At 37.0% G+C, this 57671-nt stretch carries 49 protein-coding genes and 2 other annotated features; of the genes, 4 read left to right on the top strand and 45 right to left on the bottom strand.

The window, feature by feature from the left end:
- Position 1: 1 nt before the first annotated feature.
- The 16 genes from V7112_RS04680 to V7112_RS04605 form a co-directional block, all read right to left on the bottom strand.
- Entirely contained in the window at positions 2-1081 is a 1080-nt protein-coding gene (locus tag V7112_RS04680; protein WP_335416149.1) for a hypothetical protein, read from the bottom strand.
- A gap of 182 nt (positions 1082-1263) precedes the next feature.
- Positions 1264-2076, bottom strand: coding sequence for a PRC-barrel domain-containing protein (locus tag V7112_RS04675; RefSeq protein WP_335416146.1), 813 nt, complete (start codon positions 2074-2076; stop codon positions 1264-1266).
- 1420 nt (positions 2077-3496) lie between these two features.
- A complete protein-coding gene (locus V7112_RS04670) occupies positions 3497-4282 on the bottom strand; it encodes a hypothetical protein (protein ID WP_335416143.1) in 786 nt (261 codons plus the stop codon).
- A 2-nt stretch (positions 4283-4284) separates the two neighbouring features.
- Positions 4285-4950, bottom strand: coding sequence for a PilN domain-containing protein (locus tag V7112_RS04665; protein ID WP_335416141.1), 666 nt, complete (start codon positions 4948-4950; stop codon positions 4285-4287).
- 2 nt (positions 4951-4952) lie between these two features.
- Positions 4953-5924, bottom strand: a complete 972-nt coding sequence (pilM, locus tag V7112_RS04660) for a type IV pilus biogenesis protein PilM (protein ID WP_335416136.1) — start codon at positions 5922-5924, stop codon at positions 4953-4955.
- A gap of 14 nt (positions 5925-5938) precedes the next feature.
- On the bottom strand, positions 5939-6703 hold the full coding sequence (locus V7112_RS04655) for a prepilin peptidase (RefSeq protein ID WP_335416133.1): 765 nt from the start codon (positions 6701-6703) through the stop codon (positions 5939-5941).
- A gap of 71 nt (positions 6704-6774) precedes the next feature.
- On the bottom strand, positions 6775-7176 hold the full coding sequence (locus V7112_RS04650; RefSeq protein ID WP_335416130.1) for a type IV pilin protein: 402 nt from the start codon (positions 7174-7176) through the stop codon (positions 6775-6777).
- 136 nt (positions 7177-7312) lie between these two features.
- Positions 7313-8518: a type II secretion system F family protein gene (locus V7112_RS04645; RefSeq protein ID WP_335416127.1), complete on the bottom strand. Its 1206-nt coding sequence runs from the start codon at positions 8516-8518 to the stop codon at positions 7313-7315.
- Positions 8511-9557 (bottom strand): type IV pilus twitching motility protein PilT, encoded by a 1047-nt coding sequence (locus V7112_RS04640; protein WP_335416124.1) that lies wholly within the window; start codon positions 9555-9557, stop codon positions 8511-8513. Before V7112_RS04640 ends, V7112_RS04645 begins: the two co-directional genes overlap by 8 nt.
- Positions 9558-9568: 11 nt before the next feature.
- The gene (locus tag V7112_RS04635) at positions 9569-11224 is read right to left on the bottom strand and encodes a GspE/PulE family protein (protein ID WP_335416121.1); all 1656 of its coding nucleotides are present in this window, start codon (positions 11222-11224) and stop codon (positions 9569-9571) included.
- A gap of 14 nt (positions 11225-11238) precedes the next feature.
- Entirely contained in the window at positions 11239-12252 is a 1014-nt protein-coding gene (locus V7112_RS04630) for a G5 domain-containing protein (protein ID WP_335416119.1), read from the bottom strand.
- 300 nt (positions 12253-12552) lie between these two features.
- Entirely contained in the window at positions 12553-14004 is a 1452-nt protein-coding gene (locus V7112_RS04625; protein ID WP_335416117.1) for a pilus assembly PilX N-terminal domain-containing protein, read from the bottom strand.
- Positions 14005-14014: 10 nt separating this feature from the next.
- Complete coding sequence (locus V7112_RS04620) at positions 14015-14407, bottom strand: prepilin-type N-terminal cleavage/methylation domain-containing protein (protein WP_335416114.1); 393 nt, start codon at positions 14405-14407, stop codon at positions 14015-14017.
- 12 nt (positions 14408-14419) lie between these two features.
- Positions 14420-14845: a type IV pilus modification PilV family protein gene (locus V7112_RS04615; protein ID WP_335416111.1), complete on the bottom strand. Its 426-nt coding sequence runs from the start codon at positions 14843-14845 to the stop codon at positions 14420-14422.
- Between the two features lie 163 nt (positions 14846-15008).
- Positions 15009-16313 (bottom strand): bifunctional folylpolyglutamate synthase/dihydrofolate synthase, encoded by a 1305-nt coding sequence (locus V7112_RS04610; protein WP_335416108.1) that lies wholly within the window; start codon positions 16311-16313, stop codon positions 15009-15011.
- 67 nt (positions 16314-16380) lie between these two features.
- Positions 16381-19023, bottom strand: coding sequence for a valine--tRNA ligase (locus tag V7112_RS04605; protein WP_335416105.1), 2643 nt, complete (start codon positions 19021-19023; stop codon positions 16381-16383).
- A gap of 160 nt (positions 19024-19183) precedes the next feature.
- Positions 19184-19411: a binding site (T-box leader), on the bottom strand.
- A gap of 218 nt (positions 19412-19629) precedes the next feature.
- On the opposite strand from V7112_RS04605, the gene V7112_RS04600 reads away from it, so the two are divergent.
- Positions 19630-19824, top strand: coding sequence for a hypothetical protein (locus V7112_RS04600; RefSeq protein WP_335416103.1), 195 nt, complete (start codon positions 19630-19632; stop codon positions 19822-19824).
- A gap of 12 nt (positions 19825-19836) precedes the next feature.
- Here V7112_RS04600 and ysxE read toward each other — a convergent pair whose 3' ends face one another.
- The 8 genes from ysxE to hemA form a co-directional block, all read right to left on the bottom strand.
- Positions 19837-20877 (bottom strand): spore coat protein YsxE, encoded by a 1041-nt coding sequence (ysxE, locus tag V7112_RS04595; RefSeq protein WP_335416100.1) that lies wholly within the window; start codon positions 20875-20877, stop codon positions 19837-19839.
- 230 nt (positions 20878-21107) lie between these two features.
- Entirely contained in the window at positions 21108-22313 is a 1206-nt protein-coding gene (gene spoVID / locus V7112_RS04590; RefSeq protein ID WP_335416096.1) for a stage VI sporulation protein D, read from the bottom strand.
- Positions 22314-22565: 252 nt separating this feature from the next.
- Positions 22566-23855, bottom strand: a complete 1290-nt coding sequence (hemL, locus tag V7112_RS04585; protein WP_335416093.1) for a glutamate-1-semialdehyde 2,1-aminomutase — start codon at positions 23853-23855, stop codon at positions 22566-22568.
- Positions 23856-23927: 72 nt separating this feature from the next.
- Entirely contained in the window at positions 23928-24908 is a 981-nt protein-coding gene (hemB, locus tag V7112_RS04580) for a porphobilinogen synthase (protein WP_335416091.1), read from the bottom strand.
- Between the two features lie 3 nt (positions 24909-24911).
- Positions 24912-25712, bottom strand: a complete 801-nt coding sequence (locus V7112_RS04575) for a uroporphyrinogen-III synthase (protein ID WP_335416089.1) — start codon at positions 25710-25712, stop codon at positions 24912-24914.
- Positions 25712-26644, bottom strand: coding sequence for a hydroxymethylbilane synthase (gene hemC, locus V7112_RS04570; RefSeq protein WP_335416086.1), 933 nt, complete (start codon positions 26642-26644; stop codon positions 25712-25714). The genes V7112_RS04575 and hemC overlap by 1 nt, the downstream gene beginning before the upstream one ends.
- A 15-nt stretch (positions 26645-26659) precedes the next feature.
- A complete protein-coding gene (locus V7112_RS04565) occupies positions 26660-27493 on the bottom strand; it encodes a cytochrome C assembly family protein (RefSeq protein WP_335416081.1) in 834 nt (277 codons plus the stop codon).
- A gap of 16 nt (positions 27494-27509) precedes the next feature.
- Positions 27510-28862: a glutamyl-tRNA reductase gene (gene hemA / locus V7112_RS04560; RefSeq protein WP_335416078.1), complete on the bottom strand. Its 1353-nt coding sequence runs from the start codon at positions 28860-28862 to the stop codon at positions 27510-27512.
- A gap of 269 nt (positions 28863-29131) precedes the next feature.
- Between hemA and V7112_RS04555 the strand changes: the two genes are divergently transcribed.
- Entirely contained in the window at positions 29132-29617 is a 486-nt protein-coding gene (locus V7112_RS04555; RefSeq protein WP_335416075.1) for a LiaF transmembrane domain-containing protein, read from the top strand.
- A gap of 100 nt (positions 29618-29717) precedes the next feature.
- Here the strand turns inward: V7112_RS04555 and V7112_RS04550 are convergent, their stop codons facing one another.
- From V7112_RS04550 to lonB, 6 genes are all read right to left on the bottom strand, one after another.
- On the bottom strand, positions 29718-30455 hold the full coding sequence (locus V7112_RS04550) for an amino acid ABC transporter ATP-binding protein (protein WP_335416072.1): 738 nt from the start codon (positions 30453-30455) through the stop codon (positions 29718-29720).
- A gap of 15 nt (positions 30456-30470) precedes the next feature.
- Positions 30471-31133 carry an amino acid ABC transporter permease gene (locus V7112_RS04545; RefSeq protein ID WP_335416068.1) on the bottom strand — a complete coding sequence of 221 codons (663 nt, stop codon included), beginning with the start codon at positions 31131-31133 and terminating at the stop codon, positions 30471-30473.
- Between the two features lie 68 nt (positions 31134-31201).
- The gene (locus tag V7112_RS04540; protein ID WP_335416065.1) at positions 31202-31987 is read right to left on the bottom strand and encodes a transporter substrate-binding domain-containing protein; all 786 of its coding nucleotides are present in this window, start codon (positions 31985-31987) and stop codon (positions 31202-31204) included.
- Between the two features lie 184 nt (positions 31988-32171).
- On the bottom strand, positions 32172-32768 hold the full coding sequence (yihA, locus tag V7112_RS04535) for a ribosome biogenesis GTP-binding protein YihA/YsxC (protein ID WP_335416062.1): 597 nt from the start codon (positions 32766-32768) through the stop codon (positions 32172-32174).
- On the bottom strand, positions 32765-35089 hold the full coding sequence (gene lon / locus V7112_RS04530; protein ID WP_335416059.1) for an endopeptidase La: 2325 nt from the start codon (positions 35087-35089) through the stop codon (positions 32765-32767). Before lon ends, yihA begins: the two co-directional genes overlap by 4 nt.
- A gap of 164 nt (positions 35090-35253) precedes the next feature.
- Complete coding sequence (gene lonB, locus V7112_RS04525) at positions 35254-36933, bottom strand: ATP-dependent protease LonB (protein WP_335416056.1); 1680 nt, start codon at positions 36931-36933, stop codon at positions 35254-35256.
- A gap of 245 nt (positions 36934-37178) precedes the next feature.
- Between lonB and V7112_RS04520 the strand changes: the two genes are divergently transcribed.
- Positions 37179-38651, top strand: a complete 1473-nt coding sequence (locus V7112_RS04520) for a VWA domain-containing protein (RefSeq protein WP_335416052.1) — start codon at positions 37179-37181, stop codon at positions 38649-38651.
- Between the two features lie 39 nt (positions 38652-38690).
- On the opposite strand, the gene clpX is transcribed toward V7112_RS04520, so the two are convergent.
- The 15 genes from clpX to V7112_RS04445 all read right to left on the bottom strand — a co-directional run bounded on the left by clpX (position 38691) and on the right by V7112_RS04445 (position 56404).
- The gene (gene clpX / locus V7112_RS04515; RefSeq protein ID WP_335416049.1) at positions 38691-39953 is read right to left on the bottom strand and encodes an ATP-dependent protease ATP-binding subunit ClpX; all 1263 of its coding nucleotides are present in this window, start codon (positions 39951-39953) and stop codon (positions 38691-38693) included.
- 342 nt (positions 39954-40295) lie between these two features.
- Complete coding sequence (gene tig, locus V7112_RS04510; protein ID WP_335416042.1) at positions 40296-41582, bottom strand: trigger factor; 1287 nt, start codon at positions 41580-41582, stop codon at positions 40296-40298.
- A 204-nt stretch (positions 41583-41786) separates the two neighbouring features.
- Positions 41787-42815, bottom strand: a complete 1029-nt coding sequence (locus V7112_RS04505; RefSeq protein WP_335416039.1) for a tetratricopeptide repeat protein — start codon at positions 42813-42815, stop codon at positions 41787-41789.
- 133 nt (positions 42816-42948) lie between these two features.
- The gene (gene leuD / locus V7112_RS04500) at positions 42949-43536 is read right to left on the bottom strand and encodes a 3-isopropylmalate dehydratase small subunit (RefSeq protein ID WP_335416037.1); all 588 of its coding nucleotides are present in this window, start codon (positions 43534-43536) and stop codon (positions 42949-42951) included.
- 2 nt (positions 43537-43538) lie between these two features.
- On the bottom strand, positions 43539-44966 hold the full coding sequence (gene leuC / locus V7112_RS04495) for a 3-isopropylmalate dehydratase large subunit (protein WP_335416034.1): 1428 nt from the start codon (positions 44964-44966) through the stop codon (positions 43539-43541).
- Positions 44967-45065: 99 nt separating this feature from the next.
- Complete coding sequence (leuB, locus tag V7112_RS04490; protein WP_335416029.1) at positions 45066-46178, bottom strand: 3-isopropylmalate dehydrogenase; 1113 nt, start codon at positions 46176-46178, stop codon at positions 45066-45068.
- A gap of 50 nt (positions 46179-46228) precedes the next feature.
- Complete coding sequence (locus V7112_RS04485; protein WP_335416027.1) at positions 46229-47773, bottom strand: 2-isopropylmalate synthase; 1545 nt, start codon at positions 47771-47773, stop codon at positions 46229-46231.
- A complete protein-coding gene (gene ilvC / locus V7112_RS04480; protein WP_335416023.1) occupies positions 47760-48788 on the bottom strand; it encodes a ketol-acid reductoisomerase in 1029 nt (342 codons plus the stop codon). The genes V7112_RS04485 and ilvC overlap by 14 nt, the downstream gene beginning before the upstream one ends.
- Before the next feature lie 215 nt (positions 48789-49003).
- Positions 49004-49522: an acetolactate synthase small subunit gene (ilvN, locus tag V7112_RS04475; protein ID WP_335416020.1), complete on the bottom strand. Its 519-nt coding sequence runs from the start codon at positions 49520-49522 to the stop codon at positions 49004-49006.
- Positions 49519-51237 (bottom strand): acetolactate synthase large subunit, encoded by a 1719-nt coding sequence (ilvB, locus tag V7112_RS04470; RefSeq protein WP_335416017.1) that lies wholly within the window; start codon positions 51235-51237, stop codon positions 49519-49521. Before ilvB ends, ilvN begins: the two co-directional genes overlap by 4 nt.
- Before the next feature lie 73 nt (positions 51238-51310).
- Positions 51311-51569 (bottom strand) — a binding site (T-box leader).
- 531 nt (positions 51570-52100) lie between these two features.
- Positions 52101-52514 (bottom strand): group I intron-associated PD-(D/E)XK endonuclease, encoded by a 414-nt coding sequence (locus tag V7112_RS04465; RefSeq protein WP_335416013.1) that lies wholly within the window; start codon positions 52512-52514, stop codon positions 52101-52103.
- 833 nt (positions 52515-53347) lie between these two features.
- Positions 53348-53857 carry a metallophosphoesterase family protein gene (locus V7112_RS04460; RefSeq protein ID WP_335416011.1) on the bottom strand — a complete coding sequence of 170 codons (510 nt, stop codon included), beginning with the start codon at positions 53855-53857 and terminating at the stop codon, positions 53348-53350.
- Positions 53854-54459: an XTP/dITP diphosphatase gene (locus tag V7112_RS04455; RefSeq protein WP_335416009.1), complete on the bottom strand. Its 606-nt coding sequence runs from the start codon at positions 54457-54459 to the stop codon at positions 53854-53856. The genes V7112_RS04460 and V7112_RS04455 overlap by 4 nt, the downstream gene beginning before the upstream one ends.
- On the bottom strand, positions 54460-55209 hold the full coding sequence (rph, locus tag V7112_RS04450) for a ribonuclease PH (protein WP_335416006.1): 750 nt from the start codon (positions 55207-55209) through the stop codon (positions 54460-54462).
- 133 nt (positions 55210-55342) lie between these two features.
- Positions 55343-56404, bottom strand: a complete 1062-nt coding sequence (locus V7112_RS04445) for a GerMN domain-containing protein (RefSeq protein ID WP_335416003.1) — start codon at positions 56402-56404, stop codon at positions 55343-55345.
- 165 nt (positions 56405-56569) lie between these two features.
- On the opposite strand from V7112_RS04445, the gene V7112_RS04440 reads away from it, so the two are divergent.
- Complete coding sequence (locus V7112_RS04440; RefSeq protein ID WP_438823858.1) at positions 56570-57502, top strand: nuclease-related domain-containing protein; 933 nt, start codon at positions 56570-56572, stop codon at positions 57500-57502.
- Positions 57503-57671 lie beyond the last annotated feature (169 nt).

The raw sequence follows: 57671 nt of genomic DNA, 5'->3' as shown, positions 1-57671 counted from the left end.
TCTAGTTTAATTCAGAAATAAAAACGGTATAAGCTTGGAATGCATTTAATAATGATTGCTGTGATTGCCATAATGATTTTTGGTCGTTGCCATTTTTATATTCTTGTAGCTGTGTAAAAGCTGACTGTATGTTTGTATGGAATTCTTTAAGTTGTGCATGAAGGTTTTCTGTCTTGATATCTTTAACTGTTGCAATTTGTTTCGACAGATTTTCCCATTGTCCATTATCGATTGCTCCACTTCCAAAAGCTTGGGAAGAAAGTGCTAATAATTCTTTAAATGCTGGTAGAACTACTTTGATTGCTTCCGCATCTTCTTTACTGGCATTTGTATTGGAGCCACCAGGTACTTCAAATGTTTTTGTGAAAAATTCAGGGAAGGCTTCTTCGTATTTCGTCTTAATCCCACTTACTGAGCCTTGTTCAGCTGCAATGCCGGCAATTACGAAAAATGCTCCATCCATTTCAACAGAGGTCGCCGCAAAACCCTTTCCTTTTATTTCACTGACAGTTGTATTTGCAGATTCAGCAGATGAAAATTTTCCTCCCTGAACTACACCTGTTGATAGAGTTTCTAAATCGACTGCTACCTGGCCACTCACAGGCGTATCCTCCTCTTTCCCAGTAGGAGGTGGCTTATTATCCGTAACCTGAGCTGGCGCTTCGTTATCTGCAGGTCCAGCATTTACATCTTCCACTATTTTTAAAATCATGATGCCAAACCCAATTCCAAGGACAATTGCTAAAACGATAGAAGCGGCGAATTGCTTAACAGAAAATAACGGAAACCCTTTTTTCTTTTTCGGAATATATTCCAATTTACTAGGACCTCTTGTATGTCGTAAATCTTCAATTGGGATCACCGGAATTTCTTTTTCTTTTGACGAAGAATTTTTCAAGCTTTCATCTGGTAGGACCCAACTAAAATCATCTTCTTCCTCCTGCGCCGCGGCAACCTCTTCATTCTCTACAATAATAAGAGGTTTTTCCGTTTCGACAAAATCATTTGTTTCTTGCCCTTCTTTTTTAACCTTTGACTCCTTACCATTAATTTTAATAGAAATCCGATTGTGCTTGTCCATTATTTCACCACCTAATTAAGGAAACGCTCTATTTTTTGTCAATCCTATCATACCTAGAAAAAAAAAGAACAAGACATTTGTCGTCTTGTTACTAGAGGTTTTCGTCAATTTCTTACAAGTATAAACATTTGGTGTTTTTTGGGACATCTAAATAAAGTAAAAAACCCACTAATTTGTGGGTCTTACTCTTCTATATTCATTGATAATTCAACAAACACACTTGGACCTTGGTCTTGAGCTTTAATAATATCATCAACAGATAAATGAGTTCCTGCTGGAATTAATATATTTCCTTCATTGTCCAGAATGTCTTTTTTGACAATTTTACCATAAAGAAGATCAACTTGTTTTAAGCGCAATGCCTTTGACTCAGATTCTTCGTGTTTATCAATTGATTCATTAATTTCATCAAATGGACTTTGTGATTCTGTTGATGCAGGTAGTAATTCTTCAATATCTACATTATATTGATTTTCAGTAGATTCCATTTGTGGATTTTCTAATAGCTCTACCGTATCAAGGAATTTAGAAGAAGCATCTTCTTCAACAATGATAATGTCTCTTCCATATGTAAGAACAGATTTTGAAGCTAAAACAACTTCATTGCCCTGAACATTTAATAATGTTCCTAATAGGTTTCCGGTTTCATCATCAACAAAATATTCAAGGATTTCTCCTAATAGCTGACCTTTTCGAGTCATTACTTTTGTATTTGTAATTTTAATTTTTTTATTTACTAGTGAATTCGCAATTGGAATTTCATTCAGATCAATAACAGAGCTTTCACTTTCAATGGTAACAGCGTACTCACCGATTCCTACCACTCTTTTGAAGGGAATTGCTTTTACACTTACTTGCCAGTCTTCATGTTCAATTGTAAGGAAATCGACTGAGCCTTTTTCAGGGTTAATAACTAAAGATTTTACTTTACCTACTTCTATTCCATCTATAATACTTATGATTGGTAACCCAACTATTTCAACACTTTTTTTCATAAATCATTCACCACACCTATTTATTTTTAAACAACGGCTTTTTCCATTCATTTTAGCATGCTTTTCGCTATTTTTCGTCATATTTTGCAATATTCTTCTAATAAAAAGTTAATTTCCTGTAAAATAACAGGATATTTCTCAAATCTATTCTTATTTTCAGAAATTAATGTGGACAGATCATCGTATTGTTTCGTTTCTATATAATGNNAAACTGACAAACGTATAATAATCATGATCGTTTAATTCTGGATGAAGGTGATTCACAATCAATTTTTCGTATTGAGTATTTGATAATTTACTTCGAGAAAGTTGTATTTGAGAAATCATTGTTGAAAAAAGCTGCTGGCTTAGTTCGTTATGATTGTCCTGTTGTTGATGTAAATCATCCTCATTGACATCTTCCACTTCAGAACTTGAATAATCGTTTTCTGTTTCATTGGTTTGTTCAGAATCTGATGCTTCTAGTTCAATATCCTCTATCTCTTCTAACTCTTCTAATTCATTGATTTCTTCAATAGGATGTTCATTTTCAATAGAAATTGATATATTGACATCATCGTTAGATGAATCAACAACAATCTCTTCTTGTTCTTGATCAATTGTTTCAATTATTGGAATTTCTTCTACTTCAAATTCATCATTTGGTTGTTCGTCACTGTTCACTTGTAAACTATCAAATTGAATTTCTTCAAGTGTTGAAGGTGCAGTATTTAAATCCTCTTCTTCATTTTCAGTTAATTCAATTGGTTGTATTTCTGTTGGTTCCTCGGATGCTTCAACAATTTCATCAGTACCATGGACTTCTTCACTGTTTTCATCGTTTAATTCCATTTCGATTTCTTTAAGCAAGTCATCAAAAACAGTGTCGGGATTCTCTTCATTTGGATGAATCTCATTTGTATTTTTAAATTCTTCATTTGCTACATACACATTTTCCAATACAAAATTGTCTTCGTTTTGATTATCCAAAGCTTCAATTTCCTCAACTAACTCCTCTTCAACCTCTTGTGTTGGTGGAGAGTCTATTTCTTGCTCAGGAACTATATTCTTGTCTTGTTCAGGCTTTATTTGATTATGGATTTCTTCTTCAACCTCATCTTCAATTTCAAACTTTATCACTTTATCTTCTACACCTGCACTATTTTCGGTATAAAGAAATAGTTGTGTGCCAAATCTTTTACTTATTAAATATGAAAACCCTGTAGCTAGCAGTATTAACACTAACCCCATTTGCCATACGCTCATCACCGTTCTCGCAGCGATTCCAATGATAAAAACAATAAATGCACAAAAAAGGATAAGTAATTTTCCCTTCCTAGTAAAACCGAGTGGTAAAAAATAAATAATAGGTAAAACAAGTAAAAGAGATATAAATGCAATTACAAGAGATTCCAAGCTGTTCTCACCTCTTTCTATTGAATTACTGATTGTTCTCTTCTTTTTTTTCCAAGCCTGGAGCTAGTGGATTCTTCTTATTGCTAGGAGGTGGAACGGTTAGTTTTGGTACCTCATCAGCAAGTTCCGCATACTTAGGCATATAAAATGTTGAAATGGTTACATCATAAACGAGATGTTCAGCTATTTGGTCTACTGACACAAGCTCAGGAGTACCTGTAAAACTCAATGAATTAACCCTCGTTATTCTTGTTTGATGTTCGAGAGCTGATAAGAACTTTTCCAATTCTTCATAATTGGGTGATTGAACATGTAAGGAAACGGTTATTTGGTTGAGGCCATCTATTAATTCTGGATCCACAATTTCCTCTGCCACAGTCTGTTCATCGATTCCAGTTTCGTTCGGTTCTGGATTATTTTCCTGCGCATTATCTGGATTCGTTGCCTCTTGTTTTTCAGGTTGAATTTCATTAATTAACGTAAATTCATTCTCACTATAAGACATGTCGATAACTCGACTTTCTGATAGGGTTTCTGCACGTTCCACATCCAATACAATTTGCTCCACTAAAGGAATTACCGGTATTCGCTTTTGAATTTCTGTAGAGCTAATAACAGGTGCTTCGCTCGGACGTTTATCAGAAATGAGTTCTAAAAGTTTTTGTTCTGTTTGGACACTATTTTCCAATTGAGATATTTTCAGTTTTACTGGTTTTACAAGAAGTAAATATGTCAAATAAAAAACACCGAATAAAAAGACCATCGCTAGTATTAAATAAATGATTTGTTTACGTGAAAAATGGAGAGTCATACCTATTTCCCCTCCTGTAATGACTTGATGGCACTCTTATCAAAAATTATTTCATATTGAGCAAAATACCTCGGTAAAATGTTATTGTTTTGGTCTGATTCTATTTTATTATCGGTTGTATCCTCAGTTTCTTTAGTGTTATTGTTTGTCTCGCTAGTAGTAACCGCACCTTCAACTGTACCCTCGGCAATTGGAGTAGTCGAAACGGTTAACAATCGGGCTGATTCGATAATTGGTGAATCCGTAAGTAACGCTAAATAATGTGCATTCTCAGTGTTCGTGTCAAACTGTACTTCTAATGAAACGATTCCATCCTCTGTATAAGAAAAACTTTGAACAAAGCCCCGTTCGGGTAGTAATGCTGTTAAATGATTTAGTATCGGTACAGTTTCTACAAAATAAGCGTCCGCCCATTCAACTGTTCTTTCTAACTTAACCACATTATTTGAATGATTTGCTGAGGTCGATTTTTGTTCTTCTGCCTCTCGAGTTTCTTGTAGTGTGGCAATTTGATGTGTTAGCTGTTCTTCTAGTATGGTTGCTTTTTTATACTGAATAAAAATTAGTAAGAAGCCAATTAAAGCAACACTGATCATAATAATGAGGAGTAATAATTTAGCTCGATTTTTAAATTCTTTTCTTGGCAGTAAATTAATATCTACAAGCATATTTACACCTCTTTAAGAGCTAATCCTAATGGCAGATAATAATGACTAGGCAGTTTATCGAAATTATCAATTTTATGTACCGGAATTTCATATCTTTCAATTAATATTGAACTGATATCCGGAAGATTTGGATGATCCCCACTAACAAGAATCTTTGAAATTCGCTCTTTTCCCTGTGTCATATTAAAGCTATAAAAATTCATCACATGCTCAATTTCTTTAATCATTTCATCCATCAGAACCTCTAATTTACTCTGATGGCTATTCCATTTTATAACGGCTAGAGTATTAGAAGAATTTGGTTGTATAGCCCAATCATCCAACGATGTTTCCAATGTAAGATGTCTCATAAACAAAGGAATATCCTGATGAAAAATGCTCAAGTTGGCGGATTGCAAGTCAAATTGAAGCAATAAGGAATGCTCTTCTCCATTTGTTTTTTGACAAAAATGAAAGAGTCGATACATACAAAGTGGTGAGATATCGGCTGCAATTGGTTTTAATGAGACATCTTCCAATAAAGAGGAGTATTCAAATGCAATATCCTCAGGAGCTGCAAATATAAGAACCTCTTTTTTCTTTTCATCTTCTGATAGTACTTTGAAATCAAGAACAGGCTCACTAAAAGGGAGATGTATGGTTGCGCCGAGCTCTAAATAAATATATCCTATAATCTCATCATCCTTAACATCATTTGGAATTGAAATCTTTCGAATCACAACAAATGGATCGGGTATGATGAACTGAACTTGCGCATTTTTTATGCCCCAATCTGTTACACATTCTTCTAAAATTAAGTGTAGTGTGTCTCTTTCAATGATTTTGCCGTCTTGAATAATACCAGGGGGCAAGTATTTTTCACGAAACTTTTGAACGGTAATCGGGTTGGAGCGTTTCACACCCACATATCGTATCGCATGATCTTTTATAACAATGTTTGCAATTTTATTTGATGGAAATAGTGTAAAAGCCATTATGTATCCCCTTATTATGAAAATCCAATTAATTTAATATACAAAGTGATAAGGTCTTGGCCCCAAAAATAAGCGATGAGAGTGCCCATGACGATGGAAGGACCAAAGGGCACTGGTTTTCCTTTTCTTACTTTGCCAATTGCAATCCCGATTAATCCAAGAATTGTTCCAATAAGGGTGGCTAGGAAAAACGAAAGAAGAACTAGCTTCCAGCCCAATGCAATTCCTAAAACAGCGTATAGCTTGATATCTCCTCCACCCATACCACCTTTGCTAACGATTGCAATCAGATAAAGAAGAAGAAACCCAACGATACTCCCAGTTAGCATGTCCCACCATGGATCGAGTGGAATGAAAATACGTTCAATGAGAAGTAGTGGGGCAAAGAATAATAAAACCTTATCTGGGATAATCATGTATCTAATATCTGAAACGAAAATAATAACTAATAAAGATATCAAAGTCCAAGCGATGATCAATTCTTTTGACCATCCCACCAGCATTGGTGAAATCGTGAAAAGAATTGCAGTAACAAGTTCGATTGAAGCATAAATAGGTGATATGCGTGTTTTACAATTTCTGCACTTTCCACCTTGAAATATGTATGAAAAAACAGGGATTAATTCAATTGCGGTAAGCTGATGCTTACAAGTCGGACATGATGAACGTGGCCGAACGATTGAATCGCCCGCTGGGATACGTAGGCCGGCTACGTTGAAGAAGGAGCCAAGTACAGATCCTAAAATAAATAAGTATAGATAAATTAGAAAAAACACCATTTCTTTAACCTCGATTTTTAAAAGAGATAACCAAACCGGTTATCTCTTATTTAAAGTTTTTTATTTAAAAACTATTTTAAATAATTCTCAAGTGCGGTTTCTGAAACAGGGTCTGTTCCACTTATGACAGCTGTAGCTTCATGACCAGTTATGGTATATGTTTTACCATCATAGTTCACCGTGAAAGACGTATCATTAACACTATCCAAGTAATCCTTTAAGTAAATTGTCCCATCTACTATTGGGTCTGCATCATAAGTCCAAGTTGTTTGACTATTTTTTGTAGCATGAGCTAATTTTGCAGCATCAATAATTTGAACCGCTTCTGCAACCTTTGCCTTTTCTTTAGTATTATTAATTAAGTTACCAATACTAGGAACCGCTATCGCTGCAATAATCCCTAAAATAACAATTACCGCTAATAACTCAATTAGGGTTAATCCCTTTTGATTCTTTATATATTTTTTCAGCATAATTTCCTCTCCTTTAGGAACTAGTCCATTTATACTACTTATTATAATAGCAAATGCTGTTGAAAACACTAGGATTTTGTTTAAAACGACAAAGTTTTAAACTTTTCTTTACAAAAATGTGGTTTTTTTTTACTTTTTATTGAATTTGGTTAAAAATATCGAACATTGGCACTAGAATTGCTGTGACTATAGTCCCAACTATGCTGCTCAAGAAAACAATCATTAGTGGTTCAATCAAAGATTTTAACTGATCTGTAGCATTATCTACTTCGTCTTCATAAAAATGAGCAACCTTACCCAGCATTTCATCTAATGAACCAGTGCTTTCTCCAATGGCAATCATATGGGTTATCAGTGGAGGGAACGCCCAATGCTTTTTCATCGGCTCAGTCATTGACTTCCCTTGTTCAAGAGCTTGTCTTGATTGTTTAACCACCTTCGCAATTACTTCATTTTCAACAATCGTTTCGACTACTGTTAAGGCCTGTAGGATAGGTACTGAACTATTCAACATAGAGCTTAATGTTCTAGTCATTCGAGCTAGAACTGCCTTCTGTATTAAGCTTCCAAAAATCGGCATTTTTAATGTGGCATAATCTAGATAATATCTTGTTTCTTGTTTTTGCCTAAGAAACAAGAAAAACAAATTAAGAAAAAGGCCGATAAGGATGATAAGCCACCAAAATCTTTGCATAAACACACTTGCATTTAAAACAAATTTTGTAATACCGGGTAGCTCCGCCCCAAAATCTGCAAACATGTCCACAAAGGTCGGTACAACCGATACTAATAAAAAGATAACAACAGCTAACGCAACAATTCCAACAACTGCTGGATACGTCATCGCTGACTTTACTTTCTGTCTTGTTTTATTGTGTTTTTCATAATAAACTGCAAGATTTTCTAATGTTTCGTCAAGATTACCGCCAACTTCTCCTACGCGAACCATATTCGTAAATAGGGTAGAAAAAATTCGTTTATGCTTGGCTGTTGCAGCGGATAAGGGAATCCCCTCCCTTAAGTCCAGTTCAACTTCTTGTAGAGCTTTCTGAAGAGGTTTACTACTTGTTTGGTTTGCCAAAATATTCATCGAATCAACAATTGTTACGCCTGCTTTAATAAGCGTTGAAAACTGTCTTAAAAAAATGACAAAATCTCTTAGTTTAACTGGATTACCAATCGCTATATCTTTCGTCAAAAAGTTTTCAGGTACTTCGTTTATCGTAATAACTCGAATTCCTTTATCACGGAGAGATACAACAGCATCCTTCTTAGAGGTTCCTGTAATTGTACCGGATTTCTTACCAACTTTATCTCTACCTTCATATTTAAATCTAGGCATTTGTCGTTAACTCCTGTAAAAATGGTTGAGCAATATCCTTTGAAATCACTCCGGCACGAACGAAATCTAAAAGATTAGATTCCAATGTATGCATTCCTTCCGCACGACTCGTTTGCATTACATTTTTTATCTGATGCGTTTTTTCATTTCGAATTAAGTTTGCGACAGCTGAATTATTGAGTAAAATCTCGGTGGCAGCCTTTCGACCTTTTTTATCAATCGTTGGAAATAATCTCTGTGAAATCACACTTACTAATACACTAGCTAGCTGAATCCTGATTTGTGGCTGCTGTGAAAATGGGAACATATCAATAATCCGGTCAATAGTAGAAGGAGCATTTACTGTATGTAAGGTTCCTAGTACAAGATGACCAGTTTCTGCTGCTGTTATTGCTGTTTGCGTCGTTTCTAAATCCCGCATCTCGCCGACAAGGATGACATCGGGATCTTGACGCAACGCCGCTCTTAAGCCATTTGCAAAATTATGAGTATCACTCCCAACCTCTCGCTGCTCAATTATACTCATCCCATGCTTATGGAGGTATTCTATCGGATCCTCTAATGTTACAACATGTTTGCTCATTGTTTGATTAATGTATTGAATCATGGCTGCAAGGGTTGTCGATTTCCCGCTACCGGTTGGTCCTGTAACAAGTACCAAACCCTGTGGCTTTTTACTAATTCGTTTCAGCACCTCTGGGAGTTCAAGGTCTTCGATTGTCGGGATTGAAGTAGGTATCACACGAAATGCGATTGCCGGACATCCCCGCTGCATATAGATATTGACACGAAACCGTGACACACCTGATATACCATAGGAAAAGTCGAGTTCTCCTTTTTCTTTAAAACGGTCCCACATTTCCCCAGGTATAATTCCTTTAGCCATTTCCTCAATTACAGGTTGTTTTAATATTTCTTTTCCGTATCTTCTTAAATCTCCATTAATCCGAAAAATCGGAGGAACACCAGCAGTAATATGAATATCAGAGGCTTTATGTTCATGCGCTGAATGTAATATTTGATTCATTTTATCCTTCATTTACTCCCCACCTATTCAGCAGTTGTCACTCTTAATATTTCCTCAGTTGTTGTTAATCCTTGTTTCACTTTTAATAGTCCATCATCAATTAAAAAGATGGTTCCATTTTTGATAGCTAGTTCACGAAGAGTTGTGTAAGACTCTCGATTCATAATCGCCCTTCTCATGTCATCGTTAATCACCAACAACTCATGGATGGCAACCCTACCTTTATATCCCGTCATATTACAAGTTCCACAACCTTTTCCACGGTTCACCTTATCAAGTGTAATTCCACGTTTGCCGAAGATTTCTAGCTCACGTACGGTCGGTTCCTGTGGTTGCCCACAATCGCGACATACACGACGAACCAATCGCTGAGCGACTACACCTGAAAGTGAAGAAGCTACAAGGAATGGTTCAACTCCCATATCAATTAGGCGTGTAATCGTTCCAAGTGAATCGTTTGTATGAAGAGTACTTAATACTAGATGGCCTGTTAATGATGCTCTAACAGCTACATCCGCTGTTTCCTGATCACGAATTTCTCCAACCATGATGATATTAGGATCCTGTCGCAATATAGCGCGAAGGCCTTTAGCAAATGTCATGCCAACATTAGTATTTACTTGAATTTGGTTGATTCCTTCTAACTGATATTCGACGGGGTCTTCAATCGTAATGATATTTACATCTTCAGAATTAAGCTGATTTAAAGCAGCATAAAGAGTTGAAGATTTCCCAGATCCGGTTGGTCCTGTTATTAATACAATGCCAGTCGGGCTTTGAATCAGTTTTTTAAATCGTTTAAGGTTCACATTATTAAAACCTAATTGTGAAAGATTATTTAGTGAGCTACCTAAATCTAGGACCCTCATTACAATTTTTTCTCCAAATACGGTTGGCAAGGTGGAAACACGTAAGTCAATATGATGTGCTTCAAGATTTATTTTTATTCGCCCGTCCTGTGGGATACGGCTTTCTGTAATATCGAGGTTAGCCATAATCTTAATGCGGGCTGTTAGTACACCTTGCATACTCTTTGGCAGTGACCGTTCAGTACGGAGCACCCCATCCACACGATAACGCAGCAAAACATTTGTTTCATGGGGGTCCACGTGAATATCACTTGCTCGCTGTTGAACAGCATTTTGCAAGATTTGGTTTACTAATTTAACAACAGGTGAATCCTCATTTGTGATTTTCTCCTCTTCAATTTCCGCTGTTGCTTCAGCAAAAAGCTCCTTTACCCCTTCGTCTAAATCATAAAACTTATTAATGGCACGTAATATCTCGTCCTTAGAAGCTATTACGGGTTCTATATAAAATCCTGTCGTTAGACGTAAATCCTCAATTGCATAATAATCCATGGGGTCTGCCATAGCGACAAAAAGCTTGTCCCCTTCTTTCCGAAGGGCAATTAAATAATGTCTTCTTGCCATTTCTTTAGGTATCAATGTCGTCAATGATGTGTCTATTGGATATCGGAATAGACTAACATGGGGTATTCCTAATTGAAACTCAAGCACTTCAATTAATTGTTGCTCTGTAATAAACCCTTTTTGAAGAAGAATATCCCCTAGCTTTTGTGATTCCGATTGCTCTTCAAGAGCCTGTTTTAATTGTTGCTCTGTAAGAAGACCAGCGTCGACAAGCAAGTCTCCTAATCGTTTACGAGCTCTTCGCATGGAACCTCCCCCTCCTAAGATTTTTGTAAATGCAATGGATCAGGATCTTCCCATAAATCAATATTTTCCTCTCCGTTTTCTTCGTCAGTTTCATTTCCAGATTCCTGATTCTTTTCTTCATATGATCCTTTATTCGTTCCCGAAGCACCATCTGGATTCTCTATATTTCCTTCTGCTTCTAAATCGTTCGGGTTTTGAGGGACCTCAGGAACTATACTATGGGCTTCGATTGTGTGGATAGGTGGATAATAATCTTCCGCTACCTTTACTTTCGCATCTACCACACCAACCTCTTTAATGATGCGATAGATTTTACCTACTTGACCCGATATTCCTTCCTGTTTGACAACCATTTCGCCCCTAGATAAAGTACTATCAAACTGCCTGATAATTTTAGGGTCAAAAGACTTTTCATCTTCAATAGCCACAACAATCGATTGTTTCATCTCAGGTCCCATTAGCTGTACATTAAACTCATGATTCTTGAATGAAAACATTAGTTTATATTCGTGAGGATTTACATTATAAATCATTAAATCCTTATTTTTGTTTTCAACTCTAGCTTCATAACCGAAAGCTGCATATGAAGGCAACTCATCACTCGTATGTCTTTCGATAATTTCAAAATTGGTAGATAAAACAGTTGAATAAATACCAGTAGCAATTACACTTAATGCTTCATTAGAATATTTAGTGGATGTACCGCTTTCTGTTAAAAATGAGAGCAAAGAAAATGGCTTGTTTGCAGGTAAATTTACACTACCAAACTCCTTTGTCCATCTTATTATTTCACTTTCATCATTGAGATTACGAATTGTTGATTGAGATACGATATTGCTAAAGTCTACCTTTACATCCTCTACATCAGGGTCTGACACATCGACAGGTCCAATTATATTTCCATCTTTGGAGGAATTATCAGTAACGAATGCATGGTACATTTTTGTTCCAACAGTCGAAAAAAGTGATAGGAGTAAAACACAAAGTAAGAGCAAGTTGAAAATTTTAATTGAATGTAACCTTTGCATGGTTATCCCCCTTTCAACCCTTTATGTGACTTTTTTAATTAGAAAGTTATTAGTTTGTAGTGTCCCCAGATTAAAACACATGATTTGATAAAACACTTTATAAACACTCAAAATCAAATAGTAAAATATACCTATTCTTTCCTTATCATTTTATATGAAAATAGGAAAATACTAAAGAGAGTTTACGCGCTATTTGTAATAAAAACAATTATTTCGTTACAGTTTGTCACTTTTTTTTACTTATATTAGTTTGGGGACAAAAAAATAGGAGCGATTCGCCCCTTTAATATCCATATAAAATTATTTTTCACGAGTGGGTTCCGCAGATAGAATATCTTTTGGTGAAATTGTTTCTACCCCACCTATTATAAGAGGTAGCTCATCAACATTATAATTGGACAATGTTAGATCTCCTCCGTTTGAGGAAAAAGACTTTGATATAATGGTACCTTCGATTTTTATGTTACCTATATCTACATGAGCATTAGGTGCATAAATGAATTGTTGCAATTCATTTTTATTATCACCATTTATAGTGATCCTGTCACCGGCGGAAATAATAAATCCTTCGAAGCCAGATTGACCAAGCATTTCTATTTCAATGTCCTGTACAATTAGTGAACCATAAATTCTTTGACCATTCGTAAATCTTAGATCTTTTTGACCCTTATAAAAAATATCTAGCTTTTTAACTTTTTCCTTTATTGCTTGTTTATTTGTTATTACGTTGCCGTCTTTATCTGTTGAATTGATCCTATCATTTGCGCCCAAGTTAATGTCATTTTTTACGTATACAGTTAACTTACCTGTTCCAATAATATTTAGTTTACCACCATTGACATTTAAGTCGTCAACAACAATATTTCGATTACTGTTACCAACATCGATATTTAACGTATTATCCTTACCAATATTAATCACTTTAAATTGCAAATCCTGCTGTAAGTTCAAAGTATAATCTTTTGTTAAATATAGTGAACCATCATTAAATATATCCGAATTAGTAGGAAATGGATAGTCTGGGAACATTGGAAATTGGGGGATGTCGAATCTATATTTTCTCGTTAATTTCTCTACTGGTATATTATTTACAAAATGAAAACTAGATTCTGGCCCCACATATACTTTTCCAGAAACCATTTCAGGCTTATTGATATCGATTAATTTTGGGTCTGTGGAATTCGTTCCAATATCACCAACAATTGTGGCGTTTCCACCTATTTCAATTTTTTCTTTCACAAACACTGCTGTATGAGGAATTTCAATATTCGTTTTGTTTATCCAAGAGATGCGAATTTGTTTCTCCACTGTCCGCGAACGATTATCGATTGTTCCAATCGAAGTGATTTGATAATCTCGATAACTAGCATTCGAATCGTTATTACCAATCTTTGTTATTGAAATTTTTGCCTCTGGTGTATGTCCGAAAGCTTCTTCAAAATTACGATAGGCTGGTTCATTATTGATGAGCGTAACCATCTCATCAATTTTCGAAAAAAAAGTTCCTTTGTCGGTAGAATCGTTATAGAGATTCACAATGTTTTTATTCACCCTATCCATCGTATATGTTACGCCAGATTCAGCAATATAATAGGTAGACTGGTAGCTTCTTTCGCCCGAACTCATTTTCATATTGTTAAGTGTGAGTCCTATTAGGGCTAGGCCTAAGATTGTCATGACCGTAAGAATTAATAAAACCATGACTAAAGCAATACCTTTTTCATTTTGGATAAATGAAGTTTGTTTTTTCACAATATCACGCCTATTCTCGGATATAAATAGTGGTTTCAGGCAGTTCTCCGATTTTTAAAATCACTTGATTTCCATTCTTTGAAACATTAAACGCATCTATATTAGTAATAAGCTCTTTATTATTTTTTTCGATTATTGTTCCATCAAGTTTGTATACATCAGTTCCATTTATGGTTAACTCATTGGGATTATTGACCTCTACCGTCTTTGCTTTTCTTATTTCTTTTGTAATTAGATTTGCAGCGAGTCTTTCTTGGGATTGGGTTTGCACTTCAATCGTTTGAGAATTCATCTGTTTTTGTCCAAATAGGTGAACAGAACTCGCAAGCAGCAAAATAATTGAAAGTAGTGAAATGGCAGCTAGAAGCTCTATTAATGTTACACCCTTCTCACATTTTTTCATGCTGATCACCCGCTATTTTTTCCAAGATACAATCATCTCCATTTGAGATTCGAGTAGTTCTTTGCTTGTATCTTTATATATTTTTAAAACAACTTTTCCGAGATCAGTTGAAATATCTTTAACTTGTACAAGGATATAATGGCCATCCTTCGTCTTTCCATAACAGTTTGTACATGAAGAATCACTGATGTAGCCTTTATTGCGAATTTCATTAGATAGTTCAATTAAAGACGGAGAAGAGGAATTCGAATTTAAATAAATAATTTCTTCCATCTCGGTCTCAGCAAGATAAGTGGATTCCGTCATATTTTTAGAAATATTGTTGGCTTTAGACGATTGGATGAACATTGGGACGATTGAAACAATGATAAGAGACAGAATGACAATGGAGGCAAGAACTTCAATTAAGCTGTTACCGCTTTGATTCCTTATCTTCATCTCCATTCTCCCTTCTCGATTAGTTCTTTAGCACCATTATATGGTGAATGAATAATAATTAAAAGAAAAAAACATAAATCCACGTCATATTATGTCGTTTCACGAAAAAATAGATAAGAAAGTCTTTTCTTATCTATTTCACAATGACCTTGGCACTATTCAGTTATTTAGATAGTAGAAAACCCCTAACCTCTGAGATAAAATATAGTGACCCCGTTATAACTAAAGCTGCATTTTCTTCTGATGATACATTTTCAAAACCATCTTTCACTGCTTTCTGCCAATTATTCACAGTGTTTATAAATTCACCAGCAGATGAATTTTCATAAAGTTCCTCTGTACTTGCAGCTCTTGGGTAATCAAAGCTTGTAAATGTTAATGTTTTGGCAACCTTTTCAAGTTTGCCTATCATCGTGTCTAATTTTTTGTCGCTTAATGCACTAAAAATAATATGGATATCTTTCCCCTTCAAGTGAACCTCTAACGTCTTGATAAGGCTGTTAATTCCTTCTGGATTATGGGCACCGTCTAGAATGACAAGTGGCTCCTTTGAAATCTCTTCAAACCTGGCAATCCATTTTGTTTTCTTCAAACCTGTCGCAAGCTCATTATCTTTTAGTTGTATAGCACCATTGTTTTGTAATATGTGAACCGCCATTATAGCTAAGCTTGCGTTTCTCACCTGATGAGCACCTTTCATTGAGATCTGTAGATTTTGAAAGGCTTTATTTTGAGCTTTTATAGTAAAAACTTCTCCATCTTTTGATTGATGATCAAGGATAAAGAAATCTTGACCCAATTGATAAAATGGACTATTTTGTTCTTTCGCCTTGTTGCTTATCACTTCTATTGCTTCCTGCTGCTCAACCGCTGTAATAATAGGTACTTTGTGTTTGATAATTCCAGCCTTTTCTCCCGCAATTTCACCAATGGTGTCTCCAAGAATATTCATGTGATCAAAACCAATACTCGTGATGATAGACACAAGTGGATTTATGACATTGGTCGAATCAAGTCTTCCTCCTAATCCAACCTCCATAATCACAAAGTCAATATCGGACATTTCCCCGAAATAATAAAGGGCCATTGCAGTGATTACTTCAAATTCGGTAGGACCACCAAGCTCTGTTTCTTCCAGCTCTTCTGCTAATGGTTTTATTACCTGTAAAAGGTGGACAATTTCATCATTTGAAATTGGTTTTCCGTTCACACTGATTCGTTCATTAAAGGTCTCAATATAAGGAGAAGTGAAGGTTCCAATTTTATAACCTGCTTCTTGTAAAATGTTTCGTATGTAGCTAACAGTGGATCCTTTCCCGTTTGTTCCTGCTACGTGAATTGCCCTCATTTTTTCTTCAGGATGATTTAGTCTTTCCATCATCCATTCCATTCTTGCAAGCCCTGGTTTCATTCCAAGTCTTAATCTCCCGTGAATCCATGACAATGCATCTTCGTATGTATGTATCATATTGGTTCCTCCACAGATTTTATAATGAAGGAAAGACGAATCTATAATAGATTCGCCTTTTATTCATTTAGCCTCTTAATTCTGCGATTCGTTCACGAACGGTTTCGCGTTTTTCAAGGTAATCATTTTCTTTTGCTCGTTCTTCATCGATTACTTTTTGAGGTGCTTTCTTTACGAAACCTTCATTACCAAGTTTCTTTTGAACGCGTTCAACCTCTTTATCAAGCTTATCTAGTTCTTTTTCTAGTCGCTTAATTTCTTCATCAATGTTGATGAGTCCCTCAAGTGGTAGGAATAATTCTGCACCAGTTACAACAGAAGTCATTGCCTTATCAGGTGAAGTAATTTCTGTTGCAATCACAAGCTCGCTTGGATTACAGAATCTCTCTAAGTAAGAACGATTCTTTTCTAATTGGGATAATACTGTTTCATCTTTAGCCTTAATGTGAAGTTTGATTTGCTTGCTCATTGGTGTATTCACTTCTGCACGGATATTACGAACAGAGCGAATAATATCAACTAATAATCGCATTTCCCCGGCTGCTTGGGCATCTGAAATTTCCGGATTTACCTCTGGCCATTTTGCAACAGTAATGGATTCGCCATTATGTGGCAAGTTCTGCCATATTTCCTCGGTAATAAACGGCATGAATGGATGAAGCAGTCTCATTGTGTTGTCTAGTACATAAGCAAGAATTGATCTTGTTGTATTCTTTGCTTGCTCATCTTCACCGTATAGAGGAAGCTTCGCCATTTCAATATACCAATCACAGAAGTCGTCCCAAATGAAGTTATATAATACTCTGCCTACTTCACCGAATTCATATTTATCAGCAAGCTTTGTTACAGACTCGATCGTTTCGTTTAGGCGAGTTAAAATCCACTTATCTGCAACAGATTTTTCACCGTTAAATTCAATGTTTTCAAACTTTAGGTCACCCATATTCATTAATGCAAAACGTGATGCATTCCAGATCTTATTCGCAAAGTTCCAGGTTGCTTCGACCTTTTCCATACTAAAACGTAAGTCTTGACCAGGCGAACTACCAGTTGATAAGAAGTATCGTAATGAATCGGCACCATATTTAGCGATGACATCCATTGGGTCAACACCATTTCCAAGTGACTTACTCATTTTACGGCCTTCTGCATCACGAACTAGACCGTGGATAAGAACATCTTTAAATGGACGTTTTCCTGTAAATTCTAGCCCTTGGAAAATCATTCTGGAAACCCAGAAGAAAATGATATCGTAGCCTGTTACAAGAGCATCTGTTGGATAGTAGCGTTTAAAATCTGCTGCTTCCTTATCTGGCCAGCCCATTGTTGAAAATGGCCATAATGCCGAACTAAACCATGTATCTAATACATCTTTGTCTTGCTCCCAGTTTTCGATATCCGCTGGTGGTTCATGATCAACATAAACCTCACCTGTTTCTTTATGGTACCAAGCTGGGATTCTGTGGCCCCACCATAATTGACGAGAAATACACCAGTCACGAATGTTTTCCATCCAATGAAGATATGTTTTTTCAAATCGTTCTGGAACGAAATGTACTTTTTCTTCCTGAGTTTGAAGCTTAATCGCTTCATCGGCTAATGGCTGCATTTTTACAAACCATTGTGTGGATAGGTATGGTTCAACAACTGCTCCACTTCGTTCACTATGACCTACTGAATGAAGGTGGTCTTCAATTTTGAAAAGTACACCTTCTTCTTGAAGATCCTTTACAATTTGCTTTCTGCATTCAAAGCGGTCCATCCCTTGATATTTACCAGCATTCGCATTCATCGTTCCATCTTCATTCATAACTAGTACGCGTTGAAGATTGTGGCGATTTCCTACCTCAAAGTCATTAGGGTCATGTGCTGGTGTGATTTTAACAGCACCTGATCCAAATTCCATATCCACATAATCATCACCAACAATCGGAATTTCTCTTCCTACTATTGGGAGAACGACTGTTTTACCGATTAGGTGTTTGAAGCGCTCATCCTCTGGGTGAACGGCAATAGCAGTATCCCCAAGCATTGTTTCTGGTCGAGTTGTTGCAATCTCAATATGTCCTGAACCGTCCGCTAATGGATAACGCATATGGTAAAATGCACCTTGAACATCTTTATAGATTACTTCGATGTCAGAAAGGGCCGTTTTTGTTGCTGGGTCCCAGTTAATAATGTATTCACCACGATAAATAAGATCTTTTTTATATAGGGTAACGAACACTTCACGAACCGCTTTTGAAAGTCCTTCATCAAGTGTGAATCTTTCTCTTGAGTAATCTAAGCCAAGTCCTAGCTTAGACCATTGTTCACGAATGTGGCTAGCATACTCTTCCTTCCACTTCCATGTTTCCTCTACGAATTTTTCACGCCCTAAGTCATAGCGAGATTTCCCTTCCTCGCGGAGCTTCGCCTCAACTTTAGCTTGGGTCGCGATACCGGCATGGTCCATTCCTGGTAGCCATAGAACATCATAGCCTTGCATTCTTTTTATGCGAGTAAGAATATCCTGTAAGGTTGTATCCCACGCATGCCCTAAGTGGAGCTTTCCTGTTACGTTCGGCGGTGGAATGACAATTGTATATGGTTTTTTCTCTGCATCGTCTTTTGCTTCAAAAAATTTACCATCTAACCAATATTGATAGCGGCCCGCTTCAATGGATTGCGGGTCATACTTTGTTGATAACGTCTTTTCATTTCCTTCCATGAGTTTACCTCCTTAAATTCAATCAAATGCGCCTCGGCGTATTTGCCACCCAGATTTTTTCGAGCCCGCTCGAAAACTTTCCTTTGAAAATCTGAGGCATCCGCCGGAGGCTTATTTATTCAGCTTCAGCTGAATAAACAAAAAACTCCACTCGTCCTAATAAAAGGACGAATGGAGTGTATTCGCGGTACCACCTTTTTTCATAGATAAAAAAGATATCTATGCTCTCAAGAAAAGATAACGGCTTTTCACCGGCTTTTACTACTCAATTTTCATAAAAGCTACTTAAGGGCGACCTTCCATCGTAACATTCCTAAGAAATCTCACAGCAATTGATTTCTCTCTCTGAAGGTGTATCCGATGTACTCTTCCCTCTCATCGTATGTATCAATTATAGATGTTTAAAACTTTTTTAAAGTTCTTTAAAGAATTTTACTACTATTGTTCAGGAAATTCAATAGGTATGTCAATAAGGGTAGCCAAGTTTTTTATACTTTATTCTCTTTCATGTATTTTGTTACAAATTTTTTATATAGATTTGAAAGGAACTATTCTGCTTTTCCAAGCATATTTTAGTTATAGGATTCCATGAAGGGAGAGATCAGCATGAGAAGAAGAAGTTTTCGAAAATACTCCTATCCCCGCTGGCTGCGACAATGTCGTGATGTTTGTCACCAATTTATAATCCCCATTACCATTGTTCAAGCTGTTCGAACCATTTTTTTGCCAACAACATTTGATGTGCTTTTTTTAGCCATTTTAATTTTACTTGCCGTTGCATTTCATTTAGAGATGATATAAAAGATCCCATACTCACTCCGTATGGGATTCTTCCTCTTCTTGCTCTTTTCTTTTTTGTTCTGCCTCTAAAAGTTTTACGGAAACAAATTCAATATTTTTCGTTAGCCAATAAGCCCTTTGTAAAACTTGGACATGCTCCCGTTCAGATTTCTTTTCTTTATGATTGGTATAATTTCGCACACACCGATAAATCGGTTCTGGAAATGTCAAATAACTTAAAAAGAGATAAAATTCCTCTTCTCGTAATGGAAAACGGCTTCGATAGGATTCAAACCACTCTAGACAATCCGTACAGAGGGTCGGATAGGTTTTTAATAGTCGATAATAGAGACTCACTAAATCATTTGTTGGATTTGCATAGCCTGCCTTCTCAAAATTCGAAAGATATCCTTTTCCACTTTCATCATACAAAAAATGTGTTTCTGATAAATTATTAAGTGTTAATGCGGTACGAAAAGACTTACTCTCTACCAATAATTCATGCCATTTATCGAGCTGTGTTCTTGCAAATGATGAGGCTAGGCTAATTTCATAAAAATACGTACAGAACTGGAGTTCAAATGGGGACATATACCATTTTGACTCTGCTTCTTCAACAAATCTTTCAAAAAACTGGTTTCGTTCCTCCCAATTTTTAATGATTGTTTCATAGTGTCCTGTGACCTCACTGTCATCGTTAATTTGTTGTTTTCTTGCCGTTGTTAGATGAATCCTAGCGACTTCTTTAAAAAAGGCATGGTAATGATCTCCACGATGCTCAGGGTCGCTGCTGTTCAACCACGGCATCAGGTAATAAAACCTTTGATTATGATAAACAAGGTATTTCCCTTCGACTGTTGGGTAAATAGGTACTGCTCTTGTGTAACCCTGTTGAAATAATTGTTGAAGGAAGGTGGGGAAGGACGGATTGATTTTTTGTGAAATGGATTTTAGAGCATAGATACCTTTATTTGTAACGATTTTTGTAACTTTACCGAGCTGTTCAAATGATGAGGGCTGTAGATTATACTTCTTTAAGATGGGCCCGATACTACTAACATCGTTTTTGTTCATTGGGCCAATCACTCACTTTCCTGACAATTTTTATAAAGTGAAACTTCATTCAGTGAGGGTTCTTTATCCCTCACTGAATGTTAGTTGAACCAATCGGGCTTTTACTGGCAGTTGATCCCCCACTTATACATCTTCGGCTTGCCCAAGAAATTGGAGTGGGGGTCTTACTGCTAGTTAATGCGGGATAAAGAAAACAGGGCGAGGTTTTCCTCCCCACCCTATCGATTTCTTTACGTATTCGCTTGGACAGGAATATATAATAGCTGTCCTTCAGAGACGGAATCGGTATTTAGTGAATTAACACGTACTAATTGTTGCACGCTTATCTCATAACGCTGTGAAATCTTTTCTAATGAATCTCCATGTTGAACGATACAGATTTTCATCGTCGAATGGTCATCAACTTCATCTCTGCCAAATATTTTGGTTAATAATAAATCATTCTCATTTCGTATTTCTGACTTCTCTGTTTCTTCTCTTTGCTCTTGAACCACTTCTTTTTCACGTACTGCAGTAGAACTTTTTTTATTTTCTTTATCAGATCCAAAGGTTAATTGATTATCATGCCTTGCTTTTACTTCAATTGAAGGTGTGATAACAGCATGAACCTCTTCCTCCTCAATCGCTTCGGCAACCTCTATTTCCTCTTGTTCCTGGTAGACCTCTTTCCGTGCTTCCACTTCAAAAGGAACAAAAAGTTCTGCATCAGCTTCTTCATCATCCTGCTGCCCGCTAACCGCTATAACTTCCTGTTCCTCAACCTCATTATGTAGCACTACTTCCTCTGTATTTTGCAGCACTACCTCTTCTTGTACTTCACTTTTTTCTTCCGCAGCTACTTGAAGCGCTTCTTGGCCATCGCGTTTTTCTTCAGCAATTGCTTGAACTTCTTCCTCTTCGAATGAACTACTTCTGACAAGCTCCAGCTCTTCTTCTGGCTGTTGTTCATCAATAAATGTGGTTTGTTCTTCTTGTTTGCTCACCTCAGGGGTAGCTTCCTCCTTTGATGATTGGGTAACGCCTTTAATACCACTGATTGCTAAATCAGCAACGATTTGTAAACAGCCACGTTTTGGAATTTCATAGTCAAATGTTTCAATCAAAACATACACATCGTCTAAGCTTTGAACGCGATCTTGTGGAATGGTAATATCGACGGGGAAACGATGATTTAATTCACTAACTCCATCTTCACGTGTGATAACCTCATTCACAAGTCGAACCGAGGCAAAGTCACGTTCTCCCTCTTCTTCATCGTTATCATCTATTCGATATTCACCTGTTAGCTGTAATGCACCGCGAATGGATACATATTGATCATGCTCTTGAATCACAATATCCGGGTCAAGTGATATTGAGATGAGCTCTCGGACTTCCTGTCCCTTTTGAAACCAGACTGATTCCTCTACTGAAAATCGTAAGTTTTCAGATGACACAGCTATTCCTCCTTTCAGTCCCCTTCTACACAGATTTACTATGACATTACAATTTTTATGATAAATCCTAGGCATTTATGATAATTTCTTAAAATAAAAAGGCAGACCCAGTGGATTACCTGAGTCTGCCAAAGAATCGTTACCCTTTTGGGAGTTTTCTTCGAGGAACGGGCACGATTCTACCGCTTGCGTTACTCATTTGTTCGTTTCCGTCAAAAAAAGGCTACAATTAGTAGCCTTTTACCTGTTTTTCTAACCTTTTAGTTTTGAAAATGCTTTTTCAGCAGCTTGAATGGTTTTTTCGATATCTTCATCAGAATGGGATGTTGATAAGAAAAGTCCTTCAAATTGAGACGGCGGAAGGAAAACTCCTTCATTTGCCATTTCCCGATAGTACGTTGCAAAACACTCTAAATTTGATGTTTTTGCAACATCATAGTTAATTACTTTTTCATTTGTAAAGAAGAAGCCAATCATTGATCCAGCACGATTAATGCAATGTGGGATTTCATATTTTTCAGCTGCCTTTGTAAATCCTTCTTCTAGACGATCAGCTTTCTTTTGAAATTCTGTGTAATCTTCTGGTTTTAGCTGTGATAATGTCTCATAGCCTGCAGTCATCGCTAATGGGTTACCTGATAGTGTTCCTGCTTGATAGATTGGTCCAGCTGGTGCAATTTGTTCCATGATGTCTGCACGTCCACCATATGCACCTACAGGTAGACCACCACCGATTACTTTACCAAGACAAGTGATGTCAGGTGTGACACCAAAATAGCCTTGTGCACAATTATAATCAACACGGAACCCTGTCATAACCTCATCAAAAATTAACAATGTTCCATATTGAGTAGTAACTTCACGAAGCCCCTCAAGGAATCCTGGTTGTGGAGGAACAACACCCATATTGCCTGCAACTGGTTCTACAATCACACCAGCAATATCCTCACCGAACTGTTCAAAGGCATATTTTACTGCCTCTAAATCATTATAAGGTACCGTAATTGTGTTTTTAGCAATGCCTTCAGGTACTCCTGGGCTATCAGGTAAGCCAAGTGTAGCCACACCTGAACCCGCTTTTATCAATAATGAATCCCCATGTCCATGATAACATCCTTCAAATTTCAAGATTTTATTACGGCCAGTATAACCTCTAGCTAAACGTAACGCACTCATTGTTGCTTCTGTTCCAGAGTTCACCATACGAACGATTTCAATTGAAGGAACTCTTTCAATTACCAGTTGAGCAAGCTTATTTTCAGATAATGTCGGAGCCCCAAAGCTCGTTCCTAATTCTGATGCTTTTTTTAAGGCTTCAACCACTTGATCATCTGCATGCCCGTGAATAAGTGGGCCCCAAGAAAGTACGTAATCTATGTATTCATTTCCATCGATATCATATATTTTAGACCCTTTTCCACGCTCCATGAAGATTGGATCCATATTTACGGATTTAAAAGCACGAACTGGGCTATTTACTCCACCGGGCATTAGGTGTAAGCTTTTCGCAAATGCCGCTTTTGATTTTTCATAACTTCTCATCTTCGTAACCCCTTTCTTATAATGGAGCCTGTCCTCCAACACGATAATGCATTGTGAAGGGCAGGCACTAAATTAATTTTCCTTTAACCAACGTGCAACATCTTTTGAATGATACGTAATGATTAGATCCGCTCCTGCACGTTTCATTCCTGTTATCATTTCCATCACGATTTCTTTTTCATTGATCCAACCGTTTTGGGCAGCGGCTTTAACCATGGAATACTCGCCACTAACATTATAAGCAACTACTGGCGCATTAAAATTATTTTTCACATCACGAATGATATCTAGGTAGGACAATGCCGGTTTTACGATTATGAAATCTGCACCTTCTTCAATATCAGATTCAGCTTCTCGTAATGCTTCTAAGCGATTTGCATAATCCATTTGATAAGTTTTGCGGTCACCGAAGGAAGGAGCACTTTGGGCTGCATCGCGGAATGGTCCGTAAAATGCAGATGAATATTTAACCGCATAAGACATTATTGGCACATGCTCAAAGCCCGCTTCATCTAGGCCGTGACGAATTGCTGTCACAAATCCATCCATCATATTAGATGGAGCAATAATATCAGCACCTGCTTCTGCCTGACTAATAGCTGTTTTCGCTAATAATTCAAGAGACGGGTCATTAAGGACTTGTCCATTCTCAATTACTCCACAATGACCGTGAGATGTGTATTCACAAAGACAAGTATCAGCAATGACAACTAATTCTGGATGCTTTTCCTTTGTTAATCGAGTCGCTTCTTGAACAATCCCGTGATTATGATAAGCCCCCGTACCGAGCTCGTCCTTCTCAGCGGGTACACCAAATAGAAGAACTGATTTAATTCCTAACGCTACAATCTCATCCAACTCTTGTTCAAGTAGATCTAATGAAATATTATAAACACCTGGCATCGAGGAAACTTCTATTTTTTTGTTTTGGCCTTCCACAATGAATAATGGGTAAATTAAATCATCAATATGTAGATGTGTTTCACGTACTAAGGCTCTCATATTTGCAGATTGGCGTAATCTTCGATGTCTAGCAAATTGTAATTTCTCCATCTCTTATTCTCCTCCTTGTGCTTGTAAAAAATCGATAATTTCAGTGAGTAGATGGTCTGTTGTGTAATTTTTTGGACATATATGAATTGGAATATGTAATTGTTCTGCCGCTTTCTTAGTTTCTGGTCCAATACAAGCGAAAATTACTTGTTTTGTCCAGTCTTCCCACTCAGTTTGTTCCACCATTTTATAAAATTGCTTCACAGTAGACGGACTTGTGAAAGTAATAATATCAATTTGTTTTTCTTTTAAAAGCTTGATTAAACGTGCTTTTTCACGAGTATCTCCAACAGTTTCATAAACAATTAAATCAGTAGCCACAGCGCCGCTCTTTGTTAGTTCATCGACTAAATAAGAACGCGATAAATTCCCTCGAGCTAGTAAAAAACGTACACCTTGCTGCACATATGGTCTTAAACTTTCAAACAACCCTTCCGCGATAAATTCATCCGGAACCAACTCAGGTTTATACCCCTTCGACAACAGGGCCTTCTCTGTTTTTGTACCAACAACAGCTATTTTAGGCATTTGAATTTTCTTACCTACTTTATTAACTACTTGACCATAAAAATCGAAAAAAGAATCAACGCCATTTTTACTCGTAAAAATCAGCCACTCATATGTGGATAAATTCTTTATTGTTTCTTCAATAATTGTTGAATCTTCGGTTTTTTGGAACGTAAGCAATGGAATTTCAATCGGTGTTCCACCGGCCGCCAAGATTTTCTTAGAAAATTCAGCGGCCTGCTGTTTACCTCTTGTATTTAAGATTGTTCTCCCGTAAAGAGGTTGTTCGCCTTCCATTACTGGTTAAGCTCCTCTTTTACTTGGTCAATTAATTCCTTTGCACCAAGGTCTGTTAATTTTCTCGCAGCTTGATGTCCCACTTCAATCGGATTTTTTCCAAAAGCTTGTTCTTTGTATATGGTTTTACCATCAGGGGATCCAACCAATGCAGTTAACGCAATTTCCTTCTCATTTGACATTGTTGCATAAGCTGCAATTGGAATTTGGCAGCCACCCTCCATTTTATGAAGAAAAGCACGCTCTGCAGCAACCGTATTCTGAGTATATTCATCATTTAATTTTGATAATGCAAGCAATATTTCTGCATCGTCTTCACGGCATTCAATGGCAAGAGCACCTTGACCAACTGCAGGTAAACACACCTCTGGATCAACAAATTCCGATACAACATCGTCTGACCATCCTAATCGCTTTAAGCCCGCTGCAGCCAATACGATTGCATCATAGTCTTCATTTTCAAGCTTTGCGAGTCTTGTATCGATATTTCCACGAATCCATTTAATTTCGATATCATCTCTTTTTGCAAGGAGCTGTGCACTTCTACGTAAGCTGCTTGTTCCGACAATAGCCCCACTTGGAAGCTTTTCAAAGGATACCTCTCCTTTTGAGATGATTACATCACGGTGGTCCTCACGCTTCGGAACACACCCAATGACAAGTCCTTCTGGTAACACAGCTGGCATATCCTTCATACTGTGGACCGCCATATCAATTTCCTTATCAAATAAGGCTTGTTCGATTTCCTTTACGAAAAGACCTTTTCCACCAACCTTAGATAAAGTAACGTCAAGGATTTTATCACCTTTTGTAACGATTTCCTTTACCTCAAACTCATAGGGAACACCTAGATTTTTTAGCTGCTGGATGACCCAGTTTGTTTGTGTAATTGCCAATTTACTTCTTCGAGAACCAACAATAATTTTTCTCATATTTGTTCCTCCTGTCTATGTATGCCAAAAATGAAAATTCGATAAGCTACCGAATAAAAAGAAATTAACAAGTAAAAGCAAAAATGCGCCTATATTCCAATAGGCAATTGTTTTCCCCTGGAGCTTTTGGACAACCCTTTTATAAAGGTACCAAGCATAGATGACTAAAACAAAAAAGGATCCTAGCACCTTTGCGTCGTAGAAATAAAAATTCTCGACCTTTATATAGGCCCATAGTACTCCTAAAATGAGTGCTAATAAAAGCATGGGCACCCCAATAAGATTCAATACATATGACATATGATCAAGCTTCGATAAATCATCAAGACGAAGCAGTCGTTTTCCCCATTTTTTCTGTTTTAACAAATTGTATTGAATCAAATACAGGATCGAAAAAACGAATGAAATTGTAAATGCCCCATAAGAAAGAATCGCCATCGAGATATGAATCATGAGTAACTCTGAAATAAGCTGACTTTCCACCGCACTTGAACCATGCTGACCTGGAGCAAATGTATGTAAAGACATAATGAAAAAACCTAATAAATTCGTAAAAAAAACAATGAAATCCACTCTCAAAAACTTGTTTAGAGTTAAAGAGAGCGTAATCAAAACCCATGCATAAAAATAAAGACCTTCAACCATGGATAAAACCGGCAATCTACCTGTATCAAGCAGTCGTGTGAGTAGAAAAATCGATTGAATTACCCATACAAATGCAAGTAACCAGAAGGCAAACTTATTTACCTTCCGGTTATTATGAAGAAAGTCTATAAAATAAAGTAGAACACTTAAGGCATAGAGAATTACAGTAAACTCATGTAATCTCGTTACATTCATCTCTACCATATCGATTTTCCTCTCATTATGACTGTAGAGAAGGCTGCTGACTATTTGCTGCTACCCTGTTCAAGTTACTCTTTTCCTTTTGCATCCCATACTCAGAAACAACGGCTTCCTCAATATCAAAAATCTTCATAAATAATCCTAAAGAATCAGATGCATTTGGCTGTGCGGCAAGTTCCTTTGCTTGTAAAATAGGGTCTCGCAATAGCTGATTAATAATACTTTTCGTATGTTTGTTCAATACTTTTCGCTCACGCTCGGATAGATTAGGCATTTTGCGCTCAATACTCTCCATTGTTTCAGCCTGAATGGCTAATGCTTTATTGCGAAGCGCTGAAATAACTGGAACCACGCCTAGAGTGTTCAACCAATTCTTGAATTCAACGATTTCATTTTCAATCATGAGTTTAATTTCTTCGGCTGCCACTTTACGTTCCTGTAGATTAGCTTCAACGATTCCTTCTAAATCATCGATATCATATAAAAAGACGCTTTCTAAATCGGCGAGTTCTGGATCTAGGTCCCTTGGTACAGCAATATCAACCATAAATAAAGGACGACCCTTTCTCATCCGTTCAACATCCTGCATCATTTCTTTCGTGACGACATAGCCTTTCGCACCAGTAGAACTAATCATGATGTCTGCATCAACTAAGGCACATTGAAGCTCCTCAATCGCTTTTGCTTCTCCTTGGAACTTGTCGGCAAGGATTTGTGCTTTTTCATAGGTACGATTCATTACTGTTACTTTTCCCACACCTGAACCGTGTAAGTTTTGTGCAGCTAATTCGCCCATTTTTCCAGCACCTAAAATAAGGACCTTTTTATTCGAAAGATCACCGAAAATCTTCTTCGCAAGTTCAACGGCTGCATAGCTAACTGAAACAGCATTTGAACCAATTTCTGTTTCAGAATGCGCACGTTTTGCTAATGTAATGGATTGTTTAAATAGTTGATTAAAAACTGTACCTGATGTACCTTCTTCTTGTGCAGATAAAAAACTTGAACGTACTTGTCCAAGGATTTGTGTTTCACCGACAACCATCGAATTCAAGCCACATGTAACTTGAAATAAATGATCTACGGCTCCTTCATCTTCAAAGATATTCAAGTACGAAGAGAATTCATCTTTTTCAATTCCAAACCACTTTGAAAGGAAATCTTTAATATAGTAGCGTCCTGTATGCAGTTGGTCGACAACAGCATATATTTCTGTCCTGTTACATGTTGAAACAATAATATTTTCTAGAATACTTTTTTTCCCTTTTAATTCCTTCATTGCTTGTACAATGCTATCCGAATCAAAGGTTAATTTTTCACGTATTTCAACAGGGGCTGTTTTATAATTAAGTCCGACCATAATTGTATGCATAATTTTCACCCCAACCTTTTTATAATGAAATGGATAATTTCGCCCACAAAACTATTACTATTATACCATGTATGATGTGAACGATTGTCGAAAAATGTGTGAACAGTTTTTGACAACCTATGCTAAGATAAAAATAGAATTTATAATAAAAATAAAGCTATATTTGCTCCTAATTTTTTCTTTTTCTATTAGGAATTAGTTGTCTAGACTTCAATCGTTACATTAACAAAAAAACATTGTCAAATCAAGTAAATAGCACGGGGGACTATATGAAAAAGAACAATCTCTTTTCTGGTATTATCCTTGTTGGGATGGGTATCTATCTTTTGCTTCAACAATTGGGTATTCCAGTATTTGCTAACTTCTATTCGTGGCAAACACTCGTCATCATTGTCGGGATTGCTTTTCTTGTGCAAGCCTATGCCCAGAACAATCCAGGTAGTATCTTACCAGGTATCATTCTAGTTGGCTTTGGGTTCCATTTTCATGGAATCAACAAATTAGGATTTTGGCCTAAACAGCCAGGAACTTTATTGTTCATTGTTGGCTTAGGAATGCTAATAACATATTTTAAGACGAAAAATGGACTAGTCCATAGTGTCGTTCTGTTAATTGCTTCGCTTTTATTTCTAAATTATGGTCTATTTATGAGCTGGTTAGGCTTTTTAGAAGGCGGTTTTTCATTCATTTTGGACTATTGGCCACTTCTGCTTGTTGGAATCGGCTTTTATTTATTATTCATTAAGAAAAAGTAAATTATACCAAAACCGCAAATACCCACGAAAAGCAAATTTTGTGGGTATTTATTTACAAAAAATTATCCCAAAGTCAGTTACTTTGGGATACCTGCTTTCCTTAAAGTATTGAGTTTAAAAAATCCTTCGTTCGTTGTTCTTTTGGATTTTCAAAAATGTCCTTTGGATGTCCTTCCTCTACTATTTTTCCATCATGCATGTATATGACTCGGTCTGCAACCTCTCTTGCAAACCCCATTTCATGGGTAACAACAACCATTGTCATTCCTTCTTTTGCTAATTGCTTCATTGTATTAAGCACCTCTCCAACTAATTCTGGATCAAGGGCTGATGTTGGTTCATCAAATAACATGATTTCCGGTTTCATTGCCAATGCTCTAGCAATGGCAACACGTTGTTTTTGTCCACCTGATAATTTAGACGGATACACGTTTATTTTATCAGCTAATCCAACTTTACCAAGAAGCTCCTTTGCCTGTTGGGCAGCTTCTTGTTTTTGGATCTTTTTTACATGTGTAGGGGCTTCAATGACATTATCAAGAACTGTCATATGTGGAAAGAGATTAAAATGCTGAAATACCATCCCAACTCTTTGCCGAATTTCATTTAAATTATGGCTATGAGGCTCTATTTTTTCATCTTTAATGATGATTTCTCCGCGCTCTTTCATTTCTAAAAAGTTTAAACAGCGTAATAATGTACTTTTACCAGAACCACTTGCTCCTATCAAACAAACTACTTCACTTTCTTTTACAATCATGTTTATATCTTTTAACACATGTAAGTCACCGAACGATTTATTTAAATTTACAACCCTTATTACATCTTTCTTCTCCATTCCATTTCACCTTCCCTATTTGTCACTAGCAGCCAATTTTTTCTCAAGCATTCCAACGAGTATAGTAAATAGAAGCACAAGAATTAAATAATAGATTGCTACTATTAGCAAATATGTCATATAGTCAAAGTTATTAGAGCCTAATGTTGTAGAAACATTGAAGAGCTCGTTTAACCCGATAAATGCGGCTAATGAGGAATCTTTTAATGCGATAATAAATTGATTTCCAAGCGGTGGTAATGCTCTTCGAAATGCTTGGGGAAGGATGATTCTTCGCATTGTTAAAATCTTACTCATTCCCAAAGACTGTCCGGCCTCCATTTGACCGCTATCAATAGACTGAATAGCTCCCCGAAAAATTTCCGCGATATAGGCCCCATTATGGAAGGCCAGCCCTAACGTTACGGACCAAAACATCGATATGTCTAAGGCTGATAAACCAAAATAAAAGACAAAAATTTGAACAACTAATGGGGTCCCTCTGACTAAATATATATATAAATCTGCTATTTTAATTAAGATGCGTTTCCCTGAAATTTTAAAGAATGAAAAAAGCAATCCGATAAAAACCGCGATTATAACAGCAACAATCGTTACTTGTAATGTTATAAGCATCCCTTTTAGAAACACAGGATAGGATTCAATCAACTGCTTGATAATATGACTAAGCTCAGGCAATTTCACTCAACTCCTTTAGAAAAAGAAACGAATGCGTAGGAAAAACACATTCGTTTCGATGTTGTTATTTACTCTTCTGGATTTGTCGTTATATCTTCTTTGAAGTATTTTTCGCTTATTTTCTTCAGTGTTCCATCTTCTCTAAGCTTTTCTAGAGCTTCATTGATTTTTTTCAATAATTCATCATTATCCTTCGCAACTGCAATTGCTTGCTCACTCAAACCAAGAATATCTTTACCTTCAATTTCTACCCCGTTCCCAATCGCTTCTTTTCCCGTTAAGAAGTCTGTAATAACCGCATCATGTTTTCCAATCGCTAATGCTTCTAATGCAGTGACATCACTGTCATATTGAACAACTTTCTTGGTTACCTCTTCTGCCGTTTTTGCATATGTAGAACCCTTTGAAACGGCAATTTCCAAATCTTTAAGATCTTCCAAGCTTTGAACATCGGTATCCGGTCTTACAAATATTTGTGGTCCTGAATAATAATAAGGTGTTGAGAAGTTAACATGCTCAGCACGCTCATCTGTTATTGTGTGACTTGCAACTGCAGCATCAAATCTGCCAGTCTTCACACCCTCTACAATACTGTTAAATTTAAATCGTTTTTGATCAGGTTCCAAGCCCAACTCCTTAGCAATTGCTTCTGCCACATCAATATCAAAGCCAGTCATAACCCCGCTTCCATCTGTAACGCTAAATGGATTGTATTCACCGGATGAAGCAAACGTAAACTTTCCGTCTTCAACTAAATTCATCCCATTTGAAGATGACTTTTCACCCCCACACGCACTCAAAATGCCGACAACCAAAAGTAAAATTAAAAAAGATGTCAATTTCTTTTTCACCATCGTTCTCCCCCTTTTTTAACTAAAATTCTCCTAGTAGAGAATACCTAGCATTCCTTATATCTTTATTAGTCCAAACCCTTGCATATAACCAAATCGGTAAAATCACCCTTGAATCCCTTTGTTTCTACAAGTTTCGCTGAGCCCTGTTTTTGTTCAAAAAAAAAAAACAACTAAAGCGAACGCTTTAGCTGTTTCCTTTGTTCATATAAGATTGTAAGACGGTCCAAGCTTCATCTTTTCCTAGACCCGTTTCTGATGAAAATTTGATGAGATGATCACCTGGCTCAAGCTCCAGCGTTTCGCGAACTACCTTCAAATGTTTATCCCATTTTCCTTTTGGAATTTTATCTGCTTTTGTCGCAATCACAACAACAGGTATCTCATAATGCTTCGCAAAATCATACATTAAGACATCGTCATTTGTTGGTGGGTGACGTAAATCAACAATGAGAACAACCGCTTTAAGTGGTTCACGCGTTGTTAAATACGTTTCAATCATTTTCCCCCATGCTTCTCTTTCTTTTTTAGATACCTTAGCATACCCATAGCCTGGAACATCCACAAAATACAATAATTCATTAATCAAGAAAAAGTTTAAGGTTTGCGTTTTACCAGGCTTTGATGATGTACGAGCCAATGCTTTACGATTAAGCATTTTATTAATAAACGATGATTTTCCAACATTCGAACGACCTGCCATTGCAAATTCAGGTAAATCCCCTTCAGGATATTGTTCCGGTCTAACTGCACTTATAACTATATCTGCACTTGTTACTTTCATTTTTTCTCCTCGATTAACGCATGTTTTAGGACTTCATCTAGATGTGAAACCGGAACAAATTCCACATCTTCCTTTACACTTTCAGGGATATCTTCAAGATCCTTTTCGTTTTCCTTTGGAAATAGGATTTTTGTTAACCCAGCGCGATGGGCACTTAGTGATTTCTCCTTCAAACCACCAATTGGAAGAACGCGACCTCTTAACGTAATCTCACCTGTCATTCCTACTTCCTTACGAACAGCTCTTCCAGTTAAAGCGGATATTAGAGCAGTTGCAATCGTAATCCCCGCTGAAGGACCGTCTTTAGGAACAGCACCTTCTGGCACGTGAATATGGATATCATTCTTCTCATTAAAATCAGGATCAATTTTTAATTCTTCAGCTTTAGATCGAATATAGCTAAATGCTGCTTGAGCGGATTCCTTCATAACATCACCTAGCTTACCAGTAAGGACAAGCTTTCCTTTACCTGGTGCTAAGGAAACTTCAATTGAAAGTGTATCTCCACCAAATACTGTATAAGCAAGGCCAGTAGCTACACCAACTTGATCCTCAATTTCTGCTTGACCATAGCGAAATACCTGCTTGCCCAAAAATTCTACAACAGTCTTATCTGTGATGATCACACGTTTCTTTTCACCGGACACAATAATTTTAGCTACTTTACGACAGACTTTCGCAATTTGACGTTCAAGTCCGCGAACCCCTGCCTCCCTTGTATAATAGCGAATAATGTTTAACAGGGCATCTTCACGTATTTGCAATTTTCCTTTTGTTAACCCATGCTCTTTAAGCTGTTTTGGCAATAAATGATCTTTGGCAATATGAACTTTTTCAAGCTCTGTATACCCAGCGATTGTGATAATTTCCATGCGGTCACGAAGCGGTCCAGGGATTGTAGCCAAATTATTAGCAGTTGCAATAAACATAACCTTGGATAAATCATAAGGTTCTTCAATAAAATGATCACTGAAATTGAAATTTTGTTCTGGGTCCAATACCTCTAACATCGCTGCTGATGGATCTCCTCTAAAATCACTCGACATTTTATCAATTTCATCTAATAAAAAGACTGGATTGATTGTACCTGCCTTTTTCATTCCTTGAATAATTCGACCAGGCATTGCTCCGACATATGTCCGACGATGTCCCCTAATTTCAGATTCATCACGAACACCTCCGAGCGAAATTCGTACGAAATTTCGTCCAAGAGATTTTGCCACTGATTTAGCTAAAGATGTTTTTCCGACTCCTGGAGGTCCAGCCAAGCACAAAATAGGTCCCTTCAAGGAATTTGTTAACTGTTGCACTGCTAAGTATTCAAGGACTCTTTCTTTGACCTTATCAAGTCCATAATGGTCTTTCTCAAGTATTTCTTCTGCACGATGAATATCTAGACGATCTTCCGTTGCTTTTGTCCATGGCAACACTAAAAGCCACTCAATATAATTACGAATTACTGCACTTTCTGCAGATGTTTGTGGAATCTTTTCATAGCGGTCTAGTTCCTTTAAGGCAACTTCCTTTACATGGTCAGGCATACCTGCTGCTTCAATTTTTTCTTTAAGCGTAGATACCTCACCTGTTTTACCCTCTTTATCTCCTAATTCCTTCTGAATGGCCTTCATTTGTTCACGAAGATAGTATTCTTTTTGGGTTCTTTCCATCGAACGCTTGACACGTTGCCCAATTTTCTTTTCGAGACTTAAAACTTCTTTTTCATTATTTATGATGGTAATCACTTTATTCATTCTCTCACGAACATCAATCGTTTCAAGAATATCCTGTTTTTCTTGAAGTTTAAGAGGAATATGAGAGGCAATGATATCTGCCATTCTTCCTGGTTCTTCAATATCTGTGACAGAAGTGTATGTTTCAGTAGAAATTTTCTTAGAAAGCTTTATGTATTGTTCGAAATACTCAAGCATCATACGCATGAGTGCTTCTGCTTCAACATCTTTGGTCTCGTCTTCTTCAAATGTTTTAACTTTCACTGAATAATAGCTATCATTGTCATAGATATCTTGGATTTCCGCTCTCTTTAGTCCTTCCACTAAAACACGTATTGTCCCGTTTGGAAGCTTAAGCATTTGTTTTACTTGCGTTAATGTTCCTATGTTATAAATATCATCCTTTGTAGGATCGTCAATTGCGACATCTTTTTGGGTAGTTAAAAAAATGATATGGTCTTCTACCATAGCTTTTTCCAATGCTTGCACCGATTTGTCCCGGCCAACATCTAAATGCAAAACCATTGTGGGATAGACAAGCAATCCGCGAAGTGGTAAAAGAGGAACAATGATTTCTTTTTTTCTTGTCATTGTCAACACCTCAAAATTGAATATAGTTCTTAAATGTAAATTTTATCTTATTTGAAAGCTAGTGTCTATTTAAGTGGATTTTCTTTTTAAATAACAGAAATAAAAAAGACCTCGACGCTCCTTTTTAGTATGTCGAAGTCTTTCTATTTTAAACTGACAAGTGGTCAAACTGATTCTGTCTTTGAAAAGCTTGTGGAGGCGGGAATGATTGATTGTTTAGACTGCTTCCCGCGTTCTGGTGTTTCAATTGCGATTTCAAAAACCTGTTCAAGGTTTGTAACCGGAATAATTTCAATTCCTTCAATTTCCTTTAAAATGGATTGCATATTCTCTTCTGGAACGATGACTTTGTTTGCTCCAGCTTGTTTTGCCGCCTTTATTTTCGGAACGACTCCACCAATTGGTTTCACATTCCCATGAATACTGATTTCTCCTGTCATTGCAACCCTATGGTCTACTGGGAACTTGTGAATTGCCGAGTAAATGCCAGTGGCCATTGCAATTCCAGCAGATGGTCCGTCAATTGGAATTCCACCGGGAAAATTAACATGAATATCATAATCATGTGCTGGCACGCCCATTGAACGAAGTACCGTAATCACATTTTCAATCGAGCCCTTCGCCATACTTTTTCTTCGAATTGATTTTCCACGGTCCCCAATGCTTTCTTCTTCCACAATACCCGTTATGTTAATTGTTCCTTTATCTTTGGCAGGAATGACGGTTACCTCAATTTCTAACAAAGCCCCTGTATTCGGTCCATATACTGCTAAGCCGTTTACAAGACCTACTCTTGCGTTTGGATAAATCTTTTTATCGTAACGTGGAGTTAACTGGCTTGAATGAAGCACCCATTCAATATCTTCATCCTTTATAAAATCACGATCCTCTGAAATTGCAATACCCGCTGCGATTTGAACCATGTTGACAACTTCACGCCCATTGCGTGAATAGGATGCAAGTGTAGCTATTCCTTTCTCAGTTGCTTTCATACTCACTTTTTCAAGCGCCTTTCTTGTTACAACTGCTAATTCATCCTGATCCAATTCACGGAAAAAAACCTCAAGACAACGTGAACGAATGGCGGGTGGAAGTTCACTTGGCGTTCTCGTTGTTGCACCAATCATCCGAAAATCAGCAGGTAATCCATTTTTAAAAATATCATGTATATGTGTAGGGATTTGCGTATTTTCCTCGCTGTAATAGGCACTTTCAAGAAATACTTTGCGATCCTCTAACACTTTAAGCATTTTATTCATTTGAATCGGGTGTAGCTCTCCAATTTCATCGATGAATAATACACCACCATGAGCATGTGTTACAGCACCAGGCTTTGGTTGTGGAATACCAGCTTGCCCCATTGCCCCTGCACCTTGATAAATCGGGTCATGAACAGAGCCAATTAAAGGATCAGCAATTCCACGTTCATCAAATCTTGCAGTTGTTGCATCTAATTCCACAAAAACAGCTGATTGCTTAAAAGGAGACTTTGCATTTTTTTTTGCTTCCTCCATCACTAGTCGAGCTGCTGCTGTTTTCCCAACTCCAGGTGGTCCATAAATGATGACATGCTGCGGATTTGGTCCACATAATGCGGCCTTTAATGACTTAATCCCGTCTTCTTGGCCAACGATATCTGAAAAACTAGTTGGTCGTACTCGCTCAGCTAGAGGTTCTGTTAAGGAAATAGATCTCATTTTCCGAAGTTGTTCCATTTCTTTTCTAGACTCTTTATCTATAGAAACCTTTTGAGTTCGCTGGTTTTTAAGGAGATTCCAAAAATAAAGCCCGATAATTACTCCAAAGAATAGCTGTACGAATAAAACAATACCTGTCCAACTCATATTATTCCTCCTGCTCGAAAGATAAACTCGCTATTTCTATTATCTCCTGAGTAAAGGTGGAATAAACCATTTTTGACGGATTTTTGAATCGACATTTCATTATATTTCTGAACTAAAAATAGGTATTAACCGATAAGCAAAACCAATTTCATACAAATAATACAATTTTATCTAGTAATTTTGAACTATTTAAAAAAATCGGATTACCTGTAAGATATAAATTGTGTATAAAAGGGAGTGAAAAAATGAATAAAAAATGGATACTTTTAGCTATTACTGCATCTTTTCTTATTATCGGTGGCTGTTCAGAAAAAGAGATGAAGCCACAAGATTCTTCACAAGAGCAGGAGATTCATAAAAACGATTCTGAAACCGTGACAGACAAAGATACTGAAACAATCGCTCAGGTGGAAGTAAAGGACTCTGAAAATAGAATTGATGAAAAGGAAATCGAAGAAATTAGGAGAATTTCCATCCCCGACTCTATAGAAGGTTTTCAAAGCCAACAAGCAGGGATTTTCACAACAGATATTCTATTTGAGGAAGAAACTAAGCAAATATGGGGAGACTTTGGACTTGGAAATTATGAGGAAGATTTAACGAATAAACTCGCAGCATTTACTTCGGAAACAAATGATCCAACAGAAATTCTAAAAGCCCTGCATTACTATCTTGGCAGCAATGCATTTAATCGTTCAATTTCAGAAGTTAAAGATTTCGGTATTACTTGGTATGAACCTTATTTGCCTGAACCAGAAGAGATGCAAAGTGGACTAGAAAAGAAAACTCAGGCTCCAAGTGAAGTCTATATTTTACTTGATGCAAGTGGAAGTATGTATGGAAAAGTTCAGGGAATGCAAAAAATGACCATCGCAAAGAGGGCAGCAAGTCGTTTTGCTTCAACAATCGGAAATGAAAAGGATATTTCACTGGTTGTCTATGGACATGCTGGTTCGAATCAGGAAAAAGATAAACAGCTTTCTTGTTCAAAAATAGAAGATGTATACCCCCTTCAAAAATTCAACCCAGAAACGTTTTCAGAAGCAGTAAATACGGTTCAGGCAAGGGGATGGACACCGCTTGCAGGTGCAATAGATTTTGTACATAAAAAAACTGAAAACTCGTCTAATAATGTGACTTTATACATCATTAGTGATGGTATCGAAACTTGTGATGGAGATCCTGTTGCAGCCGCAAAAGCATTCGCTGATCAACAAGCTAATCAATCCGTTAATATAATTGGATTCGATGTAGATGCAGAGAGTGAAAATCAACTTAAAGAAGTTGCAAGTGCTGGAAATGGGGAGTACATTTCTGCTAATACAATTGAAGAACTTGATAATTCTATTACAAAGAAATGGGTACCTTCTTTTCAAGAAATAATGAGTAAATCCAATTCCCTTCTTAAGCATTGGGGTCAAATGAATGATGCCATGAGAGATAGAGAAAAATTAGCAAGTAATTTTTACTATGCGGCAACTAATGAAAGAAGTAGATTCATTTCTGCTATGCATATTATGCGTTCTGAAAAAATGATTACACCTGAAATATATGATGAATTAATAAAAGCTGTGGATGCAAAATGGAACCTTAGTGGCAAACTAAAAAATGAATTGAGTACCGAAAACAGCGAAAAAGCAGAGGCTGAACGCCAAGAAATAATTCAGAAAGTAAGCGACTGGACTAGTCGTATGAATGAATTACGTAAATCTCAATAAAAAAATCCCGAGGCATATCATTGCCTCGGGATTTTCGTGTTATGCGGAGATTTCAGTATTTTCAACAATCGTTCCATCATCCAAAAGGAGCTTTGGTGATGTATTTTTAGAAACTGTTTCCGCTGTAATGATACATTTTTTTATATCATCTCTTGATGGAAGATCGAACATCACATCAAGCATGATTCCTTCTATAATGGAGCGTAATCCACGTGCTCCCGTTTTCCGTTCAATGGCTTTTTTCGCAATTTCTATAAGGGCATCCTCTTCGAATTCTAACTCAACTTCATCTAACTCAAGCATTTTCTGATATTGCTTCACTAGGGCATTTTTAGGCTTCGTTAAAATTTCAACTAATGCTTCCTCATCAAGTGGCTGAAGGCTCGCAATGACTGGTAGACGACCAATAAATTCAGGAATTAATCCAAACTTTAATAAATCCTCAGGTAATGATCTAGAAAGTAGTGATTTTTGGTCTAATTCTTCTTCCACAATATTTGAACCAAATCCAATTACTTTTTTACCGAGACGACGTTTTATAATCTGTTCAATTCCATCAAATGCTCCACCAACAATAAACAAGATGTTTGTCGTGTCAATTTGAATAAATTCTTGATGTGGATGCTTTCTTCCACCTTGTGGAGGCACACTTGCCACAGTTCCTTCAAGAATTTTTAAGAGTGCTTGCTGTACACCTTCACCGGAAACATCTCTTGTGATCGATGGATTTTCCGATTTACGTGCTACTTTATCGATTTCATCGATATAAATAATGCCTTTTTCAGCTTTCTCCACGTCATAGTCAGCAGCTTGGATTAACTTTAGAAGAATATTTTCTACATCTTCTCCAACATAACCAGCTTCTGTTAAAGAGGTTGCATCAGCTATTGCAAATGGCACATTTAAAATACGAGCTAGTGTTTGAGCAAGTAATGTTTTACCACTACCAGTAGGTCCAATCATACAAATGTTACTCTTAGACAATTCAACATCATCAATTTTGCTGTTTGAATTGATACGCTTATAGTGGTTATACACAGCAACAGCTAAGGATTTCTTTGCTGAGTCTTGACCAATTACATATTCATCTAGAATTTCTCTTATTTCTTTTGGTTTTGGTACGTCTTTAAATTCAACTTCTTCTTCTGTACCTAATTCCTCTTCAACGATTTCAGTACAAAGCTCGATGCATTCATCACATATATAAACGCCAGGTCCTGCAACTAGTTTACGTACCTGATCTTGCGTTTTACCACAAAAAGAACACTTAAGTTGCCCTTTTTCATCGTTAAATTTAAACATTATGTCACCCCTTATTTGTTTCTTCTCTCTACAATAAGCCAAATTTCTATTTACCTAGGCTGTCTTGTTTGAACTTAGGCCCCATACCATCAGTTCGAAATTTCTAATTAGTTATGTATTGCACATTGTACCATATTTCTTCTTCAGTATGGTAATAATTAAACTCATCTTATTATGTAAGTATGTTTGATTGGAAAACGCCAGTGAAACGTGTAAACTTCGCCCTCCTTTTAAGTGTTCCCAGATTCGTTAGAATAAAACTACTACATATGTACTACTTCCATGTTTTGGGTATAAAACAAGGCACGATCATATCGCGCCTTGATATTCCCTTATTTAATATTATGCAACACTTTTGCTATTTTCTACAAGAAAATCGATTGCTTTTCTAATTTTTAAATCTTCACTTACTCCATCTAAGCCACCAAGCATTTGCTTAAGCTCATCAACAGATACTCCGTACATAGTAGACATGCTTTCAAGCTCTGTATTAATTTCTTCCTCAGAAACCTCGATGTTTTCAGCTTTAGCAATTGCTTCTAGTGTTAAGTTAACACGAACACGTTTGCCAGCATCTTCTTTCATTTGATCACGTAATGCATTTTCATCTTGACCTGAGAATTGGAAGTATAGGTCAAGATTCATACCTTGCATTTGTAAACGTTGTTCGAATTCACGAAGCATGCGGTCTAGTTCAGTATTAATCATAGCTTCTGGAATATCAATTTCTGCATTTTCAGATGCTTTTTCGATTAATGTATCTTTAAGGCCATTTTCAGCTTCACGTTTTTTAGTTTCTTCTAAACGAGTTCTTGTTTTAGCTTTTAGTTCTTCTAATGTTTCAACTTCATCGTCTACATCTTTTGCAAACTCATCATCTAATTCAGGAAGTTCTTTTCCTTTGATTTCGTGAACTTTTACTTTAAATGTTGCTGGCTTACCTGCTAGATTTTCAGCATGGTACTCTTCAGGGAATGTAACTTCTACATCTTTTTCAGCTCCAGCAGCAATACCAACTAATTGTTCTTCGAAGCCTGGGATGAATGAGCCTGAACCAATTTCTAATGAATAGTTTTCAGCTTTTCCACCTTCGAATGCTTCTCCATCAACGAAGCCTTCGAAATCAAGTACAACAGTATCTCCGTCTTCTACAGTGCCTTCTTCTTTAACAACAAGTTCTGCATTGCGCTCTTGTAATTGCTTGATTTCTGCATTAACTTCTTCATCAGTAACAGTATCATCAAGTTTTTCAACTTCTAGACCTTTGTAGTCGCCAAGTTTAACTTCCGGCTTAACAGTTACTTTTGCAGTGAAAATAAGGTTTTTACCTCTTTCAATTTGCTCAACGTCAACTTCTGGACGATCAACTGGCTCAATTCCAGTTTCTTGAATTGCACTTTCGTATGCATCTGGAAGAATAATATCTAATGCATCTTGGTACAATGATTCAACTCCAAAACGCTTTTCGAACATTCCACGAGGCATTTTACCTTTACGGAATCCAGGTACGTTAACTTGTTTAACTACCTTTTTAAATGCATCATCAAGTCCTTTGTTAAATGTTTCAGCGTCAACCTCTATAGTTAAGACACCTTGGTTTCCTTCTAATTTTTCCCACTTTGCAGACATAATTCTTTCCCTCCAACTATCTATTTACTAACTATTTTTTCCGATATGTAAATTTGATAACTATTACCATATGTCGGTAAACTAGCATTTTACAACCATTATATTATAACATAGAATAATCACCTTTCAACCTATAGAAAATGATTATGTTGTTAGAAAGTTTACCCAACTAAGCTATATTATAAAATGTTGATTTCTATTATTTTATTCAATATTAGAAAAACGTTCTACTTTTTCTAGCTTATCCAAGGTGTGTTTTAGTTCAAACAAACTTACTCCATAGATTTGCTCTATTTTCTGATTCTCTATTTCCATTCCATGTAATTCAGCGCTATGTAAATGTAGAGCTGCTGCATACATGGCAGGTTTCTCATCCTCCAATGTGAAAGGATAGAGAACAAAAAGATGCTGAAGCCAAATTTCTTTTGCTGTTTCATAAAGGGTAGGATTTTCATTTTGCAATTGCTCATCTAAAATAGATAGAACCTTATTTGTAAAAGGAGACATCGATGGGTCAACAAGCTTTGCTGGGTTCACCTTTGTTGTCTCTCCAAATTTCTCCACCTCTATCTCCTCATTCACCTGATTTGTAACAAGGAGCTGGATTATGATTGTTTTCACAACTGGATGTTTCTCAGGTATAGTTAAAAACGGAACAAGAAGATCAAGGTATTTTCGTATATTTAGTTCCTTCAAGGACTGAATAACGGCAATTTGGTTTCCAATCATTCCTTCATTATATAAGATGTGTTGAAGCTGATCCCTTACTTCCTCATTCGAGAATTCAGCTTCTTTTTCCGCCCCATCCGTAACAAGCATTCGTTTACTTAGTTCAAGTAATTGAGATAGATTATCCACGTATTCAGGAGGTATGGCATCCTCATCAAGCACTGCCTGAATCGTAGTTTTGACTTCATCATATTCTCCGAGTTGGATAAGGATTGTCACATAAATTTGCAGCACGTGAAAATAATCGCCGACATCTTCTTTTAACATAATTAAGCAATTCTCTTTTGCTTGCTCCAATTCCCCTAATTCAAAGAGACAAATAACAATTCCTAGCTCTATTTCATGGTTACCTTTTTCAAGCTCCTTGGCCTGTTTCAATAAGCTAAGCGCCTCATTAAATTTTTTATTTGTTAAAGCTTCAAGTCCTTTTTCCATCAATCTTTCTTTGAGCTTAGGAAAAGGAATAATTTTTTCCTGTTTCTTACCTTTTGGCTGTTTATCCATAGAGTTTTTCCAACCCCAAATTCATTTTTCTACTTGAGTAATAAGTGTACCAATGTAAAAAAGAGAAAACAATAGGATGTTTCTTTGGTTGAAAAAAATTGTAGACAAAGCCGAAATGACTTTGTCTACAATTCTAGTTCGCAGTTTTCAGTTCGTGTTCTTTAATTTGTTGCTCATAGGCTAGTGTTTTATCAATCTCATCCCAACCATTGATCAACATTTCCTTCCAATGGGAATCAATTGAGAATTTTGTTTTGAAACCTTTTGAATCAATAATTGTTTGTTCCTCTAAAGAAACAGTGCATTCAAAATTAGCATCATTTGCTTCCTTTAAAAGATACTCAATTATACTTTTTTCTAAAACGATTGGTAGCATTCCGTTCTTCAGACAATTATTATAGAAAATATCTGCAAAAGAAGGAGCTAGAATTGCCTTAAATCCATAGTCTTGTAAAGCCCATGGCGCATGCTCACGTGAAGAACCACATCCAAAGTTTTCATTCACAACAAGGATGGATGCACCTTCATTTTCCTTACGGTTTAATTCAAAATTTGGATTTGGGCTTCCATCAGCCTCAAATCGCCAATCGAAAAAGGCATATTTTCCAAACCCAGTTCTTTCAATACTCTTTAAAAATTGCTTTGGAATAATTTGGTCTGTATCGACATTGCTTCGATCCATTCCGGCAACTTTTCCTGTATGTGTAATAAATGGTTCCATTATTATGCCTCCTCTCCTGCTGCTACTTTCCGGATTTTACGTACATCTACGAATTTCCCATAAATCGCTGCAGCAGCTGCCATTGCTGGACTCACCAAGTGTGTACGAGCTCCTTTACCTTGTCGACCTTCAAAGTTACGATTAGATGTGGAAGCACATCTTTCACCAGCAGGTACTACGTCAGGGTTCATGCTTAGGCACATGCTACATCCAGCATCGCGCCATTCAAAGCCTGCTTCACGGAATACATCTGCAAGACCTTCTTGTTCTGCTTGTAGTTTAACTTGTTGTGAGCCTGGAACGACTAAAGCACGTACTTTAGGTGATACTTTTTGTCCACGAATAATATCTGCCGCTTCACGTAAATCACCAATTCGTGAGTTTGTACAAGAACCAATAAATACATGCTGAATGTCAATCTCGTTAATTGGAGTACCTGGAGCAAGATCCATATATTCATAGGCACGCTCTGCAGATTTTCTGTCCACTTCTTTTTTGAAATCCTCAGGGAATGGAACTGTATCATCGATTGTTACACTCATAGATGGGTTTGTCCCCCATGTAACAGTTGGTAAAATTTCTTCAGCATGAATCTCTAGTACAGTATCGAAAACTGCACCTTCATCAGTTGCAAGTTGCTTCCATCTTTCGACAGCCTCATCAAATTCAACTCCAGATGGGCTATGTTTTCTTCCTTTTAAGTAAGAGAATGTTGTTTCATCTGGGCTGATTAAACCAGCCTTTGCTCCACCTTCTATGGACATATTACAAATAGTCATTCTTTCTTCCATTGACATACTTCGAATCGCTTCACCAGTATATTCAACGACATGTCCTGTTCCAAAATCAATTCCAAATTTGCGGATAATCGATAAAATGACATCCTTTGCATAAACACCAGGTGATAGAGTTCCAACTACATTTACTTGCATGGTTTTAGGCTTTTGTTGCCATAATGTTTGGGTAGCGAGAACATGTTCAACCTCACTTGTCCCAATCCCAAACGCTAAAGCACCAAATGCACCATGAGTAGATGTATGACTATCTCCACATACAATTGTTTTTCCTGGTTGTGTTAATCCAAGCTCAGGTCCAATTACGTGAACAATCCCTTGATCAGGGCTGTAAAGGTCGGCTAATGGAACATTAAATTCCTTACAGTTTCTTTCCAATGCATTCATTTGTTTCGCCGCTATTTCATCCTTTGTTTGGAAGCGATCACTTGTTGTAGGAACATTATGGTCCATTGTTGCAAACGTTAAATCAGGTCTTCTAACTTTTCTATTTTTCAAACGTAATCCTTCAAAAGCTTGCGGAGAAGTTACTTCATGGACAAGATGTAGGTCAATATAAAGTAGACTTGGTTTCCCCTCTTCATGATTGATAACGTGCTGATCCCATATTTTTTCAATAATTGTTTTCGGTGCCATTAGTATCTCCATCCTCCTTTTTCACTTTTTTGAAAAGACAAGCTCGGTATTAAACCGAGCTATCTAGTGAGTCATGCTATGCGATTTTCAAAAGAATTTTTATGCATAAGCAGACATTATATTAGAAATCGCCCCATCTTCAACTAAGGCCTCTTTAACTTTTTCTACCATTTCAGTTGTTGAAATAGCTCTTTGTTGTGAATCCGCAATATCTGCAGTTCGGTACCCGGATGCTAATACATCATCTACCGCTTTTTCCACTGCTTTTGCTTCTTCCTCTAATCCTAATGATAAACGTAAAAGCATTGCTGCCGATAAAATCGTTGCGATTGGATTCGCAATATCCTTACCAGCAATATCCGGTGCAGAGCCGTGAATTGGTTCGTATAAACTTGGTCCATCAGTAGATAAACTTGCTGAAGGAAGCATTCCGAGTGATCCTGTTAGCATTGATGCTTCATCACTTAAAATATCTCCAAACATATTTTCAGTTACAATGACATCAAATTGTCTTGGATTTCGGATAAGTTGCATCGCAGCATTATCCACAAGCATATGCTCTAATGTTACATCTGGATAAGATACAGCCACTTCTTCAGCAACCTCACGCCACATTCTGCTAGATTCTAATACATTTGCTTTATCCACAGAAGTTACTTTCTTCTTTCTTGAAATCGCCATTTCAAATGCTTTCTCAATGATACGCTTCATTTCAGAACGCTTATAGGATAGAGTGTCAACAGCTGCTTCCTCGCCATCCTCGATTGTTCTTCCACTTGGCTTTCCGAAGTAAAGACCACCAGTAAGCTCTCTTACAATGACGAAATCGGCATTTTCGATGACTTCTTGTTTAAGCGGAGATGCATCTAGCAAACTATTAAAACAAGTTACTGGTCTTACATTGGCGTATAAATTCAATGCTTTTCGAATTTGTAATAATCCTTTTTCAGGGCGTAAATGTGGAGGATTTGTATCCCATTTCGGTCCTCCAACTGCCCCTAGTAATACCGCATCACTTTGTTTACATACTTCCAGTGTTTCCGCAGGAAGAGGAGTGCCTTCAGTGTCTATAGCTACACCACCTATTAAAGCGTGTTGAAATGTAAACTCGTGATTGTATTGTTCGGCAATAGCCTTCAACACTTCGATTGCCCCTTTAGTTACTTCTTTACCTACGCCATCACCTTGAAGTACGGCAATACTTTTCTTCATTCTGACTCCTCCTCTTTATTTCGTTGCACACTGAAAATAGTAGATAATTCTTATACTCCAACTTTTTCAAGTAATTTCTTATTCTTTTCCACGGCTAGCAATCTATTTACTGCATTTACGTACGCTCTAGCGGAGGCTTCTAACACATCTTGTGCAGAGCCTCTACCACTGCTGTCTGCATTGTTGTGTCTTACTTTAACAAAAACTTCAGCAAGTGCATCTCGTCCTGCGCCCACAGATTGGATTCGGTAATCATCTAGAGTTATAGAAATACCGAAGCATCGCTCAAGAGTGTTATAAAGTGCTTCAACACTTCCTGATCCTGTTGCAGCCTCTTGAATTTGGTTGCCATCGCGATCTGTTAAAGTAATGGTTGCAGTAGGGATTTGGTTTGTACCGTATTGTACTTGCATTGAAGTCAATTGATACATATCCTCTACATTTGCTACCTTTTCATCAACTAATAATGTCACTAAATCATCGTCAGTGATTTCTTTCTTTTTATCTGCTAAATCTTTAAATAGCTTAAATACGCGGTTAACTTCTGCGTCATCTAATGAATATCCTAATTCAAAAATACGATTGCGGAATGCGTGTCGACCAGAATGCTTCCCAAGTACCATTGAATTAGATTTAACCCCAACTAATTCCGGTGTAATAATTTCATACGTCGTTTTTTCCTTTAACACACCATCTTGGTGAATACCTGATTCATGTGCAAAAGCATTTTTTCCGATTACAGCTTTGTTTGGAGGAACAATCATACCAGTTAATTTGCTAACTAAATCACTTGTACGCTTGATTTCATCCAGCTTTAATCGTGTATTTGCTTGGTAGAAATCTTGACGAATATGCAAAGCAACTGCAACTTCTTCAAGTGAAGCATTACCTGCTCTTTCACCAATTCCATTAATCGTTCCTTCTACCTGTAAAGCGCCATGCTCTACGGCTGATAATGAGTTGGAAACAGCCATTCCAAGATCATCGTGACAGTGAGTTGAAAGGATGACCTTATCAATATTCGGCACGTTATTTAGTAAATAAGTAAACATTTTTCCATACTCTTCGGGAGCACCATAACCAACTGTATCTGGTAGATTAATCACATTTGCTCCTGCATCAATTACTTCTTTTATGATTTTCGCTAAGAAGTCTAAATCACTTCGGCTGGCATCCTCTGCTGACCATTGGATGATTGGGAAGAATTTTGATGCATATTTGACACTTTCTACTGCTGATTGAATAACTTGCTCAGGTGTCTGTTTAAGCTTATATTTCATATGAATTGGGGATGTAGCGATAAAGGTGTGGAGACGAGGTTCCGCTCCACCCTTTAATGCTCCCCAAGCAGCATCGATATCACTTTTTACTGCTCTAGCTAAACCCGTTACAGAAACATTTTTGATGGTTTCAGCAATTTGTTTAACTGACTGAAAATCACCTTCAGAGGCAGCTGGGAATCCGGCCTCCATAACATCCACATTGAGTCGTTCCAGCTGCTTTGCAATTTCAAGTTTTTCGTGTAGGTTTAAGTTAACTCCAGCAGACTGTTCTCCATCTCTTAATGTAGTGTCAAAAACATTAATTTTCCGCACGGGCACCCACCACTTCTTTCGCTTGTCTTTGCTTAACAAACGGCATCATTGCACGAAGCTTCTTACCTACAACTTCAATTTGATGTTCAGCTTCAATTTTATTAATTGCATTGAATTCTGGACGGTTTGCTTGGTTCTCAAGGATCCAGCCTTTAGCAAATTTACCTGTTTGAATATCTTTTAATACTTCTTTCATTTCTGCTTTCACACTGTCATTTACGATACGTGGTCCAGTTACGAAATCTCCCCACTGAGCTGTGTCAGAGATTGAATATCTCATTCCAGCTAAACCTTCTTCGTACATTAAATCAACGATAAGTTTTAATTCATGTAAACACTCAAAGTATGCAACTTCTGGTTGGTATCCAGCTTCTACTAATGTTTCGAATCCTGCTTTAACTAATGCAGTAGTACCGCCACATAAAACTGCTTGTTCACCGAATAGATCTGTTTCAGTTTCTTCTTTAAATGTAGTTTCTAGAACACCCGCTCTAGCTGCTCCAATACCTTTTGCATATGCAAGTGCAATTTCTTTTGCATTTCCAGTTACGTCCTGCTCAATCGCAATTAGTGCTGGAACTCCTGCACCTTCACTAAATGTACGACGTACAAGATGTCCTGGACCTTTTGGTGCTACTAGGAATACATCTACAAAGCTAGGAGGTACGATTTGGCTAAAGTGAATGTTAAATCCATGTGCAAATACTAATGAATTTCCTGGCTTTAATCCTGGTTCAATTTCTTCCTTATAAACCTTTGGTTGATTTTCATCTGGAAGTAAAACCATTACAACGTCTGCTTGCTCAGCAGCTTCGCGAACTGAATATACTGGAAGACCATCATTTTTCGCTTGTTCAAAAGACTTTCCTTGACGAAGACCAACAATTACATCAACGCCACTCTCACGCAAGTTTTGTGCATGTGCATGCCCTTGTGAACCATAACCAATAATAGCAACCTTCTTATTTTCTAAAGCAAATTCATTAACATCTCCGTTATAATATACCTTTGTCATTTTAAAATCTCTCCCTTATTAGAATTAAATAATATATAGTAATGTGATTAAAACCCTTAAAGTTGATGTTCAAAAAGTCCGATGAATATGACGCATCGAATTTCTTCGTTGGCTTGTTTTTCCGGTGCTCACGTATTAACTGCATACGCTCCGCTCCTCAAAACTGCACCGCCTAGAAATTCTCGGTCCTCTTCATCCTCCTTTTGAACTCGTATTTAAACGATAGAAAAATTCTTTGAATTTGAAGCTATTTTTTGGTTACCTCTAGTGAAAGCTGTTGTGCCCGTACGGGCAACTTCTTTGATGCCATATGGCTTTAAGAGGTCAATTAAAGCTTCTATCTTTTCTGATTCGCCTGTTACTTGAATAACTAGGCTTTCCTTACTTACATCAATAATAGATGCCCGGAAAGGATCTATTAAGCTATAAATCTCATTTCTATTTGATGGACTGGATGCTACCTTAATGAGAGCTAACTCTCTTGCCACAATGGCTTGATTTGTAATATCCATGACCTTAATAACATCGATTTGCTTGTTTAATTGTTTTGTAATTTGTTCAACTACGGTCTCCTCATCTACATGAATCACAAATGTCATCCGCGAGAGCCCCTCAGTTTCGGAATGACCCACTGTAATACTTTCAATATTGTAATTACGTTTTGTTAAGAGGCCAGTGATTCGATTTAGGACACCTGCACGGTTATTTACTAGTAATGTAATGATTCTTTTCACAGCTTTACACCTACCATTTCGTGATGACCCTTTCCAGCTGCAACCATTGGGTAAACATTTTCGAAAGGCGTCACACTAAAGTCCATAAGAACTGGTCCCTCATATTCAAGCGCTTCTTTCATCACTTGCTCTGCTTCTTGTTCATTAGAAGCTTTCAATCCCTTAATTCCATATGCATCAGCTAGTTTCATAAAATCTGGCTGATTAGGAATTAAAGAATGTGAGTATCTTTCATTATAGAAGAGTTGTTGCCATTGTCTTACCATTCCTAAAGCTTTATTGTTAACAATAATAATTTTAATTGGAAGATTTAGTTCTTGGATAACTGATAGCTCTTGTGAAGTCATCTGAAATCCACCATCTCCTAGAATAGCCACAACCGTTGATGATTTTTCAGCTAACTGCGCTCCAATACTTGATGGTAAGCCGAAGCCCATTGTCCCTAACCCACCTGAGGTTACCCATCGATTTGGCTTTGTGAAATGATAGTACTGAGCGGCCCACATTTGGTGCTGACCGACGTCAGTCGTAACAATCGCTTCGCCTTTTGTATATTTATAAATTAGTTCAACTAATTTTTGTGGCTTTAGTTCATCCTCTGAAGGTTTATAAACAAGTGGATACTCAGCCTTCCATCCAGCTAGTTTTTCTCTCCATACTTGTGAGTCTCCAGGCTTACCGTTTTGGTGAATTAAGCTTTTCAGAACTTCTTTTGCATCCCCTACAACAGGAATTTTTGTAGGTACGTTTTTCCCGATTTCTGCAGGGTCAATATCGATATGTGCGACTGTTGCGTTTGGAGCAAAATGTTTTAGATTTCCAGTAACTCGGTCATCGAATCTAGCCCCAATACTGATGAGTAGGTCACATTCGTGTAAAGCCATGTTCGCTGTATATGTTCCGTGCATTCCGGCCATTCCGAGAAACAATGGATGATCTGCAGGGAATCCGCCTAAGCCTAAAAGTGTATGTGCTAAAGGGATCTTTTGTTGTTCAACATATTCTTTTAACTCTTTTGCTGCTTTTGCAAATATTACCCCTGCACCTGCAAGAATAACAGGCTTTTTCGCTTGGCTAACCGCTTCAACTAGTTTACGAATTTGTAAATGGTTCGGTTGAATTGTTGGCTGATAACCTGGTAACTGAATTTCTTGGTCATAATCAAATTCTGCTTCTTTTGATGTCATATCTTTTGGGATATCAATTAATACAGGTCCTGGTCTTCCAGAAGTAGCGATATAAAATGCTTCTTTAATAATCTTTGGCAGGTCTTTAACATCCCTAACCTGGTAACTATGCTTTGTGATTGGCATTGTTATTCCAAGTACATCCGCTTCTTGGAAAGCATCAGAACCAATTACTGTTGAAGCAACCTGACCTGTAAATACAACAAGTGGAATTGAATCAATCATTGCATCTGCTAATCCAGTGACTATGTTTGTAGCCCCCGGTCCAGAGGTAGCAATAACGACACCTGGTTTCCCTGAAATTCTCGCATACCCTTCAGCTGCATGTATTCCACCTTGTTCATGTCTAGTTAAGACATGAAAAATACCTGAATCATATAAACTATCATAAATATTAAGTACCGCACCGCCAGGATATCCAAAAATAACTTCTACGTTTTCCCTTTTTAATGCTTCGATTAGCATTTGGGAACCATTCATTTTCGTAGAAGCTTCGGTTTGTTCTTCCACTTTTGCATTTACGCTCATTTTTCCTTACATCCCTTCCTTTGTTTAATAAAAAAATAAAATGCCATTCCACCCACTAGACCAATTTCTTGGTCGAAGGGGCGGAAAGGCATTTATCACTTTCCACGGTACCACCCTTGTTCGCGATCTAAAAGATCGCCTTGAGGAACAACATTTGTTGTTCATTTTGATAACGGGTGAGCTGTAACCAAACACCCGGTTAGCCCTACTAAAGAATTTCAAGCTAACACTCTGAGGTGAGTTCATCTAACGGGATAACACCGGCTTCCACCATTACCGGCTCTCTGTTGATATCGTAACGTAAGATTACTTATCCTCTTCAACGTTTATGAATATTTAAAATTTTCACTCTACATCTTTAAAAGTTTTATGCGGTCAATGTGACTTTAATACCTAAAAACTTAAACGCTTTACACTATTGAAAACTAAGGTACAAAAAATAATCCAAATCCATGAACTCCCATCTTCTTAACGATGATGGAGTACTAATGTTAGGACCTTCTCATGTTTTCAATTCACTTATTAAATTTTCATTTATTTGTGAAAATATTTTATATTAGAGCCTATATTACTCTCATTTTTTATAAGAGTCAACACCATTTTAGTGAATTGTTAGATTATTTTGATTTACCAAACTAACTGTACGCGCTTACAACTTTGAAATGATGCGGTTTTTAGAATTGAAAAAATTTCTCGAAAAATTTGTGAACGAAAGATAGGTGTTGAGTGAGGTTTGGGGTAAATTTATTTATTGAAGGATCTGTGAGATTAATGAGGAAAAATAAAAAACACTTCGATTCATTTTATGAAAAGAAGTGTTTGTGATTGATTATGTAATATGGCAATACAACATATGTAGTTTCTCATGGAAGGTCACGATAATCATTAGCGAGATGTACATTCTGAACCTGTTGATTCTTTGGAGTATCAACTCTCAAGGTTAAGGATTTATTACCTTTTTGGGGATCAAAATAATAACATTCGTCTGTGTTAGGGCAATAAATACAATAAACATCAATTTCTTGTTTATTGGTTTCTTTAGTAACAACTCCCTTACTATTACAATAAGAAGAGCGAAACCTCACTTCCAACACACCATTCCGATTCAATTCTCTATACTTAACCTGTACTCTCTTAAATTCTTGATTTTTATAAATTACCAAATCAAAAGCAGCATGTTCTGTATGAGGTATTAAAATCATATATCCCTTTTGGTGCAAATCGACTTGTGCCTTTAAAACTCCTAAATCTCCTTTTTGTTTAGTATGGTGTTCCATATAATCACCCCAATGGAGATTGTAAATTCTAACGCTATCCCGAACGTATATTCTTATCTCTAAATTAGAATATCATACATTAATATTAAATTCCAAACAAAAAACCTCTTAAAGCGAAATTGTTAATTGATTCTTTAACATTTCGACATAAGAGGCTATAATGGTATGATTCTTTGTTTATGTAATATGGCGTCCCAGGAGAGATTCGAACTCCCGACCGACGGCTTAGCTTACCACTATGACTTTCGCCACCAACTTTTGTTGTTTGTAGTCTGGACTATATCTTCACCATTTCAGGTGCGACACGTGTAGTCTCTACGGAACCTCACGATAACCATTACTGATTATTCTTTGGAGTTTCTACCATCAATTGCTTGATCATTCAAATCTCCTTGGTCTTTGAAAAGACGTAAGTTTCCTCGGTATTACCATCAGCTTAACACTGTTAAGGCTTCACCGATATAGTGTCGTCCACTCTATAAGTTATTGTTTCCCTATAGAGGCTCCTATTCTTGAAGGCCGTTGCTCTATCCTGCTGAGCTACTGGGACATTGTTATTAAGTTATTATGTAGTTCAGTAAGCCACTACTTCATTTGCTATAACCTGTTCCTTCCTCTCCTAGAAAATTCAAGGATGCTAATGCGTTGGAACAAAGCTACACATATGCAATTCAAGATGTTTACGCTTTGCTGAGCTACTGGGACATATTATGTTTTTTTGTCGTTAACTCATTAGCGACATTTTTTATTATATCCAGATAGGAATCCGATGTCAACACTTTTTCAAGAAAAATTTTCTAAAGGGAGTAAATTTTACTCCCTTAGCTATTGTATCATAAATTTTGCTTCGTTGATAACTCCTCAATTACATTACCATCACTATCGTAAAAAACAACATTTGCTTGTTTGTCAACAATCTCTAATATAACATATGTTTTTTCACTACGCATTCTCGGCAAACGAATACTACCAGGGTTGATAAACAAAATATCATCAATCATTTCAGCACCAGCAATATGTGAATGTCCAAAACATGCAATTGATGCACCTGCTTCTTGTGCACGATATTTAAGATTCATTAATGTCATCTTCACATTGTACAAATGACCATGTGTTAGATAAACTTTTACCCCATTTAAGAGTATATTCATATCATTAGGAAAGTTCGAGTCAAAATCACAGTTTCCTCGCACCGCTGAAAATCCACTCATTTCCTCAGATTGTGAAGAAAGCTCAGAATCCCCAAGATGGAGCATAAATTCCACATCATTTTTATGGCGTTCCTTTATGTCGAGTAATTCCTTTGTTAACCCATGGCTGTCACTTATAATTAGAACCTTCATCTTTGAAACTCCTTGCGATCTTTTAGAAGCTTGTCCAGCTTTTTTAGCGCATTCCCCCGATGACTGATTTGATTTTTCTCGTCTTTTGACAACTCAGCCATTGTTTTGCCTTTGTCAGGCACAAAGAAAATTGGGTCATAGCCGAATCCATTTTCCCCTACAGGTTCCTCTTTTATAATTCCTTCACAAGTTCCCTCAACGATTTCGGTTTCTTCACCTGGAATAGCTAACGCTAGTGCACAATGGAATCTGGCTGTCCTTTTTTCATTCGGAACCCCTTTAAGCTCATCCAAAACTTTATTTAGATTATCAAGATCATTTTTATGTTCACCTGCATACCTTGCCGAATAAACGCCAGGTCTGCCATCAAGATAGTCGATTGCAAGACCGGAATCATCTGCAATAACAGGTATGTGTAGTTTTTTAGCAATTGAGTCAGCTTTTATTTGTGCATTTTCAGCAAATGTTACACCAGTCTCCTCAACATCCTCAATGTTTGGATAATCGAGTAAGGACTTCACCTCTATACCTTGTCTCGCAAATAAGTCTTTAAATTCTTTGACCTTCCCGCTATTTTTGGTAGCAATCATGATTTCCTTCACTTACAAGTCCTTCTTTCCAATTAAGTTTGCTAAATCACCTAATGCATCTTTCTGAACGTGAATCAATTCATTAATTCCTGTTTCGGCTAGTTCCAATAGGGTTTGTAATTGTTTACGCGAAAAAGTAGATTCTTCACCCGTTCCTTGGAGTTCTACAAATTTACCTGAACCTGTCATTACAACATTCATATCCACATTTGCAGTTGAATCTTCTATGTAATTCAAATCAAGAATTTCCCCTTTTTCAGGGTCGATTCCTACCGAAATGGCAGCTAGAAAATCTGTAATTGGAAATGAATTCATTTTTTTATTGTGATAGATTTTATGTACAGCAAGAACCATTGCGACAAAAGCGCCAGTTATTGATGCAGTTCTTGTACCTCCGTCAGCTTGGATGACATCACAATCAATCCAAATCGTTTTTTCACCAAGCAGTTCGAGATTTACAACAGATCTAAGTGCACGTCCAATTAGACGCTGAATTTCCATCGTTCTCCCTGAAATTTTCCCTTTACTCGATTCGCGGATATTTCTTTGTTCAGTAGCCCTTGGAAGCATTGAATATTCCGCTGTGATCCATCCTTTGCCAGACCCTCTCATAAACGGTGGTACCCTGTCTTCAATGCTTGCATTACAAATGACTTTCGTATCACCAACCTTAATTAAAACAGATCCTTCTGGATGTTTTATATAGTTCATTTCAAGCTGAATCGGTCGTAATTGATTATGTAATCGTCCGTCAATTCTCAAAAAACAAACCCCCTGTCTTCCACTAAAGGTGGACTCCACTAGCCCAACCATTCTTTATATAGTATAGCAAAATTTTGCTTTTCTATCGTCCTGCAAAAGAAAAGGATGTGAACGATGTCCACATCCAAATTTTTTAGAAACTACCTGTATTCACGTTTGCAGGACGAGTTACTGGTTCAGTTAAAGATTTTCCATCCTCAGTAACAACATCTTCTTTACCATTAACTGTTATCGCGACACTTTTCACTTCAGGTTGCTCAGTTAAGGATAATACCAACGAGTTTATTACATGCTTTGAAATCATGTTCTCTTCGAAACTTCCAAAAATCGCTTCATTGAAGTCAAGTGTTACTTTTCCATCTTCCATTTTTGCCCCTAAAAGTTTTACATCTTGATGAATGTCGCTAATTAAATTTGAACCCATGTCCGGTCCATTGATAAGCGCGTTCACCACTGCACTAACATTGTCATCTCCAGTATTTTCTATACGCTTCGTCACTGGAACATAGTATTCGCCTTCTTCATTTTGCACAAAGAAATAGAGAGTCACAGGACGACTGTTTGTAATGTCGACAACACCACTGTTATCAATATTAATCCCATCAGCTCTACTTAAGTCTGCTGGAATTGGAGTACCATCAACAGGCATTTCATCTAATACATAACCATTCACACTGATTACAACGTTATTCACATTATCGAATTGGGTTAATGTATACGTAATGGCTTGTAAAATTTTCGCTTCGTCCTCTGGATTATAGGTTCCAAATTCCTTCGAGAAGTCAGCCGTAATAGTTCCATCCTTCAAGTTCACATCCACAACCGTATCCTGTGGAATAACCGCTCTGAATCCGTCTGGTAAAATTTCATTTAACGGTCCACCCGCTACTAAATACTCAAGAACTTGTCTTGCTGCCGCATCCTCCTTTGGTAAATCAACAGTGTATGGGACAACAAGTCCATTCTCATCAATCAGATATAGGTCACGTTTTACTGTTTCAGTAGCCGCTTCTTCCTGATCAGTTGCTTCATTAGCTGGGTTTTCCCCTTTTGCTACTGTTTCATCAACCGCTTCATTTTGTGGTGGATCCATTTGTTTTGCTTCTTCCTTCCCACCAAATAAACCACATCCTGAAAGTAACACTGTTGACGTAACCACTGTGGCAGCTATTGCAGATTTAGTTATTTTACGCATTCTTTTCCCTCCTAAGGCAGTTTGTACTACTATGTATACGAGCCCTATTTTCAAATTAGACCGCTTTTTAGTGAAAAAAATGGACAAAATGTTTCAGTTTTAGAAGGGAATCGATTGTAAAAATAGAATAGAAGATTTAAAATAATTGTGAAACTAAGAAAGGAAGTGTTGCTTTTGATCATTAAAGCTCGTACCGAACCACCTGAATTAGAATTATTAAGATTCCTCAGAGGACGAAAGGAAGTTTCCGAGAAAATCGAGAATAAAATCATTACTCTCGAAAAAGGATATATTGGTGAAACAATGTTTGATCAACGTTTGGAAAGGGATCTCCCTCTTAATTGCCTTGTCATCAATGATTTATATCTAGAAACAAACAACACTCATTACCAAATTGATTCAACCCTTACCTCCCATAACAAAATTCACATTTTTGAGGTAAAAAACTTTGAAGGAGATTATGTAATCAATGGGGATCGTTGGCAAAGTTTATCCTCAGGAAAAGAGATCAAAAACCCCTTGCTGCAGCTTTCACGAAGTCAATCTCTCTTTAGACAATTGCTCCATCAGCTTGGATCCAACCTCACAGTTGAAGGTCACCTCGTCTTTATAAATCCAGAATTTTACCTCTATCAAGCTTCACCCAACCTGCCGATTATTTTTCCATCTCAACTTACACGATTTATAAATAATTTAAATACACAATCTTCTCATTTAGTGGAGAAACATCATATATTGGCAAAAAAGCTCCTGTCACTACATATTAAGAAGTCTCCTTTTTCATTACTGCCTACATATCGTTTTGATAAACTGGAAAAAGGGATTTTGTGTTCAGTGTGTTGGAGTGGGTTTATGGTAAGTGGGAATCAACATAAGTTGATATACAAAAAATGCGGTAGTGTTGAAGAAATGGAGATAGCAGTATTAAGGAGCGTAAAAGAATTAAAACTCCTTTTTCCTGATATGAGAATTACAACGAAGACTATTTTTGATTGGTGCAATACTGTTAAGGATAAAAGAACAATCAGAAAGGTTCTTGCAAACAACTACAATTATGTTCCATTGGGAAAATATTCATATTATGAGTTTAAAGAGTGATTCTGGGGTTTCTACATAGTTGCAGTATGCTTTTTCTTTCGGTTCTGAAGATATCTGTATATCTCATTCTTGCGGTACATATTTTTCCTGTTTTCCTTCGAGCATGTACCAATAGGCTTTTCTTGCGGTACACAGATTACCCTTTTTTCTGCCAAGCGTGTACCGCTAA

It is taken from the genome of Bacillus sp. JJ1566, assembly GCF_036962685.1.
GTDB lineage: Bacteria > Bacillota > Bacilli > Bacillales > Bacillaceae_L > Ferdinandcohnia.
The sequence above is the reverse complement of the archived record's forward strand: the minus strand, read 5'-3'. Positions and strand labels throughout refer to the sequence as shown.

Excerpts from the sequence above, each read along its gene's own strand:
- V7112_RS04650 (WP_335416130.1), bottom strand. The coding sequence starts at position 7,176 with ATGCTGAAAAAATATATAAAGAATCAAAAGGGATTAACCCTAATTGAG.
- V7112_RS04605 (WP_335416105.1), bottom strand. The coding sequence starts at position 19,023 with ATGGAAGGAAATGAAAAGACGTTATCAACAAAGTATGACCCGCAATCC.
- V7112_RS04615 (WP_335416111.1), bottom strand. The coding sequence starts at position 14,845 with ATGAAGATAAGGAATCAAAGCGGTAACAGCTTAATTGAAGTTCTTGCC.
- clpX (WP_335416049.1), bottom strand. The coding sequence starts at position 39,953 with ATGTTTAAATTTAACGATGAAAAAGGGCAACTTAAGTGTTCTTTTTGT.
- leuB (WP_335416029.1), bottom strand. The coding sequence starts at position 46,178 with ATGAAGAAAAGTATTGCCGTACTTCAAGGTGATGGCGTAGGTAAAGAA.
- V7112_RS04680 (WP_335416149.1), bottom strand. The coding sequence starts at position 1,081 with ATGGACAAGCACAATCGGATTTCTATTAAAATTAATGGTAAGGAGTCA.
- ilvB (WP_335416017.1), bottom strand. The coding sequence starts at position 51,237 with ATGAGCGTAAATGCAAAAGTGGAAGAACAAACCGAAGCTTCTACGAAA.
- tig (WP_335416042.1), bottom strand. The coding sequence starts at position 41,582 with ATGTCTGCAAAGTGGGAAAAATTAGAAGGAAACCAAGGTGTCTTAACT.
- lonB (WP_335416056.1), bottom strand. The coding sequence starts at position 36,933 with ATGAGTTGGACAGGTATTGTTTTATTCGTACAGCTATTCTTTGGAGTA.
- V7112_RS04645 (WP_335416127.1), bottom strand. The coding sequence starts at position 8,518 with ATGCCTAGATTTAAATATGAAGGTAGAGATAAAGTTGGTAAGAAATCC.
- V7112_RS04640 (WP_335416124.1), bottom strand. The coding sequence starts at position 9,557 with ATGAAGGATAAAATGAATCAAATATTACATTCAGCGCATGAACATAAA.
- V7112_RS04540 (WP_335416065.1), bottom strand. The coding sequence starts at position 31,987 with ATGGTGAAAAAGAAATTGACATCTTTTTTAATTTTACTTTTGGTTGTC.
- V7112_RS04610 (WP_335416108.1), bottom strand. The coding sequence starts at position 16,313 with ATGATACATACATACGAAGATGCATTGTCATGGATTCACGGGAGATTA.
- V7112_RS04460 (WP_335416011.1), bottom strand. The coding sequence starts at position 53,857 with ATGAAGGTTCTAATTATAAGTGACAGCCATGGGTTAACAAAGGAATTA.
- V7112_RS04670 (WP_335416143.1), bottom strand. The coding sequence starts at position 4,282 with ATGACTCTCCATTTTTCACGTAAACAAATCATTTATTTAATACTAGCG.
- V7112_RS04565 (WP_335416081.1), bottom strand. The coding sequence starts at position 27,493 with ATGGTAGAGATGAATGTAACGAGATTACATGAGTTTACTGTAATTCTC.
- hemA (WP_335416078.1), bottom strand. The coding sequence starts at position 28,862 with ATGCATACAATTATGGTCGGACTTAATTATAAAACAGCCCCTGTTGAA.
- V7112_RS04575 (WP_335416089.1), bottom strand. The coding sequence starts at position 25,712 with ATGGAAGGCGAACAACCTCTTTACGGGAGAACAATCTTAAATACAAGA.
- V7112_RS04635 (WP_335416121.1), bottom strand. The coding sequence starts at position 11,224 with ATGCGAAGAGCTCGTAAACGATTAGGAGACTTGCTTGTCGACGCTGGT.
- V7112_RS04600 (WP_335416103.1), top strand. The coding sequence starts at position 19,630 with ATGAGAAGAAGAAGTTTTCGAAAATACTCCTATCCCCGCTGGCTGCGA.
- V7112_RS04520 (WP_335416052.1), top strand. The coding sequence starts at position 37,179 with ATGAATAAAAAATGGATACTTTTAGCTATTACTGCATCTTTTCTTATT.
- V7112_RS04465 (WP_335416013.1), bottom strand. The coding sequence starts at position 52,514 with ATGGAACACCATACTAAACAAAAAGGAGATTTAGGAGTTTTAAAGGCA.
- yihA (WP_335416062.1), bottom strand. The coding sequence starts at position 32,768 with ATGAAAGTAACAAGTGCAGATATAGTTATAAGTGCAGTTAGACCGGAA.
- V7112_RS04505 (WP_335416039.1), bottom strand. The coding sequence starts at position 42,815 with ATGGATAAACAGCCAAAAGGTAAGAAACAGGAAAAAATTATTCCTTTT.
- pilM (WP_335416136.1), bottom strand. The coding sequence starts at position 5,924 with ATGGCTTTTACACTATTTCCATCAAATAAAATTGCAAACATTGTTATA.
- V7112_RS04655 (WP_335416133.1), bottom strand. The coding sequence starts at position 6,703 with ATGGTGTTTTTTCTAATTTATCTATACTTATTTATTTTAGGATCTGTA.
- V7112_RS04665 (WP_335416141.1), bottom strand. The coding sequence starts at position 4,950 with ATGCTTGTAGATATTAATTTACTGCCAAGAAAAGAATTTAAAAATCGA.
- leuC (WP_335416034.1), bottom strand. The coding sequence starts at position 44,966 with ATGGCACCGAAAACAATTATTGAAAAAATATGGGATCAGCACGTTATC.
- ysxE (WP_335416100.1), bottom strand. The coding sequence starts at position 20,877 with ATGAACAAAAACGATGTTAGTAGTATCGGGCCCATCTTAAAGAAGTAT.
- V7112_RS04620 (WP_335416114.1), bottom strand. The coding sequence starts at position 14,407 with ATGAAAAAATGTGAGAAGGGTGTAACATTAATAGAGCTTCTAGCTGCC.
- V7112_RS04445 (WP_335416003.1), bottom strand. The coding sequence starts at position 56,404 with ATGCGTAAAATAACTAAATCTGCAATAGCTGCCACAGTGGTTACGTCA.
- V7112_RS04630 (WP_335416119.1), bottom strand. The coding sequence starts at position 12,252 with ATGCAAAGGTTACATTCAATTAAAATTTTCAACTTGCTCTTACTTTGT.
- leuD (WP_335416037.1), bottom strand. The coding sequence starts at position 43,536 with ATGGAACCATTTATTACACATACAGGAAAAGTTGCCGGAATGGATCGA.
- hemL (WP_335416093.1), bottom strand. The coding sequence starts at position 23,855 with ATGAGAAGTTATGAAAAATCAAAAGCGGCATTTGCGAAAAGCTTACAC.
- lon (WP_335416059.1), bottom strand. The coding sequence starts at position 35,089 with ATGACAAGAAAAAAAGAAATCATTGTTCCTCTTTTACCACTTCGCGGA.
- V7112_RS04555 (WP_335416075.1), top strand. The coding sequence starts at position 29,132 with ATGAAAAAGAACAATCTCTTTTCTGGTATTATCCTTGTTGGGATGGGT.
- hemB (WP_335416091.1), bottom strand. The coding sequence starts at position 24,908 with ATGGAGAAATTACAATTTGCTAGACATCGAAGATTACGCCAATCTGCA.
- hemC (WP_335416086.1), bottom strand. The coding sequence starts at position 26,644 with ATGAGAAAAATTATTGTTGGTTCTCGAAGAAGTAAATTGGCAATTACA.
- V7112_RS04550 (WP_335416072.1), bottom strand. The coding sequence starts at position 30,455 with ATGGAGAAGAAAGATGTAATAAGGGTTGTAAATTTAAATAAATCGTTC.
- V7112_RS04675 (WP_335416146.1), bottom strand. The coding sequence starts at position 2,076 with ATGAAAAAAAGTGTTGAAATAGTTGGGTTACCAATCATAAGTATTATA.
- ilvC (WP_335416023.1), bottom strand. The coding sequence starts at position 48,788 with ATGACAAAGGTATATTATAACGGAGATGTTAATGAATTTGCTTTAGAA.